Raw genomic sequence first — 56,394 nt, forward strand, 5'->3', positions numbered from 1 at the left:
TGGCGAAGTGGTGGCTGAGCGCGGCCTTGCCGACCGGCACGTCGAAGGAGCCGCAGGCGCGGTCCCAGTCGGCGGATACGGCCAGCTCGCGCACCAGCCGCAGACGTACGGGGTCGGCGAGAGCACTAAGCGCCGTCAGGAGGGGTACGTGGTCGGGGTGGGTGTGGTCCGGGGCGGCCCGGTGTGCCCGCGGTGCGGTCATGCGTCCTCCCGGAGGTCGGGTGCGGAAATCAAACCGAGTTGCCGAGTGTTCGATGAAAATCTTACACTCACCGATGTTCGCTCTTCATTGAACAGCAAGGGGGAAGCGCCATGCGCGCCATGATCTTCGAGGAGTTCGGCGGACCCGAGGTGCTGCACCCGGTGGACCTGCCGGAGCCCGTGCCGGGGCCGGGCGAGGTCAGTGTCGAAGTCGCCTACGCCGGCATCAACTTCGCCGACGTCCTGGCCAGAGCGGAGGGCTACCGGGTCGAGGCGCTCCCCTTCCGCCCGGGACTCGAGGTCGCCGGCACGGTGCTCGCCGTCGGCGAGGGCGTCACGGCCTTCACGCCCGGCCAGGAGGTCACCTCCTTCATGCCCGGCGGCGGTTACTCGGAGATAGCCGTCGCGCCCGCCGCGACGACCTTCCCGGTCCCGCACGGGCTCGACCTGCGCACCGCCGCGACCCTGCCGAGCGTGCTGCCCACCGCCTACGCCCTGCTGCACGACATCGCCCGCCTGCGCGAGGGCGACACCGTCCTCGTCCACAGCGCCGCCGGCGGAGTCGGCACGGTCGCGGGACAGCTCGCCAGGATCGGCGGGGCCAGCGCGGTCTACGGCGTCGTCTCCAGCTTCGACAAGGCGCCGCACGCCCTCAAGTCCGGCTACGACCAGGTCTTCCTGACACCGGGCTTCGACACCGACGTGCTGGCCGCGACCGGCGGGCGGGGCGTCGACATCGCCCTCGACCCGATAGGCGGCGACATCCTCCGCCGCACCCTCGCGGTCACGGCACGCTTCGGCCGCCTCGTCTCCTTCGGCAACTCCGGGTCCGCCGCCCCCTGGCAGGTCGGCCCCGCCGACCTCTACCCGGCCGCCCTCACCGTCTCCGGCTTCTCCCTGATGGGCCTGGCCGCCGCCGACCCGCAGCGCCTGCGGGAGCTGGCCGACGCCGCCTTCCGCGCGGTGACCGACGGGGGCGTCGAACTGCCGGTGACGGCGGAATTCCCGCTCACGGAAGCGGCCGAGGCCCACCGCCTCGTCGAGTCCCGCTCGACCACCGGGAAGCTGCTGCTGCGGATCTGAGCCCCCGCGCCTCCCGCGTCAGGGCAGGCGGGAGGCGAAGTCCGCGGCGGCCCCGCGGACGTCCTCCTCCGACCAGTCGAGGGCGTCCTTGGCGACGGTCATCTCCGTCATCGAGAGTCCCGGCAGGTCGGTCTCACGGAAGCGCCCGCGGCCGAAGACCGACTCGCGCGTCTGCTCGGCCTGCTGGAGCGCCGCCTCGTTCAGCACGTCCGCCGGGTAGGGCAGCCACAGCTGGAACTGGTGGGTGAACGGCTCGTCGGGATACGTGCGCGGCCAGGTCGCGCCGCCCTCCGCCAGCCCCTCCCGCAGGGCCCGGACCACCCGCTTGGCGTGCGCCACGTAGGACGGCAGCCGCGGCAGTTCGTTGCGCAGGCCCGCCAGCGCGGACAGCGCCGCCGGGAACTGCATGAAGAGCTGCCCGCCGTAGCGGTGCCGCCACGCCCTCAGCTCCGCCACGACGTCCGCGGACGCGGCCACCGCGGCGCCCGAGATGCCGCCGAGGGACTTGTAGAAGCTCACGTAGACGCTGTCCGCGAGCCCGGCGATGTCGGCCGGCGAACGCCCGAAGTGCGGGGTGCACTCCCACAGGCGGGCGCCGTCCAGGTGGACCACGGCGTCCCGCTCGCGGGCCGCCTCGACCGTCGCGGTCAGCTCCTCCCACGTCGGCAGCACGAAGCCCGCCTCGCGCAGCGGCAGCTCCAGCATCAGCGTCCCGAACGGCTCCTCGAAGTCCCGCACTTCCGCTGCGCTGGGCAGGCGCGGGTCGGTCGTCGGGTGGACCGTGCGCAGCCCGCTCACGGCGGTGAGCGCGGCGCGCTCGTGGCGCTCGGGGTGGGCGAGCGGATGCAACGCGACCGTGCGGTTGCCCGTGCGGCCGGACCAGGCGCGCAAGGTGGCCTGCTGGGCCATCGTTCCCGTGGGGAAGTACGCGGCCGCCTCCGTGCCCAGCAGCTCCGCGGTGCGGCGCTCCACCTCGCCCACGACGCTTGCCTCGTCGCCGTAGAAGTCCACCGGCGCGGTCGTGTCGTACGCCTCCGCGCCTTCTTGTGCCAGCCGCGCCAGTCGCTGCGCGATCGACTCTCTGGCGGGGTTCGCCAGCACCCTTGCGCAGCCCGCCATCGCGGCGAGCCGCCGCGCCTCATCCTCTGCCATCCCCCGATTTTGCCGCACGCCTCCCCCGCCCCCGGGCCGGGTGCCCCTCGCGGTGCGTTGCCTGCCTGCGGCCCGGTGGGGGCCGGTCTCGCAGTTCCCCGAGCCTCCTGAGGCCCTGCCCCTTGCGGTGCGTTGCTTGGCTGCGCGTGCGTCGTGGCTGTGCGCGCAGTTCCCGCGCCCCTGGGTGGGTGCCACTTGCGGTGGCCGTTCGTCTTTCCCGCCTTTTCGGCGGGGCGCGCAGTTCCCCGCGCCCCTGAAAAACGCGTGCCCCTGGCGCAGAGGGCCCCGGCAGGGGCAAACGCCTGGCGCAGGAGGAAGCAGGCCCGAAGGGACGCGTGGGGGTACCCCCAGGCGAAGCTCTGGGGGAGAACGGAGCGACCAGCCCCCACCGGGCCGCAGGGAAGCAACGCACCGCAAGGGGCAGCACCCCAGGGGCTCGGGGAACTGCGCGACCAGGCTCCCACCGGGGCGGCGGGTGGGAAGCTGAGGCCGGTTGAGGCCAGGGTTCAACCGGCGCGGCGGTGGTTGGGGCGGGGGGAAGAGGAGCGGCTGCGCTTCTCGACGTACATGCGCTGGTCGGCGGAGTGCAGCACCTGCTCCGCCGTCATGCCGCAGCCGGCCCAGCCGATGCCGAAGCTCGCGCCGACGCGGACGGCCCGGCCGTCCACACGGATCGGCGGGATGATCGCATTGCGCAGCCGCACCGCGAGATCGGCCGCGTCGGCCGGGGCGAGCCCGTCGGCGAGGACGACGAATTCGTCGCCGCCGAGGCGGGCGACGGTGTCGCCGTCGCGGACCGCCCCGGTGAGCCGGCGGGCGACCTCGATGAGGACGGCGTCACCGGTGTGGTGGCCGAAGCGGTCGTTGATGGACTTGAAGCCGTCCAGGTCGCAGAAGAGGACGGCGAGCCCCTTCCCCGGCGCCGGATCGTTCTCGTCGGGCGCGACCGTGTGGATGTGCGAGTCGTAGCCGATGGCGCCGAGCGGCGCGGCCAGTTCGTCGGGGCCGTAGCCGTAGCTGAAGGCGAACTCGTCCGGGCCGTCCGCCTCGGCGGCGAGCGCGACGGCGTCCTTGTCCTGCGGGCGGGAGCAGAGCCGGGCGGAGAGCCGGGCGCGCAGCTCGGCGCTGTTGGGCAGGCCGGTGAGCGAGTCGTGGCTGGCGCGGTGCGCGAGCTGGAGCTCGCGGCCCTTGCGCTCCTCGATGTCCTCGACGTGGGTGAGCAGGAAGCGCGGCCCGTCCGCGGTGTCGGCGACGACGGAATTGCGCAGCGAGACCCACACGTAGGAGCCGTCGCGGCGGGCCAGCCGCAGTTCGGCCCGGCCGCCTTCGGCGGAGGTGCGCAGCAGCAGGCCGACGTCCTCGGGGTGGACGAGGTCGGAGAAGGAGTAGCGGCGCATGACGGAGCTGCTGCGCCCGAGCAGCCGGCACAGCGCGTCGTTGGCGCGCAGCAGCTTGCCGTGCTGGTCGCCGCCCATCTCGGCGATGGCCATGCCGCTGGGGGCGTACTCGAAGGCCTGCCGGAAGCTCTCCTCGCTGGCCCGCAGTGCCTGCTGGTCGCGTTCGAGCCGGACCAGGGCGCGCTGCATGTTGGCGCGCATGCGGGCGTTGCTGATCGCGATGCCGGCCTGGAAGGCGTACATCTGGAGTGCCTCGCAGCCCCATGGCCCGGGGTGGCGGCCGGTGGAGGGGCGGTCGACGGAGATCACGCCGATCAGCTCGGCGCCGCCGCTCTGCGAGGACCGCATGGGGGCGTAGAGGCGGTCGCCGGGGTGCCATTCGTCGGCGAAGCGCGGCAGCGGGCCCTCGGTGTGCCACTGCGGCACGTCGTCGTCGATGAGGACCCAGCCCTCGGTGTGCGGGATGAAGCGCAGCGAGCCCCAGCGCTGCCCCATGGTGAGCCGCCGCTCCCAGGACGCGCGCGGGCCGACCTTGCCGGACAGCAGCGCCTCGCCCGCGGTGCTGCCCGCGAAGGCGGCGACGACGAGGTCGCCGTCGGGACGCACCAGGTTGACGGCCGCCAGGTCGTAGCCCAGCCCTTTGACCACCCCGTCGGCCACCGCCTGCAGGGTGTCGGCAAGGCTGCGTGCCGTGTTGAGGTCCGCCACGACCTGGTGCAGTTGACGCAAGGTCGCGAGGCGGACGTACGGCTCCGACTCGGTATCCATGCCCCTCTCCGCGCCCTCGACAACAACTCCCGTGTTCTGTCCGAGACATCCGATGACACCGGCGGCACCGGTCTACACCGGCAACTGAATCACAGCGAGCTGTGCGGTCGGTACACAGGGTCAACAATTACTGCGTCTTGTGACTCAAGTCACACCATCGGGTAAGCATACGGACACAGAGGGTGCGGGGAGGGTCCTAGGACCAGGTCGGCGTATGAATGCGACCACAGCCCGATCCGCATCCTCCTACCGACCCGTAACGTGAGGAACGTGCTTCACACTTCACCAGACCGGCATCCTGGGACCACCATGGCCCAGACCGTCGACACCGATGCCTTCCGCGCCGCGATGACCCGCCTGTCCGCGGGCGTCGTCCTCATCACCGCGCACGACCCGGACGACGGGCCGCGCGGCGAGGACGTCGGCATGACCGCGACCGCCTTCATGTCCGTCTCCCTCGAACCCCCGATGGTGCTGGTGAGCGTCCGGGTCGGGTCCCGGATGGACGAGCTGCTGGAGCGGCAGCCCCGCTGGGCCGCGTCCGTGCTCAGCGAGAGCCAGCGGCATATCGCCGGGCGCTTCGCGCTGCGCGGCCGGATCAGCGACCGGCTGCTCTTCGAGGACATCTCCTACTACCGCGGCGAGCACTCGGGCGCCCCGATCCTGGGCGGCGCCCTGTCGATACTGGAGTGCGAGACCGCACAGCGCGTACCGGCGGGCGACCACACGCTCGTCGTCGCCCATGTGCTGGCCGCCCGGACCCCCAGCGCCGACGGCGGACCGCTGACGTACTTCCGCGGCCGCTACCGCTTCCTGCGCTGACGACGGCTCCGGCGGTGGCGGCCCGCGTCAGTCCCAGCCACCGCCGCCGCTGCGGCCGCGCTTGGTCTCGCCGCGCTGCTTCTTCACCCGCAGCCGCCGCTCGTTGATGCCGCGCGGGATCTTCGTCGCCCGCCGCACCTTCGGCGGCGGCGCGGTCGCCTCCGCCAGCAGCGCGGCCAGCCGGGTCAGCGCGGCCTCGCGGTTGCGCCACTGCGAGCGGTGCTCCGACGCCCGCACCGCGACCACCCCGCCGGTCAGCCGCCCTTCGAGCCGCTCCAGCGCCCGGCGCTTCCACACCGGCGGCAGCGCCTCGGTCGCGGCCAGGTCGAAGCGCAGCTCCACCTGGCTGTCTGTGGTGTTGACATGCTGGCCGCCGGGGCCCGAGGAGCGCGAGAAACGCCATTGCAGCTCCGCCTCCGGCACGGAGACGGAACCTCGGATGGTCAGTGGCCCGGACATGCCTCCATGGTCCCGCGCCGACCACCGCTTCGTCACGGGATTTACCCGGCGTGCGGAACCAGCGCATCCCCCGTCCGCGTTCAGTCGGATGAGGGTAGTTTCGACGGCAACACCCAAGACCAACACAAAAGGGGACTTCCCATGGCGGTAAGCCTGTCCAAGGGCGGCAACGTCTCGCTGACCAAAGAGGCGCCCGGACTGACGGCAGTGACGGTCGGCCTCGGCTGGGACGTCCGTACCACCACCGGCACGGACTTCGACCTCGACGCGAGCGCCATCGCGGTCAACGCGGGCGGCAAGGTCTACTCGGACGGACACTTCGTCTTCTTCAACAACAAGCAGACGCCCGACCAGACCATCGTGCACACCGGTGACAACCGCACCGGCGAGGGCGAGGGCGACGACGAGGCCATCAACGTCAACCTGGCAGGCCTGCCCGCCGACATCGAGAAGATCGTCTTCCCGGTGTCCATCTACGACGCCGAGGCCCGCAGCCAGAACTTCGGCCAGGTGCGCAACGCGTACATCCGCATCATCAACCAGGCCGGCGGCGCCGAGATCGCGCGCTACGACCTGAGCGAGGACGCCGCCACCGAGACCGCGATGGTCTTCGGCGAGCTGTACCGCAACGGGGCGGAGTGGAAATTCCGCGCGGTGGGCCAGGGCTACGCGTCCGGCCTGGTCGGCATCGCCACCGACTTCGGCGTCTCGCTCTGACCCGCTGACCCAGGTGTGACGAGCCCCGCACAGCCCGGCCGCCGGGCTGTGCGGGGGCACCGCCGGCGATCTGGCACGATCGCCGGGTGATCGACCTCGGCTACGCCCTCTCCCGCCGCTTCCCCGACCCGCCGCAGACGGACTACCGCACGGCGGACGTACGGGCGCTGCGGCACGACCTCTTCTGCGGCGACGTCTACCTCGCCGAGGGCGAGCGGGAGCTGTCCACCGCGTGGGGCTGGGTGCCGGTGCTGGACTTCGCGTGGGCGCTGTGCGACATCGCCGAGCGGCTCGACCGTGACCCGGCGGGGAGCAGGGCGGCCCGGCCGCAACACGCCGAGTTCGACTTCACCGAATCCACCGACAGGCTGCGTTTCGTACGCCGCTTCGGCTTCGTGGACGTGACCGCCGACTGGCTCCCCGACGAGCCCCCGCTGCCGGTCCGGCACGCGGAACTGCGCAGGGAGGCACGGGACTTCCTGCACGACGTGGTCGCCGACCTCACCGACATGCACGAGGGCCTGGAGGGCAATCCGGCCCTGTGGGCGCTGCTCGCCCGATTCCCCCGGGTCTGACCCGGCCACCCGGCGGTCCGGGCGCCCCGTCCGGGGCGTTACGGTCGGCTCGGGAACTCCTTCACGCTCCCGACGAGTTCCCAGACCGTAACGACCGCCTGTGCGAGGAGACCCCCGATGGCCCTGTGGGACCGCTTCAAAGAGTCCGCGAGCAATATGCAGACGCAGCTCAACGCCAAGAAGAACGACCTGAAGAGCGGTGCCTTCCGGGACGCCAGCATGGCGATGTGCGCGCTGGTGTCCGCCGCGGACGGCACCATCGACCCCGCGGAGCGGCAGCGGGTCGCGGCGCTGATCGGCACCAACGAGGTGCTGCAGAACTTCCCGGCCCTGGACCTCCAGCGCCGCTTCGAGGACTACCTGGGCAAGCTGACCGCCGACTTCGCCTTCGGCAAGGTGGCGATCCTGCAGGAGATCGCCAAGGTGCAGAAGAAGCCGACCGAGGCGCGTGCGGTGATCCAGATCGGCATCGTCATCGGCGGCGCCGACGGCGACTTCGACAAGACCGAGCAGGCCGTGGTCCGCGAGGCGTGCTACGCGGTGGGGCTCAACCCGCAGGAGTTCGACCTCTGACACCCCGCCGGTCCGCCCGGCCGGCCGCCGCACCGGTGGAAGCGCTTGCCCGGGACGCACCCGCGTCCCGGGCATCGCCGTGTGCGGGGGCGGGCAGGCCGGCGCCCGCGCACGCTATGCCCCGAAATCGGCGCACGCTCCGTCACATGCCGGTCGCACGTTGCGGATACCCGGTACCGACGGCTCCGTTAGCGGGTAATACTTGCGTGACACTCTGTGGCAGGCACGGGAACACGGGGTTCGGGGAACCTGGGGCGTTCGGGGCGCCTCCGTATCCGAGTGGCCGCCGGATCACCTATGGAGGAAGGCACATGCTTCCGGGACCGAGTGAGGAGGCGTGCGCGGGGTCAGCGAGCACGTCGGGCGGAGTCAGCACCCAGCGGGACGAGGACGCGGCGCTCGCGCTGTACGAGATGCTGCGCACCAAGGGCGGTGTCCCGAGCGGCGACCTCTTCTCGGCCGTCAGCCCGGACGACGCGCACAGCGGCCGCGGCTTTCGCCGGCTGAGCGAGCTGGGCCTCGTCCAGGTGCGCGAGGGGGTCGCCGAGGCCGTCGACCCCGACGCCGCACTGGCCAGGGCCATGGACAACTACCAGGCCAACGCGGCGGAGCAGCTGCGCAGCGGGGTGCGGCTGCAGCGGGTGACCGAGGCACTGCTCTCGGTCTACCGGCCCGCGGTGCAGCGCGAGACCAGCGAGGTCGCGGTGGAGTTCATCACCGAGCAGCGCCGCAAGCAGCGCACCCGGCTGGACCTGTCGGACGCGGCCCGCGAGACGTGCAGCTCGATGCACCCGGGGCCGATGCCGGCGATCGAGGTGCTTGAGGCCTCCCTCGAACACGACCGGACGATCATGGCCCGCGGGGTGCGCAACCGGGCGATCTACCCGATGTCGTGCCTGCACTCCCCCAAATACGCCCGCTATCTGCACGATCTGGCGGACTCCGGGGTGGAGCTGCGGCTCGTCGACCACGCGCCCTTCGACATGCTCACCTTCGACCGGGACGCCGCCGTGCTGGCCGCCGACCCCGACCACCCCACCGAGGCGGTCATCGTGATCCGCGGGGCCGCGCTGATGCGCTCCTTCCTCGCGGTCTACGAGGACTGCTGGCTGCGCGGCCTGACCCTGGCGCGGGCGTCAAGGACCAGCGCGGAGGACAGCGAGATCACCGCCCAGGAGCGGGTCATCATCCGGCTGATGGCCTCCGGCCTGAGCGACGACCAGATCGCCCGCAAGCTGGGGGTGCACCGGCGTACGGTCCAGCGGGCCATCGCCAAGCTGATGGAGCGGCTCAACGCGGCCAGCCGTTTCGAGGCCGGCCTGAAGCTGGCCAACGACGCCGAGTTCGCCAGGACCTTCGTGGTGCAGTGAGCCCCGGCGGCGCGGCCTTCGCCGGCGCCGCTCAGCGGCCTCTGACGCGGTTGCGGCCGGTCGCCGGGAGGTGGTCGGCCAGCCGGCGCAGCAGCGCGGCGATCGGCCCGGGAAGGCCGGGGAAGGTCGAGACCAGCAGGTGCACCAGGGCGAAGCCGGGTGCGGCCGAGGCCTCGCCGCGGCCGGTGCGCAGCCACGCGGAGACCGCGAGCCGGGCGACCGGCTCGGCCTCCGGGGAGCCCAGCCCGTGCAGCCGGGCTGCGGCCACCATGTAGTAGTGCGTGGCGGCCTTCCAGTCGGCGTCGAGCGCGGCGTCCTGCGCGGCGCGTACGACCGCGGCCGCGGCGGCGGGTCCCGGTCCCGCCGCGCAGACCTCGTGGGGGAGTCCCGGCGGGTCGCCCCAGCAGGGGTCGGGCGGGCATCTGCCGGGCACCGGGAGCAGGGTGCCGTCGACCAGGTTCGAGGTGCCGTCCGCGGCCACCAGGTGGGTCTCCACGCGGCCGTCGGGGTGGCCCACGGCGACCCGGGTGGGCCGACCGCTCTCGCGGGCCTGCCAGGCGGCGGCGGACCACGCCGGGTGCGTGCCGTCCACGAGGTCGCGGGCCTGCGACATGACGGTGCCCCAGGTGTGCACGGTGCCGCCGGGCAGCACGGCGACGCTCACCGGGACACCGCCGCTCCGGCCCGCGGCGGACCCGGGCGCGAACCAGTCGCCGGCCCAGTAGGACGTGGCCGGCGGGATGACGGGTACGGACACCGGCAGCAGCCACTCGGGCCCGGTGCCGCCCCGGCCGGGTAACGCGTCGCTCGCGTGCCGCCCGGCCACGTCAGCCGTCCCGCTGGGAAGCGGCCACGGCGGCGGTGCGGGCCGCGCCGGGCTGCGGACGGTGTGCGGGGCCGGCCGGCAGCGAGGCTCCCGTGCCCAGGTCGCGGCACAGGGCGTCGACCGAGGCGCGGGTGAGCGGAGGCAGCACGGTGAGCCGGGCGTGCGGGCCGTCGGTGTCCAGCCGCCAGCGGGTGCACACCGCGGCGGCCGGGCGGGGGAAGCGCAGGGTCAGCCCGTGCCCGGCGCGGGTGGTGCGGTAGCCGGCCGCGTCGAGGTGGTCGGCGGCATAGCGGGCGGTGTCGTAGCACTCGTGGACCAGCGCGCGCAGCCCGTGGTAGCCGCGGTCCCGCAGCGCCGCCCACAGCAGCGCGACGGCCAGCGGGTTGGGGGTGGAGCCGCGGCCCCTGGCGGCGCGGGTGCGGCCGGAGCCGACCAGCACCACCCCGCAGGGCACCGGCAGGCCCAGCAGGTGGTGTGCGGTCAGCGAGAGGCTGTCGGCGCCGTCCCGCAGGTCCCACGCCACCGGTTGCGGGGAGAAGGGCGCGAGCAGGCCGGTGCGGGTGGCGTCGACGTGGACGTGGACGGGGCCCGCCGGGGTGGCGGCGGCCCGTATCGCGGCCAGGTCGTCGTCGCCGTCCTCCGCCGTGTTGCCGGCGACGGTGGCCACGACGACGGCGCCGCCGGGGCGCCGCGCGGTCAGCAGCCGCAGGGCGCCGGCGTCCATGGCGCCGTTCGCGTCGGGGGGGACCTCCACGACGTCCATGCCGAGCTGCCGGGCGTGGGAGCGTGCCGAGTGGTGCGCGCCCGCGGAGACGTAGAGCGGGGCGCCTGGCAGGGCGTCGCGCCCGGCGCGCAGCCCGACCAGCAGGCCTTCCGAGCCGCCGGCCGTGACGTAGCCGCAGGTGCGGCGGCGGTCGCCGAGCGCCAGGTCGGTGCAGAAGTCGACGACGGCCCGTTCGAAGCCCAGCACGGCGGCGCCCGCGGCGGCGGGGTCGGCAGCGGCGGGCGGCACGTCCCCGTCCTCGTCGGTGTCGAGGTCGGCGAGCGCGGCCAGCATCTCGGCGTAGTCGCCGTGGTAGGAGGCGGGGAAGTCGTCGACCACCTCCGTCGCGTGCCTTTCCGCCGCGCGCAGCGCGGCGACGAGGGCGGCGAGCTGCCGCCGGGTGTCGTCCGGGCCGGCCGCGGCATAGCCGATGAGCTGGCGGGGCTCGGGCACGCCGGCCGGGCGCACGGCGCCGGGGAAGGGCGGCGGTGCCTGTGCGGGCAGTGCGGCGAGCGGCAGGTACGCCATGACGACCTCCGGGACGGCGGTGCTCCAGGTGGCGGGGGGCCGGCTGGCAGGCCGGCCCCCCGCTCACCGCCGAGGACTCCCCCCGGAACCGGGCGGAGCGGGCCGGTGCCCTCGGCGGCCCGGTCGCGGCGACTCGGGGTGCCGCGACCGGAAGCAGGGTTGGTGTCGGGCACCCGCCCCGGCGAGGTTTTCGCCGCGGTGACTACCACCAAGAGAATTCGTACCGGAGGGCAGGTGTCCACCGCTACGAACCCAAAGGTGCGTAATTCGGGCCGCGGGCCCCTGTTTTGCGGTACTTCTACGCGCCTAGCTGGCACTTCGCGTACGGGCGGGGGCGTTGTCCAAAATGGGACACGTACCAATGTGGACAGACCGATTTGGCTGTGGTGGCGCAAGTACGCCATTTCGGCCCGCTGGCGCAAACTGCCTGGTCGGTGGGGTGATCTGCGGCCCTGCCGGGCGGTCGGGGCTTTCCGCATTGCTCAAAGGACGCTCAAATCCGCAGGTCAAAGCGCGGCGCTCGGGATTGGTTGACAGTGGTCAGGCCGAACCAAGACCATCTAATGGCCAGTAATCGAACGGTGACGCGCGCGCGCATCACCTCGGCCGGATCTCGGGGGAGATGCCCATGGCACCGCATCACGGGGATTCCCCGCCACTGATCCACGGCTTCCTCCGCCAGGCTCGCAAGCACCACGCGGGCCCGGCGGACCGCGTCACCCCTCTGGCAGCGGGCAAGCGTCGCAGCGGGGTGAGTCAGCAGGACGTGGCGCAGTACATGGGCGTGTCAACCCGGCTGTACCAGGACTGGGAAGGCGGTGTCCGGCCGATCCCGCTGCATCGGCTGGACTCGCTCGCCGAGGCCCTCGGCCTCGATTCCGCCCGCCGCGACGAGCTGTGGTTCATCGCCAGCGGCGGCTTCCCCCCGCGCGGCCCGAGCCGCCCCGACCCGGACGCGGTCACCGGCTGGACGAGCTATCTGCGGGCCCTGCCCGTCCCCTCGCTGGCCGTGGACGCCGGCTGGCGCGTCGAGGAGAGCAACACCGCCTGGCAGCGCCTCTTCCTGTCGGCCGGCGAACCCGAGCCGGCCAACCTGCTGCGGTTCGTGCTCTTCAGCCCCTACGCCCGCCGGCTGTGCGGGGAGTGGGAGGACGGCTGGGCCACCTCCTACCTGCGGCAGCTGCGGCTGGAGGCGGAGACCACCCGCAGCGCCGAGCTGCGCCGGATCATCGACGAACTCCAGGACCACCCCGAACTGGCCGAGCTGTGGCGGGCGGTGGACCGGTCGAGCCGCATCACGCTGCACAACGACGGCCAGGTCCGCATCATCGTCCCGCCGGTCGGCGGCCACCCCCAGCACGTCCGCACCCTGGTCTCCTCACCGGCCCACGACCCGCGCCGCCGCATGGTGACCTTCCTGCCCACCCAGCACACCGCGGACGCCGCCTAGCGGCCCGTCCAGCACGCGCACCACGCCATCGGCGGCCCGCTGAGCGGGCCGCCGCTGCCGTGTGCCCGCGGGCGGACCGCGGCGCCGGTCCGGGATCGCGCGGCGGCCGGGTCCCGAGGGGCGGAATATTCTGTCCGCCGTCCGAGACGTAGTGGAGATGCCGCCCCGGCCTTCGCCCGGAAATGTCTTCGCCGGGCCCTCGCCGAACGCGGCGGAATTTCGCGTGATCCCGGGTAATCAAGCCCGGAAAAGCCCCCTGCCCTGTTGTCACGCGCGTCCCTAATACCTCACGGGTAACGCCGCGCGGATCCCGGCGGGAAAGGCATCCGGTCCTGGCCCGTCCGGACGCCTGCCCTGCCGCCGCCCGGCCCGCTCCCCCCGCGAGCGGCCCGGACCGGGTCCGTTGGGAGGTTGCGCGGCCACGGAGCCGCGCCCCGGGCTTCCCCGCCGCGCCGGGCAGCGGCGGTCCAGATTCCCCAGTCCTCGGGAAGAGTTCCCCTATCGATCGGGAACAGCAGAAATCTAGCCTCAGGACGTCCATCGCCGGACTTACCGACCGGTGGCCGCACCATCGATGAATCGCGCACCGCAACGGGTTTTTCTCTGTGTGAGCGGGATCAATTTCTCCCGACGCTTTCCGCGGCACCCCACAAGACGTCCCCACCGCTGCCGAACAAAGGATCGATCGATGGAACGCACGATGGTGATCGCCCCCGGCCCGACCGCGAACGGCGATCTGCACCTCGGCCACCTGGCGGGGCCGTTCCTGAGCGCCGACGTCTGCGCCAGGTACGCCAGGGCCGCGGGACGCGACGTGCTCTTCGGCACCGGCGTGCACTTCACCCAGAACTACATCGTGACCACCGCCAGGCGCCTCGGTGTGCCGCCGGAGGAGCTGCGGGTCAGGTCGGGCGCTCAGGTCGAGCGGACGCTGGAGGCGGTGGGGATCGAGCCCGACGGCTTCGTACGCTTCGACGAGCGGTACGTCACCGGGGTCCAGCACCTCTTCCGGCGGCTGTACGACGCGGACCGCCTCGCGCTGCGCTCGGTGCCGCTGCCCCATGTGGCGCGCACCGGGGACTTCCTCACCGACGCCTACGTACGCGGCACCTGCCCGGTCTGCCTGTCGGAGGGCTGCGCCGGGCTGTGCGAGGGGTGCGGGCACTGGATCGGCTCGGGCGAGCTGATCGAGCCGCGTTCGACGCTGCACCCCGACGACGAGGTGGAGCTGCGCGAGGCCCGGGTGCTGGTCCTGCCCCTTGAGGACTACCGGCCGGCGCTGACCCGCTACTTCGCGGGGCTCGCGCCCACCATGCGGCCGCGGCTCGCCCGGCTGATCGAGGAGCTGCTGTCCCGCCCGCTGCCCGACTACCCGGTCACACTGCCGATCTCCTGGGGCATCCCCGCGCCCTTCCCCGAGGTCGAGGGCCAGGTGATCTACGCCGACGCCGAGGTCATCGCCTGGAGCATGCACAGCTCGGCGCTGGCCGCCGAGGCGCGCGGCGAGGCGCCGGCCGGCGACGACGCGCTGTGGTTCGCCGAGACCGGCGCGAAGGTCGTCTACTTCTTCGGCTCCGACGCGGGCTTCGCCTTCGGGGTGGTCGGGGTCGCGATGCTGATGGCGCTGGGCGGCTACGCGCTGCCCGAGCACTTCGTGACCAACGAGTTCTACGAGCTGGACAACGACAAGTTCTCCAGCAGCCGCGGCCATGTGGTCACCGGCCGCGAGCTGGCCGCCGAGGTGCCCAGGGACCTGATCCGCTTCTACCTGGCCGCCACGGGGCCGGACTTCCAGCGCACCAACTTCACCCGCGGCGCGATGGACCAGGTGACCGCCTCCCGGCTGGTGGAGCCGTGGAACCGGGTCGCGGACAAGGCCGAGAAGTTCGCCGGCGGCGGGCCGCTGCCGGTCTCCGCCCGCTCCCGGGAGGCCGCCGCGCGGATGGCGGACCGCTTCGGCGCCTCCTACGACGCCCGCCGCTTCAGCCTGACCGGCGCCGCCTTCACGCTCACCGAGCAGCTGGGCCGGCTCGACCGGTGGGAGGTGGCCGCGGCGGACGCCGGGGACTTCTGCCACGAGGTGGACGTCTTCCTGCGCTGCGCCGCCCCGCTGCTGATCGACCTGGCCGGGCAGGCGCTGCCGGACCTGGCCATCCCCGCGTCGTCACCGGCCACCGAGGTCACGCCCCGCGCGCTGCCCCGGCTGACCGGCGCCGGTCAGTGAGCGGCAGGCCGGGCACGACGGCCGGGAGCGGCGGCGCGCGGGTGGTCGTGGTCGGAGCGGGCGTCACCGGGCTGCTGACAGCCGTGGAGTGCGTGCTCGCCGGCCACCGCGTCACCGTGCTCGACCGGGGCGCGATCCCCGACCCCGCGGCCACCTCCCACGACCAGCACCGCACCCTGCGCACCCTCGCGGTGGGCGACATCGAGGCGACCCGGCGGATGGGCGCGGCCCACCGCCGCTGGCTGGAGCTCGAACCGGTGCTCGGCCCCGGCTGCTACCGGCAGGTGGGCGTCGTCACCGCGTGGCCGCGCGAGCGCCTCGCCGAGGTCACGCGCTTCGCCGCCGCCGCTGACGTGCCGGTCGAGACCGTCGGGCCCGGCACGCTGCCGCAGCTCGGTTTCCCCGCCGGCACCGTGGGCGTACGCGAGTCGCGGGCCGGTGTGCTGCTGGCCGGCCGGGTGCTGCGGGCCGCGGCCAGGTGGCTGGCGGCCAGGCCCGCGGCGGCGCTGCGCCCGTACAGCCCTGTGGCGGCGGTCGACGCCGGCGCGGGGAAGGTCACGCTGGCCGGCGGCGAGGTCGTCGGCGGTGACGTGGTGCTGGTCGCGGCGGGCCCGTGGACCGGGGAGCTGGTCGGCCTGCCCGCGGTGCTGCACCGCCAGACCATGGTCTACCTGCGGCCCGGCCGCGGGCAGGCCCGCCGCTGGCGCCATGCGCCCGCGGTGGGCGGCCTCGGCACGGACGGGCGGGCCTGGGTGGTGCCGCCGGTCGCCGGCACGCTGCTCAAGGTCAGCTCGGACGCGGTCTGCCGGGAGGCGGCCGACACCGACGCCGGCGCCGAGGACCAGGCGCCGTGGGCGGAGCGGCTGGCGGACGCCGGGATCCTCCGCGACCCGGCCGGCTACCAGGTGGTCGCGGTCCGCGCGTGCCACTACACGACCGATACGGCCGCCGGCGGTGCCCGGCTGGCCCAGATGAGCCCCGCCGTCTGGGCGCGTACGGCCTGCGGGGGTTCCGGGTTCGCGTCGGCCCCGCTGGTCGCCGCGACGGTGGCGGCGGCGGCGAAGGAGGCTGCGATATGACCGACGAGGGCACGGTCGGCGTGTTCGACACGCTGAAGGCGACCCCGATGGCGGTGCGTTACCTGCTCGGTGGCGTACTGGTCAACCAGCTGGGCGCGTTCGTCCAGACCTTCCTGGTGCTGTACCTGACGCACCGGCACCTGTCGGTCGACGCGGCGGGCCTGTGCCTGGTCGCGTACAGCGCCGGCACCATCCTCGGCACCATGCTGGGCGGCGAGGCCACCCAGCGCTTCGGGCCGCGCTTCACCATCGTGGCCGCGATGGCCGGCTCAGGCCCGCTGGTCGCGGTGATCCCGGCGCTCAGCCGCTCGGGGCTGCTGGCGCCGCTGCTGGTCGTGGTGGCGGCGGCCGGCCTGCTGGCGCAGGCGTACCGCCCCGCCGCCTCGGTGCTGCTCAGCGACCTGATGCCGGAGCGGCAGCAGGTGATGGCCTTCTCGATGATGCGGATCGCGCTGAACACGGGGGCGGCGCTCGCGCCGCTGATCGCCGCCGGGCTGATCCTCGTCGACTGGGACGCCCTCTTCTGGCTGGACGGCGCGACCACGCTGGTCTACGCGGCCCTGGCCTTCGCGCTGCTGCCGCGGCGCGCGGTGCTCGCCGCGGCGGAGGAGAAGGCGGCAGCGGACCGCGGCCCCGAGGAAGCGGAGGCCGACGCGCCAGCGCCGATCACGGGGCGGGCCGCCTACCGGGCGATGCTGCGGGACCGGAAGTACATGTTCTACCTGACCGCGGTGCTGCTCGGCACGATCACCTACGTCCAGTCGCTCATCGCGCTGCCGCTGCAGATCAAGGCGGACGACTACCCGACCGGGCTGTACAGCGCGGTGCTCACCGTGTCGTCGCTGGTGCTGATCACCTGCGAGCTGAAGATCACCACGTACATCCTGCGGATGCCGACGCACACCGCGGTGGTGCTCGGCCACCTGGTCAACTCGCTCGGCTTCGCGGTCTACGGGCTGGCGGCGCACTCCCCCGCCTTCATCATGATCGGCGCGGTCTTCGAGGTCAGCGGGCTGATGATCGCGGGCCCGAGCATGTTCGCGCACCCGGCGACCTTCCCGGCGGCGCTCAAGGCCCGCTACATCGGCACGATGCAGGCGACCGCGGGCCTGGCGGCCGCGCTCGGGCCGCTCTTCGCGGTCTTCGTGTGGACCCGGCTCGACCACGGCTTCTGGGTGCTGTGCGCCGTGGTCAACGGTGTGGCGGGGGTGCTCGCGATGGCCGGGCTGAACCGCGGGCGCGACCCGGGCACCGCCACGGAGCAGGACGAGATCAGCCAGGGCGCGGCGGAAGAAGTCATCGGAGGAACGGCATGAACCAGCCCCAAGGTCCCGTGGTGATCGTCGGATTCGTGGGGCTCACCATCCCCTTCATCGAGGCCTTCCAGCCCGAGGGCTCGGTGGTCTACATCGAGGAGCCGGACGTCGCCCGCAAGCGGGAGGCGCACGCCAAGCTCGCCGGCGTCGGATACGCCCGCGGGCTGATCGAGTGGGAATACCACCGGCCCGGCACCGCCGACGCCTTCCACACCGCCCACCGCGACCTGGACCCGGTCGCCGTCGTCCCCGCGGTCGAATACGCGGTGCCCTTCGCCGCCCGGCTCGCCGAGCGGTACGGGCTGCCGGGCGCGAGCCTGGGCGCGGCCCTGATCCTGCGGGACAAGGCGCTGCTGCGGCAGGTCAGCGCGGCGGCCGGGATCGCCAACCCGGCGAGCGTCCGGGTGGAGAGCGCCGACGACGTACGGGACTTCCTGCGCCGCCATCCCGGTCCCGCGGTGCTCAAGCCGGCCAACCGGCAGGCGTCGCTGGGCGTCCGGGTGGTCGAGAGCCCGGCGGAGGTGGCGGCGGCCTGGACGGAGTGCCTGGTGCAGGACGAGGGCATCTTCGTCCCCGACCGGCCGATGGAAGTCGCCATGCTCGCTGAGCAGTTCGTGCGGGGCGACGAATACAGCGTCGAGATGCTCTTACGCGGCGGGCAGCCGCTCTTCACCAACGTCACGGCCAAGAAGCTCTACCCGGGCCCCTATCCGGTGGAGTCGGCGCACATCGTGCCGGCCGACATCAGCGCGGAGCTGTCCGGCCTGCTGGGCGCGCGGACCGCGCGGCTGACGGCGGCGATCGGCTTCGGGGACGGGGTGGTGCACTGCGAGTGGATCGTCTCCGACGGCATCCCGTACCTGGTGGAGTGCGCGGGCCGGATGCCCGGCGACGCCATCCTCGACCTGATCGAGACGGCCTACCCGCTGGAATTCATGCGCGCCTACTTCGCCGTACTCAAGGGCGAGCAGCCGCCCGCCGAACTGCCCGTCAGGGCCAAGTCCGGTGCGGCCGTGCGCTTCCTGGCGCCCGGCGCCGGCACGGTCGCGGCCGTCCACGGTGTCGAGGACGCCGAGCGGGCCGAGGGCGTGCTCTTCGCCAACTGCGCCGTCGCGCCCGGCACGTCCTTCACCGGGCTGCGCAACTCCTGGGACCGGGTGGGCATCGTCATGACCCGCGCCGACACCCCGGCGGAGGCGCACCGGCTGGCCGGCGCCGCGGCCGACCTGGTCCGCATCGAGATGCGGCCGCCCGGCGGGAGCCCGGCGGCGGAAAAGCCGTAGCAGCGAAAACGGATTCCCGCTGCTTCGGGAATTGTTCCCCTATGGCACGGGAATACCGACTCCCTAACCTTGAAAAGGCATCACTGACATCGAGGGGGCAATATGACTCACCGCGAGGTTGATGTTCTGGCGATTGGCGCGGGCCCGGCCAATCTGGCGCTGGCCGCGGCGATCGAGGAGTGCGGATCCGCTGAACTCGCCGAGAGCACACTGCTGCTCGAACAGGCACCCGACATCAAATGGCAACGCGATCTGCTGATGCCGTGGGCGCGCAGCCAGGTGTCCTTCCTGAAGGACCTGGTGACCCTGCGCAATCCCCGCAGCAGATTCTCGTTCCTGAGTTTCCTGCACGACCAGGGCAAGCTCGACCACTTCGTGAACCTGGGCACCTTCCACCCCTACCGGTGGGAGTTCTCCGACTACCTGCAGTGGGTGGCGACGTCGCTGGAGCGGGTACAGATCCGCTACAGCGCGCGGGCCGCGGGCATCACCCCGGAGCGCGACAGCCACGACGCCATCACCGGCTGGACGGTGACCCTCACCGACGGCGACACGATCCACTGCCGTGACCTGGTCATCGGCGGCGGCCGCGACGCCCGTGTCCCCGAGCCCTTCGGCGACCTGCCGCCCGACCGCGTCATCCACAGCTCCACCTACCGCGGCCGTATCGCGGAGATCCCCAAGGACCAGCCGATACGCGCGGTCGTCGTCGGCGGCGCGCAGAGCGCGGCGGAGATGTTCTACGCGCTGCACGAGAACCTGCCGCAGAGCCAGATCACGATGGTGGTCCGCTCCATAGGCCTGCAGAACTACCAGACCAGCAAATTCGTCAACGAGCTGTTCTTCCCCTCCTTCGTGGACGACTTCTACGACACCCCGCAGGAAGTGCGCGCCCAGGTGCTCGACGAAATGCGGTTCACGAATTACGCGGGACTCGCACCGCCTTTCCTCGACGAGCTCTACACGATGCTCTACCGGAATCGGATGCTGGGCGCGCAGCGCTCGGAAGTCCGGGCCATGACGGAGGTGACAGGCGCGCGTATCGAGGACAACGACGTCGTCCTCGACCTGCTGGACCGCAAGACCGGAAAGGAGTCGCCGCTGCGCTGCGACCTGGTCCTGCTCGGCACCGGATACGACACCCGGATGCCGGCCCTGGTGCGGGATCTGGCCGAGCACGCCGGTCTCGACAACGTCACGGTCAGCCGCAGCTACCGGGTGGACCTCGGCTCGTCCAGCCCGGGTGCGGTCTACCTCCAGGGCGTCAACGAGGCCACCCACGGCATCGCCGACTCCCTGATCAGCGTCCTGGCGCACCGCAGCCACGACATCGTCACCGACCTGCTGACCCGCCGCAGCACCGCAGAGGCGGGGGCCGTCCGATGAGCCGCCGCACTCTGCTGGTCATCGGCAGCGGCCTGAAGGTCTACCGCGAGTACCTGGTCGCGCCGATCAGCAGGCGGGCCCGCGAGGCGGGCCTGGACATGGTGCTGCTGAACAACCTCAGGCCGACGTGGCAGCAGGCCTACTTCGACGAGGTGGTCGTCACCAACGTCTTCGACACCGAGGCGATGGGCCAGGCCGCCCGCGAGGTGGCCGCCCGCCGCGACGTGGTCAGCCTGATGTGCTGGGACGAGCCGCTGGTGCTGGACGCGGGGCTGCTGGCCGCCGAGTTCGGGGTGCCGGGACTGTCCGCGCGCGGGGTGCGCGGCTGCCGCGACAAGGAGCTGACCCGGGCCGAGCTGACCGCCGCGGGCCTGCACCAGCCGGGTTTCGGGCTGACCACCACGGTTGAGGAGGCCAGGGCGGTGGCCGCCCGGATCGGCTACCCGGTGGTGCTCAAGCCGCGGGCGATGGGCGCGAGCATCGGCGTGGTCTTCGCGGCCGACGAGGCGGAGCTGGACGCCGCCTTCGATGTCGCGCTGGCGGCGAGCCGGGTCGACCCGGGCCCCTACCGGGCCAGCGCGATCGTGGAGGAGTACGCACCGGGGCCGGAGATCAGCATCGACGGCGCCGTCCACAAGGGCGAGTACCTGCCGCTGTTCGTGGCCCGCAAATACAGCAGCGACCACCCGTACTTCGAGGAGGTCGGCCACAGCGTGGACGCGGCCGACCCGCTGCTGGACGACAAGGAGCTGATCGGCACCCTGGCGCGGGCGCACCAGGCGCTCGGCATCGAGGACGGCATCACCCACAGCGAGGTGCGGCTGACCGGCCGGGGGCCGCTGATCATCGAGGTCAACGGCCGGCTCGGCGGCGACCTGATCCCCTTCCTCGGCCGGATCGCCACCGGTATCGAGCCGGGCGAGGTGCTCTTCGACGTGGCCACCGGGCAGCGCCCCGACGTCGCCCACACCCGGCGGGCGGTGGCCGGCATCAGGTTCGGCATCCCCGGCGCGGACTGCCTGCTGAAGTCCGTACGGGTGCCCGAGCCCGGCCGGGCGCCGGGCCTGGTGGCCGCCGCCCCGATGGCGGAGCCGGGCACCACGCTGCGGCTGCCGCCGGGCGGCTACCTGGCGCGGCACTCCTTCGTGGTGTGCGAGGCCGACGACGTGGACAGCTGCCAGGACCGGCTGACGGCGGCGGCGGCGCTGGTGGAGCTGGACACCGAACCGGTCGGGCCGGCCGACCCGCGGGCGCCGTTCGCGATGCCGGCCGGACTGCTGGACGTGGACGAGTGAGCGGCGTGACCGAGCGGACGAGGGACGGGCAGATGACGACGACGGCACACAGCGGCGAGCCGGACACCGCGGCCGAGATCCTGGCCAGGGCGAAGGCGCTGGCCCCGGTGCTGCGGGAGCGGGCCGCCGAGATCGAGCAGCACCGCAAGCTGCCCGCCGACGTGGTGGAGCTGCTGCGCGGCACCGGCGTCTTCCGCATGTGCTCGGGCCGCGAGTGGGGCGGCCCCGAGCTGACGTCGATGGAGCAGACGCGGGTCGTGGAGACGCTGGCCTACGGTGACGCGTCGGCGGCCTGGTGCGCGGTGATCGGCGCCAACACCGGGCTGATCGCGAACTTCCTGGACGGCCAGGTCGTCAAGGAGGTCTACCCGCGCCAGGACATGATCACCGCGGGAGTGCTCGCCCCCGCCGGGCACGCCGAGCGGGTGCCCGGCGGCTTCCGGCTCACCGGCCGCTGGTCCTTCGGCAGCGGCGTCGACCACAGCGACTGGGTGAATTCCGGCGCCTTCGTCTTCGAGGACGGCGAGCCCTACGCCAGCCCCGACGGCAGCAACCCGCACGAGTCGCGGCAGTTCCTGGTCCCCCGCTCCGACGTCGAGACGGTCGACAACTGGGACACCACCGGCCTGTGCGGCAGCGGCAGTTGCGACTACACGATCACCGACGTCTTCGTGCCGGAGAACCGCACCTTCACCTTCTACGAGCCGCGCGGCCGGATCAGCCCGCTGTCGCACCCGGAGTCCTTCATGCGGGCGCTGTGCGGCGTACCGCTGGGAGTGGCGCGGGCGGCGCTGGACCACGCGCGGGAGGTCGCCACCACCCGGGTCGACCGGATGACGGGCACCGCCTGGTCCGACAGCTTCCGGGTGCAGGTCGCGCTCGCCGAGTGCGAGGCCGACTTCCACGCCGCCCGCAGCGGCGTCTACACCGCCATGACCCGGCAGTGGGAGGTGCTGTCGGCCGGCGGCGAGCCGACCCCCGACGAGCGCGCCGCCTCGCCGCTGGCCTGGCTGCACGCCTTCCGCACCTCCCGCACGATCGTCAACAGGCTCTACGACCTGCTCCAGACCTGGTCGATCAACCGGTCCTCGCCGATGGACCGCTGGCTGCGCGACACCGCGACCATGTGCCAGAACCTCACCGCGCAGGACGTGGTCCTGGAGTCGGTCGGCGCCTATCTGCTCGGCGGGACGCCCAAGTTCCGCATCAGCCTCGGCATCACCACCTGACGCGTACCGCGGAACCGGGGCCGAGTGAGGAATCCGCATGACCAACCAGCTGAGGGGCGATGACATGACGTTGACCGCTGAGGCGCAGGCGCCGGGGACCGCGGCCGAGACCCTGGCACGGGCCGAGGCGCTGGCCCCGGTGCTGCGGGAGCGGGCCGCCGAGATCGAGCAGCACCGCAAGCTGCCCGCCGACGTGGTGGAACTGCTGCGCGGCACCGGCGTCTTCCGCATGTGCTGGGGCCGCGAGTGGGGCGGCCTGGAGCTGACCTCCGCCGAGCAGACGCGCGTCGTCGAGGCGCTGGCGTACGGCGACGCGTCGGCGGCCTGGTGCGCGGTGATCGGCGCCAACACCGGGATCTACAGCAACTTCATCGACCAGGCGACCGCCAAGGAGATGTTCCCCCGGCCCGACATGATCACCGCGGGGCTCCTCCAGCCGTCCGGCCGGGCCGAGCGGGTGCCGGGCGGCTACCGGCTCACCGGGCGGTGGCCTTTCGGCAGCGGGATCGACCACGCCGACTGGGTGACCTCGGGCGGCTTCGTCTTCGAGGACGGCAAGCCCTACGCCAGCCCCGACGGCAGCAACCCGCACGAGTCCCGGCAGTTCATGGTGCCGCGCGAGCAGGTCGAGCTGATCGACAACTGGCACACCACCGGCCTGTGCGGCAGCGGCAGCTGCGACTACACGATCACCGACGTCTTCGTGCCGGAGGAGCACACGTACAGCTTCGGCGTCGTCCACGGCCGGCCCTCGCCGCTCGCGCAGCCCGACGCCTTCACCCGCGCCATGTGCGGGGTGCCGCTGGGGGTGGCGCGCGCGGCGCTGGACCACGCACGGGAGATCGCGGTCTCCAGGATCGACCGGATGACCGGCGTCGCCTGGGCCGACAGCTTCCGTGCGCAGGTCACGCTCGCCGAGTGCGAGGCCGACTTCAACGCCGCCCGCAGCGGCGTCTACACCGCGATGGCCCGGCAGTGGGAGGTGCTCGCGGCCGGCGGCACCCTGGACGACCTCACCCTGGACGAGCGCGCCGCCTCGCCGCTGTCCTGGCTGCACGCCTTCCGCACCTCCCGCGCGATCGTCAACCGGCTCTACGACCTGCTCCAGACCTGGTCGATCAACCGGTCCTCGCCGATGGACCGCTGGCTGCGCGACACCACGACGATGTGCCAGCACCTGATCGCCCAGGACCGCATCCTCCAGTCGGCCGGCGCCTATCTGGTGGGCGGGCAACCGGAGTTCGGCATCAGCCTCGGCATCGTCTAGTGCTGTGACCGCACAGGTCCGCCGGAAGGCTCGCGGCGTCCGGTGCGGTGCATCGCAAGGCGCCGGATCGGCCTCGTAGCGGGCCTACTCGGCCGATTCGGCAACGCAACGAGGTGCCGTGCAGGGCGTCGCGAGCCGGCGGACCTGTGCGGTCACAGCACTAGCGCCTCCGGCCCGTCCCGTCCCCACCGTCAGGCCTGTCCGAGCCGCTCCGTCATGCCTGTCCGGGCCGTCCGGCCACCCAGTCCGTCCGATACGCGGGAGGAGACCCGATGAGCAGAGGCCTGGTGCTTCTGGTCAACCCCAACAAGGTGCATCCGCCGATCGCGCCCTACGCGCTCGACGTGCTCACCACCTCGTTGGAGGCCGCCGACTTCGAGGTCGAGGTGCTGGACCTCACCTTCCACCGGGAGGACTGGAAGTCCTGCCTGTCCGAGTACTTCGCCGAGCGCGACCCCTTCCTGGTCGGCGTCACCGTCCGCAACACCGACACCGTCTACGCCTTCGAGCAGCGCCCCTTCGTCGGCGAGCACAAGGAGATCATCACCGAGGTCAAGCGGCTCACGGACGCACCGATCATCGCCGGCGGCATCGGCTTCTCGACCATGCCCTTCGCCCTGGTCGAATACTTCGGCATCGACTACGGGGTGAAGGGCCCCGGCGAGAAGATCATCTGCGACCTGGCGGACGCCCTGCTCACCGGCCGCGACCCCGGCACCGTCCCGGGCCTGCTGCGCACCACCGAAGCCGGCGTCGTACGGGTGCCGCCCGCGGTGCTGACCGCACGCCACGGCCAGGCCCTGCTCCCCTCGCCCACCGGCCAGTTCGAGCCCCGGGTCTGGCAGGTCGACGCCACCGCGACCTACGTCCGCAGGTCCGGGGCGGCACTGAAGGTGGACAACCTGCTCTACTACCAGCGCGGCGGCCTCGGCGGCATCCTCACCAAGAACGGCTGCACCTACCGCTGCTCGCACTGCGTGGAGCCGGACGCCAAGGGCACGTCCTTCGGGCAGCGTTCCGTGACCGCGGTGGTGGACGAGATGGAGGCGCTGGCCGCGCAGGGCGTCCTGGACCAGCACACCACCGACAGCGAGTTCAACCTGTCGGTCGCGCACGCCAAGAACGTGCTCCGCGAGATCGTCCGCCGCCGCCACCAGCGGACACCGAGCCCGCTGCGGGACCTGCGGCTGTGGGTCTACTGCCAGCCCAGCCCCTTCGACGAGGAATTCGCCGAGCTGCTCGCCGCGGCCGGCTGCCGCGGGGTCAACGTCGGCTCCGACCACGTCAGACCGGACATGCTCACCGGCTGGAAGGTCACCGGGAAGGGCACCACCTACTACGACTTCGCCGACACCGAGCGGCTGGTGCGGCTGTGCGCCCAGCACGGCATCCTCACCATGGTCGAGGCCCTCTTCGGCATGCCGGGCGAGACACCCGAGACCATGCGCGCCTGCGTCGAGGCCTTCATGAAGCTCGACGCGACCGTGACCGGCTTCTCGCTGGGCCTGCGGCTCTTCCCCTACACGCCGATGGGCATCGCGATGGCCGCCGCGTGCGACGGGGTGCGCACCCTGCCCGGCCTCCAGTCCAACACCGCGACCGGCCCGATCATCCTCAAACCGCTCGCGAAGTGCTCGGGACCGGCCGAATACGAACGGCAGTTCATGTTCGACGAGCACGGCGGCTTCCGCCTCGTCTGCTACTTCTCCCCCGACCTCCCCTCCGACCCCGCCGCGGCCCCCGGCGACCCGACCACGCTCTGGAGCCCCTCCGTCGACCTGCTCTGGGACCTGGTCGACCCCGCAGACCACCACCGCGTGATGCTGCCGACGCTGGGCGGCGCCAGCGAGAACGACAACAACTACGCCGACAACCCCTTCCTCACCAGCCTGGTCGGCCTCGGCTACACCGGCGCCTTCTGGTCCCACTGGCGGGAGCGCGAGGACATCATGCGGCAGGTGAAGGACGGCGCCATCGCCGAGCCCGCCGGGATGTAATGGACCCGAGCATATTCCGGCGAAACGTAGAACGTTGAATTGCCGAAGTTATACCCGGGCATCCCTGCGGCTCTTGCGGTCCGCTGTTTCCTGCTCCATCCTGGTACCGCTCGACCGAACCACCATGAACAGCACGTTGGGGGAAATCCAATTTAGAGGGGCAAATGAGCCAGCAGGAAAACACCACGAGATTACAACGGCAACTCCCGTCCCACACGGATGTGCGACAGGAGGATTCGGGGCACCGGCCCGAAGGGCAGGCCCCGCCGTCGCCGTACTCGCACCAAGGGGCTCCTGCTCCGCTCACCGTCCTGCTCGCCGACGCCCAGCCCGCGATCCGGCACGGCGTGCGATCCGTACTCGAACGCAGCAGCGGGATATCGGTCGTCGGCGAGGCCGCCACGGCGGACGAGGTGCTCGCCGAGACCTCGCGCTGCCGCCCGGACGTCCTGGTGGTCGACCCGCTGATGGACGAGCCGACCGGCACGCACGTCATCAGCCGGGTCCTGCGCATGACACCCGACATCGGCGTCCTGGTCTTCAGCTCGGACGACGACGACAAGGCGATCACCTCGGCGCTGCACGCCGGCGCCCGCGGCTACCTCATCAAGCGGGCCAACGCGGACCAGATCCTGCGCGGCATCCAGGCCGTCGCGGCCGGCGAGGCCATCGTGGACAAGTCGATAGCCGACCGGCTCAGCGTCCTCATCCGCCCGGCTACCGGGCAGTACTACTACCCCTTCCCACAGCTCACGAACAGGGAGCGGGACGTGCTCGACCGCATCGCGGCCGGCAAGTCCAACACCGCCATTGCCCGGGAACTGGCACTGGCCTCCAAGACCATCAGCAATCGGGTCTCCACGATCTTCGGCAAGCTCGGCGTGGCCGATCGCGCACAAGCGATTGTATTAGCCAGGGATGCGGGCCTCGGTCATGGCTGAACGCCTTTTATCCCGCCCTGTGCACCGGGAAACCTGCTCGGTGCATGTATTTCCGCTTCCCCGTCGCAGATTCCCGTCGGAAAGGGAAGACTTCCCCTGTCGACCGGGAGTCGCCGGATTCTAGCCTGAGGGCTGTCGCACGGCCACCCAGTCGAAGAAAGCCGATCGGAGCGGGACGTTGACCGACCACGAGCACGCCGACGTGACCATCCGCGCCATGGAGCCGGACCACCTCGAAAGGGCCCACGGGCTCGACCTGAAGCTCCTCCACCCGTGGGCGGGGCTCGACTCGCCCTTCCGCGGCGCCTGGTGCGTGCTGCGCCCCGGCGACATCTCGGAGCTGCACGCGCACCACGACCGGGAGATCTTCATCGTCATGTCCGGCCGCGGCACCGTCGTCGCGGGCGGGCGGCGCCAGGAGGTCGCGGCGGGCGACCTGGCCTACATCAGGCCCGACGTGGAGCACAGCGTCGTCAACGAGCACGACGAGGACTTCGCCTACTACGCGATCTGGTGGGACCGGGCGATGTCCGCGGAATTCCTCGGCCTGCCGGAGGACACCGCCGCGGCCGCGGCCGGCACGGAGGCGGTGGCCTCGTGATCGACTACGACGGGCGCCGCTTCCGCGCGCCGGACGGGGACACGGCGACCGAGGCCGTCTACCACCAGCAGGACGACTTCGTCTGGGGCGAGGTCGCGGGCGGCGCGATCCGGCGCGGCTGGACCGCGGGGACCCGCGGGCCCGACGGGACGCTGTCGATGGGCTACACGCTGGTCTTCGCCTCGGGCGAGGTGGTCTGCGGGCGCAGCGTGAACACCCCGGAACTGACCGACGACGGCCGGGTGCGGCTGCACGAGGCGTGGGAGCGGTACGGCCCGCACGCGGCGACCGGCGTCTCCTACATCGAGGAGGTGGCCTGACCGTGGCACCGGCGACGGCGACAGAGGCGGACTGGCGGGGGCTGGAGAAGAGCGTGACGGGCCGCGTCCTGCGGCCCGGCGACGCCGGATTCCTCTCCTCCAGCGCGCCGTTCAACAAGCGCCACACCCTGGCGACGCCCGCGGGCGTGCTCGCCGTCGCCGATGTGCCCGACGTGCGGCGGGCGGTGGAGTGGGCCAGGGAGACGGGCACGCCGATCGTGCCGCGCGGCGGCGGGCACTCCTACGCCGGCTTCTCGGTCAACTCCGGCCTGGTGCTCGACCTCAGGGCGCTGGACGCGGTCGCCGCCGACGGCTCCAGCGGCCTGGTCACCGCCGCCGGCGGCGCCTCGATGGCCGCCGTCTACGCGGCGCTCGAACCCGAGCGGATCGCCTTCGCCCTCGGCAACGGCGCCTCGGTGGGCATCGCCGGGCTCACCCTCGGCGGCGGCTCGGCGGCCACCTCGCGCGCCTTCGGGCTCACCGCGGACGCGCTGGTCTCCACCACCCTGGTGACCGCCGACGGCGACCTGCTGACCTGCGACGCCGAGCACCACGCCGACCTCTTCTGGGCCTGCCGCGGCGGTGGCGGCGGCAATTTCGGCGTCAACGTGTCCTTCACCTACCGGGCCTTCCCGGTCTCCGGCGCCGCCACCTGCCTGCTGCTGTGGGACGGCGCCGACGCCCCCGCCGTCTTCGCGGTGCTCCAGGAGGTGATGCGCCAGGCGCCCGAGGAGTGCTCGATACGCCTCGGCCTGAGCACCACCGGCTCGGGCACCACGGTCTCGGCCGTCGGCATGCACCTGGGCACCGCGGCCGAGCTGCGGGACCTGCTCGCCCCGGTGGTCGCGGCGGCCAGGCCGCTGCGCGCCGACATCGCCGACCGCACCTTCTGGGAGGCCAAGGACTACCTCGCGCACGAGACGTCGGAGGGCGCCTTCGCGGCCACCACGCGTTTCGCCGTGGACCCGCTGCCGCCCGAGGCCGTCGCCGACGTGCTGGCCCGGCTCGGCCGCTGGCCCGGCGGCAGCAATCCGGACGGCGGCGGCTTCGCCCTCTTCGGCTGGGGCGGCGCGGTCAACAAGGTCGCCCCCGCCGACACCGCCTTCCCGCACCGGCACGCCAACTACCTGGTCAGTATGGACACTTCGTGGGGCGAGCAGGACGGCCCCGGGGCGGTGCCCGCGCATCTGCGGTGGCTGGCCGAGCTGCGCGAGTCGGTGGCGCCCCACACGGCGGAGGGGGCGTACGTGAATTTCACCGATCCCGACCTCGCGGACTGGCGCACCGCCTACTACGGGGCCAACTACCCGCGGCTGGTGGAGATCAAGCGGCGGGTCGACCCCGACCGGCTCTTCCGCTTCCCGCAGGCCATCGGCTCCTGAGGCCGGCCGAGACCCCCGACCGGACCGGTGTCCGGCCGGGGGTCTCCGCCGTCAGGTGGCCAGCGGCAGCGGCGCGCGCACCGGGACCGGGACGAGCACCGAGGAGGGGACCACCTCCTCGGTCTCCTCGTCGATCAGCGAGACCCGCACCGCCGGGTTGGGCGCGGTGTCGACGCTGAGGGTGGCGTCGAGCGCGAAGAGCACGCTGACCGGGTGACTGCCGCGGGCGTCCCGGTAGCTGCCGGCATAGCGCAGCACCCGCCAGCCCTCGTCGTCCCAGTGGTCGAGCAGCGCCGAGCGCACCACCGGCATCGCGGTCTGCCAGGCCAGCGAGTTCTCCAGCAGCTGCACGGTCGCGGCGACCGGCACCCGCCCGCCGGACGCCGACGGCAGCGGATTGCCGAAGACCCGGATCCGGGCCTTGCGCAGCGGCACCAGCCACACCCGGTCCAGGTCGGCGGTCAGGCCGAGCAGCAGCGCGGCCGCGGCCGCCAGGACCAGCGCGGAGCCGCCGGGGCGCCGCGAGACCTCGGACCACCAGGCGGCGTCGGCGCCGGCCGCGGCCGCACCGCCGGCCACGACGAGCCCGGCCCTGGTGAAGGAGCGCACCCCGATCGGGCCCTCCGCGCGGGCAGTGCACCCGCAGGAAGACTCGGGGGCGGTCGCCTTCGCATAGGCCAGGTAGCCGGTGAAGCCGAGGCCGAGCAGGGCCGTGCCCGCGCCCGGCAACAGCGCCTCCGGTGACGCCAGCAGGGCGGCGGCCAGGGCCAGTTCGACCCCGCCGACCGCGCGCAGGGCCAGGGTGGCGCGGCGGCCGTCGTTCAGCACCCGCACCAGCACGGTGTTCGCGGCCAGCTGGGCGGTCTGCCGGCCGAAGAGCTTGACCGCGCCGGTCGTGGCGAGCAGCACCGCGCAGACCAGCGGCGCGAGGTTGGAGACCAGCGGAATCATCGCACCGCCCCCTCAGTGCCCGAGCGAGACGCGGGCGATGTCGATGGCGCCGTCCGCGGGCCGCCAGGCGCCGAGCACCTGCGCCTCCTGGCCGATCCTGGTCCGCGACAGGTCGGCGGTCAGGGCGCCGCCGAGGTAGGAGGCGGTGGTCGTGTCGGGCACGATGTGGCCGACCAGCTCGTCGTTGCCGTGGGTGAGGTGGAGCCGGTCCTTGGCGATGCCGCGGATGGTGACGTAGACGTTCACGATGTTGACCCACACCGCGTCGGCCGCGATCGTCCCGTCGGGCATGACGGCGCCGCGCGCGTAGAGGCCGTCGCCGACCTCGATGGCCTCGGCGGTGGTGGTGCGCAGCTTCCAGATGCTGGTGGCGTTGGTCAGCTGGATCAGGTTCCGCTCGCCGTGGGAGCCGGCGACGTCCAGGACGTTGCGGTTGATCGCGACGATCCGGCCCTCGGCGAAGGCCGTGGGGATCGCCGCGTCGAGCGAGGGCATCGGGTCGGCGAAGGCGGCCTCGGCGTCGAGCCCGCCGAGCGCGGACGCGCCCACGATGGTGGCGCCGCCGACGGCGGCCGTGGTCAGAAAGCGCCTCCGGTCCAGGCGGCGCCCGCCGGATTCCTGGTTGTGGCTCATGTCGTCCTTCCTGCCTGCTTCGAGGGGGTGCGCGGGACGGAGGTCACTCGTAGATGTAGACGGGCAGCTTGCCGGAGCTGAGGCTGCCGATCGCGGTGAAGGCCGAGGGGGTCAGGTCGATGACCCGGTTGGTGCGGCAGGCGCCGTTGCAGCAGGTGGCCTCGCCGCAGAAGCTCTTGGTCCGCGGTCCGCAGTCGGCGAGCGTCACGCAGACGGTGGCGCCGGAGCACTGGTGGCGGACGTTCATGACGGCGCCGCAGGTGCGGCGCGGCATGCCCTCGCCGCACAGGTCGGGCCGGGTGATGTCCCAGCAGGCGGCCGAGAGGTTGGGCCAGGCGGCCATGTTCTTGCCGGACTGGCAGGTGCCGCAGGCGCCGGTGCCGGCGCTGCCGCAGGAGCCCCAGGCGTTGCCGCAGCAGAACCAGGTGGCTTCGCCCGCCCACAGGGAGGTCGATCCGCAGGCCATGTCGAATCCCTTCGTGTTGGGACACCGGTCGGGGGTGTGACCGGTGCATGACAAACAACGCATACGGATACGGGTGCGCCGCGGAATGGGGGGCCGCGGCGGTGCTGACGGGAGGTGCCCAGTGGATGACGCGCCCATGGCAAGCGACGAGCCGGGGGTGGTCCGTGGTCCGCGCCTTTGCGGTGCCGGCCGTGCGGTGCCGTTCTGCCACGCGGCCGCGCTGCCGTGCTGAGCGGTGCGGTGCCGTGCGGTGCTCAGCGGCGTGATGCCCGGCGGTGCGGTGCGATGGCGGTGCGGTTCTGCGGGGGTGGCGCCGTGCCTTGCCTGGCTGTCGCGTGCTTGCGGGCTGCCTGGGGCGGGCCTCCTGCTGTGCCGTATGCGTCTGGTGAGTCGGCAGTGCAGGGTGGAACAGGCCCCATGATGCGCCTGTCTACGCGCGTTCGGAAGAGGGCACACGCCCTCGGTCCGCCCGGCGCCCGGGGCTCCCGGGGTCTCACATGTCCACGGGCCAGTCGACCAGGCCCTGGAAGAGCACGAAGCCGATGACCGCCACGCAGGGGGCGGCGACGGCCAGCACCCACCGGGTCGAGACGTTGCGCTGCCGCCAGGGCAGCGCCCAGCTCACGGACAGCACGGCGAGGGAGAGGCCGAGCGCGGCCCGCAGCACGTCGTAGCCGAGCGCGAAGGACGCCTCGAAGTGGTCGGCCTCCGCGCCGTCGCAGGAGTCGCAGGCCATCGCGGACAGCGAGCCGTAGAGGAAGGCCACGAGGGCCAGCGGCAGGGTGACCAGGGAGGACACGAGCGGCGACACCCACGCCCTGGGGACCCGGGCCGTCGGCGCGTAGTCCGGCAGTAAATAGCTCATGTCACCACTCAACACCCCGGCCGCCCGTGCCACATGAGTCGCCGTACTCATGTGGCCCCCGCGCGGGCGGCCCGGTGCCGGATCCGTGGCCCGGTCCTGGCCCGGTCCCGTTCTCCGGGCCCACTTCTCCAGGCCCTTTCACAGCCCCACGTCCCTGCGGCTCATGTCGTCCAGCGACTCCCGGCGGACGAGCAGCCGCGCGGTGCCGCCGCTGACCGCCACCACCGGCGGGCGGCCGACCATGTTGTAGCCGGAGGCCATGGACAGCTGGTAGGCGCCGGCGGCGGGTACGGCCAGCAGGTCGCCAGGACGTATGTCGTCCGGCAGCATCGCCCGGTCCGCCAGGATGTCGCCGGCCTCGCAGTGCCGGCCCACCACCGCGGCGGGCGCGAGCGCGGCCGGGCTGTGGCGGCCGATCAGCCGGGGCGCGTACCGCACCCCGTAGAGCGCGGGCCTGGGGTTGTCGCCCATGCCGCCGTCGACGGCGACGAAGGTGCCGCCCGGCGACCGCTTGACCGACAGCACCCGGTAGACCGCCACGCCGGCCGGGCCGACGACCGCCCGCCCCGGTTCCAGGGTGAGCCGGGGCACCGGCAGCCGCGCGTGGGCGCAGCCGTCCGCCAGCTCGGCCCTGACCCGCTCGGCCAGCACCCGGATGTCCAGCGGCCGGTCCCCCGGGCGGTAGGCGATGGCGTGCCCGCCGCCGATGTCGAGCTGGGGCAGCACCAGGCCGTGCTGGTCGCGTACGTGCGCCATCAGGCCGACCATCCGGCGTACGGCGGCGGCGTAGGGCCGGACCGAGGTGATCTGCGAGCCGATGTGGCAGTGCAGGCCCACCAGTTCCAGATGCGGCTGGCCGACGATCCTGGCGATCGCGTGCTGGGCCGAGCCGTCGGCGATCGACAGGCCGAACTTCTGGTCGTCGGTGCCGGTGCGTATCGCCGCGTGGCCGCCGGCCGATATGCCGGGCACCACCCGCACCATGACCTGCTGCCGGTCGGTGCGCGGCACGATCGCGGCCAGCCTGGCGATCTCCGCCATGCCGTCCACCACGATCCGCCCGACGCCGAGCCGCACCGCGGTCGCCAGGTCCTCCGGGCTCTTGGCATTGCCGTGCATCACGATCCGCTCGGCCGGGAAGCCGGTGGCGACGGCCAGGCCCAGCTCACCCGCCGAGCACACGTCGAGGCCCAGGCCCTCCTCCTGCGCCCAGTGCACGACGGCACGGCACAGGAAGGCCTTGGCGGCGTAGACGACGTCGGCGTCGGGGAAGGCCGCGCGGTAGGCGCGGCAGCGGTCCCGGATCTCGCCTTCGTCCAGGACGTAGACGGGGGTGCCGAAACGGTCGGCTGCCTCGGCCAGGGAGACACCGGCGACGGTGACGTCGCCCTCCCCGGCGGGGCGCGCGGAGGCCGGCCACACGGGCAGCGCGCCGGGGTCCTCGGAGCCGCCGGGCCGCCCGGAAGCACCGGGCTTCCCGGGCTGCGGCACCTGGGCGGTGGGGATCATCGATGAGACGGACATGCCGGTCCCCTTCCTCAGCCGATCAGCAGGTCGAAGGCGAAGTCCGCGGACGCGGACCCGCCGCCGCCGGCCGACAGGGGGCGGGCGCGCGGCGCGGAGAACTGCGGGTCGACGGTGAGGACACCGACCCCCAGCGGCCGGGCGAGCGCGCGCAGCGCGGGCTCGGAGAGCCTGATCCAGTCCTGGTCGGCGCCCAGGGTGGCGGTGAGCCGCTCGCGGGAGGTGAAGCCGACCGCGGTACGCGTCCCCAGCGGCGTACGGAAGAAGCGGGCCGCACAGCCCGCGGGTCCCGACCGGACGGGGACGAAGAGCGGTCCGGCCGGGACGCGTTGGGCGGGTTCGGGGTCCTCGGTGTGATCGAGAACAGCCATGGTGTTCCTCCAGGTGCAGAGCTTCGGCGGCACTCGCGGCGGGGCGGCCGCGAGTACCTCGATCACGCTATTCCCCCGCACCTGGTGCGCCTGGGGCCCCTGACGCGCGCTTGACGCCGGCGGCCCCGGCGCTGACGCGACGCTGACGCGGCGGACGCGCCCGCGCGGGGCGGGACCATCCGGACGGAATTCCCGCTGTCGCGTGCATGGGCGGCAAGTCCGGGTAACCGGAGGTGAAGGCCCGGGGCGGGCCGGTCGTCGGGACCACGTCGCGGAAAGGGTGGGTCTCATGCCCAGAGGTTCCAGCGCCAAGCGCGAGCGCCAGTACGAGCACATCAAGGACAGCGCTGAGCGCCGCGGCGAGTCCGAGTCGCGGGCGGAGGAGATCGCCGCCCGTACGGTCAACAAGGAGCGGGCCAGGTCCGGCGAGTCCAGGACGGCCGGCCGCTCCTCCCTGCAGGACATGTCGTCCTCGCGGCGCGGCGGCAAGCGCTCGCACACCGGCGCGGGCGGCCCGACGAAGGCGCAGCTCTACAACGAGGCCAGGCAGCGCGGCGTCAAGGGCCGCTCGACGATGACGAAGTCCGAGCTGAGCAGGGCGCTGGGGCGCTGAGGCGTGACGGGACGACGGACACCGGGCGGACGCTCACCGGACGGGCCCGCGTCAGACGGGTCGACGCCCGACGGTCCGGCGTCCGACGGTCCTGACGACCCCGGGAGGCACGAGACCGCCGAGGAGAGGGCCGACCGCCGCTGGGGCGACCTGCTCCAGGAGCTGCGGGTCGCCCAGACCGGTGTGCAGATCCTCTTCGGCTTCCTGCTGACCGTCGTCTTCCAGCAGCGCTTCACCGACCTGTCCGACACCGACCGCCACCTCTACGTGGCCACCGTCGTCGTCGGCGCGGCGACCACCGGCGCCCTCGTCGGCCCGGTGGCCATGCACCGGCTGCTCACCGGCCGCCGCCTCAAGCCCGAGACGGTGGTGTGGGCGTCCCGGATGACCGTGCTCGGCCTGGGCCTGCTGCTGTGCACGATGGCCTGCTCGCTGCTGCTGGTGCTGCGGCTGGCCGTCCACGACACGGTCGCGGCCTGGCTCGCGGGCGGCATGGTCTGCTGGTTCACGCTGTGCTGGCTGGTCTTTCCGCTGTGGGCCAGGCACCACAGCGGATCACGCGGCTGAGCCCGCCGGCTGGAGGCGGTCGATCAGCCCTGCGGCGGTGAAGGCGGCCACGATGTCGTCGCGGCTCTCGGTGAAGTGGGCCCAGCTGTCGCAGTGCGCGGCGACGACCCGGCGGGCGCCGAGGATCACGGCGGCCTCCGCCGCCTGGGCGCTGTCGAGTACGAGCGCCGCGCCGCCGTAGAGGACCGGGAAGCGCGGAGCGCCGGCGAAGATCACGGCGGTGTCGACCGGGCCGAACCGCCCGGCGATCTCCCGGACCGCGTCGAGCGAGGCGTTGTCGCCGCTGACGTAGACGGTCGGCAGGCCCTCCCCGGTCAGGACGAAGCCGACGACCTGCCCGCTGATCGGCTCGACGTCCGCGCGCGCCCCCGGCCCGTGGATCGCGGGCACGGCGGTCACGGTGACGGTGCCGCCGCCGGGCCGGTCAAGCTCGACGGCCTCCCAGTCGGCGAGCCCCCTGGCCGCCTCCCCCAGCCGCTGCCCGGCGTCGGGCGTGGTCAGCGTCAGCGGTACGCCGGCGAGCAGGGCGCGCCCCGCATTGTCGAGGTTGTCGGCGTGCTCGTCGTGCGAGAGCAGGACGACGTCGATCCGCCCGAGGTCGGCGGGGTCGGCGGTGGAAGGCGCGGTCTTGGTCAGCACGGGACGCCCGGGGCGCCGGTAGTCGCCGGGCCCGTCGAAGGTCGGGTCGGTCAGGAACCGCAGGCCGCCGTAGTCGAAGACGGTGGTCGGGCCGCCGAGGACGCGGACGGCGAGGGCCTGGGGGTCTGCGGTGTGGTTCCGGGCAGTCGACATCAGGAGCTTCCTCACGGATGAGAGCCAGTGCTTCCGTGAGGGAGAGTAAGCGCTTCTCACGGATGAAGGCAAGACGTACCATGAGGTCCATGACGGAGAACGTGATCGCGGCGGAGGCGGCCGAGACGGACGCGCCGCCCGCGGACCCGACCACCGGAGCGCCGCGCGTACGGCGGGGTGACGTACCGCCGGAGGCGGCCTCGCACGGGCAGCCGCACGTACCGCCCCCCGCGCCGGGTGCGGACCTGTACGTGGCCCTGGACTTCGCCAACAGCTCCATCGCCGTGCCCGGCGGCCAGGTCATCGACCTGCTCGCGACGCCGGCCGCCGCCGAGGAGTGGCTGGTGGGCCACGGCCTCGCGCCGGTCGGCGCCGGGCTCCAGGAGGTCTGCGCGGCCAGGCTGCGCGGCCTGCGGGACCAGGTGCGCGCGCTGATCGCCGCCCGCGTCGGCGAACGCCCCGCCCCCGCCGACGCGTTGGCCGCCGTCAACGACGCGCTCACCCGGGCGCCCGCCGCCCGCCTGCTGCGCTGGGACCCCGAACTCGGCCTGCACCGCGAGACGTCCCACCCGGTCACGCAGATCACCGAGCACGCCCTGGCCGCCCTCGCCGCCGACACCGCCGACCTGCTGACCGGCCCGGACGCCGACCGCCTCACCGCCTGCGGCTCCGCCCCCTGCACCCGCCACCTCCTCCGGCACGGCCGCCGCCACTGGTGCTCCACCCGCTGCGGCGACCGCGCCCGCGCCGCCCGCGCCTACGCCCGCCGCACGCGGCCCGTCACGCACTGACCCGCCCTACGATGGGGCCGGGGGCAACACCGGTGCCGTGCGGGGGGATCGAGGACTGTGCGATCACGGGCGAGGGCGGCCGTCACGGCCGCGCACGGCGGCGGCACGCGCGGGGCTGACGACGGAGCGACTGGTCGGAGCGGGGGCGGAGCCGGCCGACGAGGTCGGCTTCGACCAGGTGACCGCCTCCGCGGTGGCCAGGCACTTCGACGTCAAGGTCGCGAGCCTCTGCTCGCACCTGAGGAACACGCACGACCTCAGGACCAGGATCGCCCTGCTCGCCCTGGAGGAGATGGCCGACCGGTCCGCCGACGCCCTCGCAGGCCGGGCCGGGAAGGACGCGCCGGCCGCCCTCGCCGACGTCTACCGCGACTACGCCCGCGAGCACCCCGGCCGCTATGCCGCCGCCCAATACCGGCTCGACCCGGAAGCGGCCGCGGCCGGCGCCGGCGCCGGCACGCCCGGATGACCCGGGCCGTCGTGCGCGGCTACGACCTGGCGGAGCCGGAGCAGACGCACGCGGTCCGGATGCTGGGCAGCTTCTTCCACGGCTACGTCGGCCTGGAACCGGCCGGCGGCTTCAGCCACAGCGCCCCCGACTCGCAGGAGACCTGGTCACGGCTGCTGGACGCCCTCGACGCGCTGCCGCGGAACTGGCCCGCGGCCCCCTGACCCGCAACCCCGCCCGCATCCCGCCCGCATCCCCCCGCACCCGAGCAACAGGTTGAGACCCATGAGCACCCCAGAGCGCCACTGGACCACCACCCCCATCACCGCCGAACTCGTACGCGGCGCCCTTGAGTTGGAGCGGACCGAGCACGGCCTGCTGCCGCACCGGCTGCCCGCCCGCGCGCGGGCCCAGTGCGCCGACCCGCAGCTCGCGCTGGCCGAGTCGCAGCCCTCCGGCGTACGGCTGTCCTTCCGTACGGCCGCCACCGCCGTCGAGTTGGACACGCTGCCCACCAAGCGCGTCTACACCGGGGCCCCGCCCCGCCCGGACGGCGTCTACGACCTGGTCGTCGACGGGCGGTTGGCCGGGCAGGGCAGCGTGTCGGGCGGCACCACCCTGACCGTCGACATGGCCACCTGGGCAACCGAGTTGACGCCCGGACCGGTCGGCACCCTCAGCTTCACCGGGCTGGCCGGCGGCGACAAGGACGTCGAAATCTGGCTGCCGCACAACGAGATGACCGAACTCGTCGCCCTGCGCACCGACGCCCCCGTCGAGCCCGCGGCAGAGCGCGGCCGCAAGGTGTGGCTGCACCACGGCAGTTCGATCAGCCACGGCTCCGAGGCCACCAGCCCCACCGCGACCTGGCCCGCCCGCGCCGCCTCCCTCGCCGGCGTGGAGCTGATCAACCTGGGCCTGGGCGGCAACGCCCTGCTCGACCCCTTCACCGCCCGCGCCCTGCGCGACACCCCCGCCGACCTGATCAGCGTCAAGATCGGCATCAACCTCGTCAACTCCGACCTGATGCGCCTGCGCGCCTTCGCCCCGGCCGTCCACGGCTTCCTCGACACCATCCGCGAAGGCCACCCGGGCACCCCCCTGCTGGTCGTCTCCCCGCTGCTGTGCCCGATCCACGAGGACACCCCGGGCCCCACCGACTTCGACCTCGAAGCGCTCGGCACCGGCAAGGTGTCCATGCGCGCGGCCGGCGACCCCGCCGACCGGGCCAGCGGCAAGCTGACCCTCACCGTCATCCGCGACGAGCTGTCCCGCATCGTCACCGAGCGCCGCGCGGAGGACCCCCGCCTCCACTACCTCGACGGCCGCGCCCTCTACGGCCCCTCCGACGCCGCCGCCCTCCCCCTCCCGGACAACCTCCACCCCGACACCGCCACCCACGCCCACATCGCGACCCGCTTCGCGACCCTGGCCTTCGCCCCCGACGGCCCCTTCACCGCCGCCGCGCCGGCCTCTCCCGGGCGGTAGCGGGCCGCCCTTTCAGGCCGCGCGGTCGAACCCGGGCGCGGGCCTGGCCGCCGGGGAGGTGGACGCCGCCCCGCTGCGGCTGCCCTTGCCCGGCCCGGGACGGGCGCGTGGCGGGACCACTGGCTGGCCGCGGACGAGCGGCGACGGCCGGCCGGTGCGGATCGGCGCCGGCCGGCGACGCCGATCCCGTCGCAGGGGACTTCGTCGCCTGCTGCCTGGACGAGCGGGACTGAGCGCGGCCGGGCGGGGCCGGGCGGGGGCGCCGTATCAGCAGAACCAGCCGTTCTGCACCCACCCGTGCCGGTTGATGTCGCCGTAGGCGAAGCCGTACACCCAGGAGCCGTTGACCTGCTCGACCAGGAAGGTCTGGCCCTGGAAGAGGGTGCCCATCCAGGCGCCGACGGGTTCGGTCCTGACGTAGAGGTCCTGGGCGCAGACGGTCTCCCGGACGCCGACGGTGCCGTTGGCGGCGCCCGCCGGATCGGCGGCGGTCAGCAGGGCGGCGGCGGCCAGCGCGGCGGCGCCGGCGCCCATCGATACGGTTCGCAGCACGGTGAACTCCCGCTGGTCGTGGGGGTGTGAGGGCTGAGGGTCGAGCGGCGGGGCCGGGTCTCACCAGGAGCCGTAGCCGCCGATGCACTCGATCCGCAGGTAGCCCCAGTCGTTGGGCCCGAAGTCGAAGCTGGCGGCCCAGCCGTTGTAGACGGGGTGCGAACCCGGGGTGTGGCCGACCTTGTTGCCGTAGACCAGCGTGCGCAGCAGCCCCGACGGGCCGTTCGCGCTGTCGTAGTTGGCGTAGAAGCTGGCGCTCTGGCAGACCACGATGGCGTGCTCGGGCGGCACGACCGCCTCCGCGGAGGGCAGCAGGGCGCTCGCGGCGGGGACGGCCAGCAGGCAGGCGGCGATGAGCGTACGACGGCGTCGCGTCATGTCACGTCCAGGAGTGAGGGGTGTGCCGGACGATGCGGAAGTGCCGGGTGCTGCGAGCCCACTCTAGATTCTTGACCGATCCCTGACAACACATGCGGCCCCGGTCCGGACCCCCGCACGAGGGCGCGCGGCGCCAACGGGGAGCCCGGCACGGGGACTTCACCGAGCGTCCCTATCCTTCTCATGCCTACGAGAAGGGTTCCCCCGAACGATGAAGCGCACCGTACTGACGACCGCACTGCTGTGCACGACCGCGGCCGTCGTACTGACCGGCTGCGGCGGCGAGAAGGACTCCGCGAGCAGCAGCACCTCCGCCCCGGCCGCCGCGACCTCGGCACCCGCCACCACCGCCGCGGCGCCCGCGGGACCGCTGGACGGGCTCACCGCCCAGCAGATATCCGACAGGGCCACCGCCGCCATGAACGCCCTGACGTCCGTCCACGTGGCGGGCCAGGAGATGGACGGCAGCACGCCCGCCCACCTGGACGTCACCGTCGCGACCTCCGGCAAGTGCCTGGCCACCGTCGGTGAGGGCGGCGGCGACATGAAGATCATCAGCACCACCGAGTACACGTACATGAAGGGCGACCCGACCTTCTGGAAGGCCCAGGGCAAGGACGGCGTGGCCCTCGGCGACGCGCTGCACGGCCGCTGGCTGAAGAAGCCGGGGAAGGCGTCGTCCGACTCGGACCTCAAGGAATTCTGCGACCTCAAGACCTTCATGGCGGGCTTCACCGCGGACGACGGCTCCCCGCTCACCAAGTCCGCGCCGGTCGAGCTGGACGGGCAGACCGTCATCCCGCTCACCCAGCACGACAGCGACGGCGACCTCGTCGTCTACATCGCCGACTCCGCCAAGCCGTACGCCCTGAAGCTCGAAGAGCCGGGCAGCGGCGGCCCCGGCACCGACGGCAGCGGCACCGTCACCTTCAGCGGCTTCGACAAGGCCCTCCACGTCTACGCCCCGCCGGCCGCCCAGACCGTCACGGAATCCGCCCTCTCCCTCTGACCGGGCGCCCCCTCCCGGCGCTCCGGCCCCCCGCGCCGGAGCCCCGGGAGGGCGGGTGTCACTTCCGCCAGAAGAGGTGGTGCGCGGTGCCGCTCGCGCTGGTCGCGACCTCCAGGTGGAAGCGGTCGAGCAGCTCGTCCGGCGACTCCCAGAGCCGGAGCCCGGAGCCGAGGTCCAGCGGCGCGACCGCGATGTGCATGCTGTCGACGAGGTCCGCGTCGAGGAACTCCCTGACGGTGGTGACCCCGCCGCCGAGCCGCACGTCCTTGCCCTGCGCCGCCTCCCGCGCCTGCTTGAGCACGGTGGCCGGGTCGCCGTCCACGAAGTGGAAGGTGGTGTCGGACAGCGTGAACGACGGACGGGTGTGGTGGGTCATGACGAAAACCGGCGTACGGAACGGCGGCTCCTCCCCCCACCACCCGCGCCAGTCGTGGTCCTCCCACGGCCCGCGCTGGGGCCCGAACTTGTTGCGCCCCATGATCTCGGCGCCGATATTGCGGGCGAAGTCCCGCGTGAAGTAGTCGTCGAGCCCGCGGCTGCCTCCCGCGTCACCCCGCATGGGCCAGCTCGCCGTGGCCCCGGCCCACCCGAACAGCCGCTCCGGGTGGGGAAGCCCGAACGGCTCCTCAAGGGTCTGGGCCTCGGCGGCGGCGATCCCGTCCCGCGAGACGCAGAAATTCATGACTCTCAGTAGCTGATCCATCGCTTGCCTCGCCCGATCCTGTCGCTTGCGTACGTGCGGCGAAATGCCCCACGCAAGAGCGTCGAACGGACCGCGCCAGGATCGACAGCCGAAGGAAGACGAATTCGGGTGCGAATACGGGCCCGGTCCGGCGGGCGCGCGGGCCCGGCGGTCCAGCCGGCGGGGCCGGGTCTCCCACCGGTCCTGGGAGAGCTCGTACAGCACACGTTGGGGCGGATGGGCGGACGGGGCGGCCCGTACGGGGGTGGGTGCTGGCGTGTCGGGTGGCGCTGCCGGGGCGGGCGCAGAGGATCGGTGGCCAGGGCGGCCGTTCCGGCGGAGGGGGCGGCCGGGCGAAAGCGTTCACCGACCGAGGAGTGCCATGTCCCAGCAGGACAACATCGCCGCTCAGACCGCCTTCGGCGAGGCCGTCAACAGCGGGAATCTCGCGGCCATCGCGGACGTCGTCGCCCCCGGTTCGATCGACCACGACGCAGCTCCCGGGCAGGGGCCGGGTCCGGAGGGATACCAGGCCATGTTCCGCGACCTCAGGGGCGCCTTCCCCGACCTGCACGTCGAGGTCGAGCACCTGCTGGCCACCGACGACGAGCTGGCCTTCGCCTACACCATCACGGGCACGCACCGCGGCGAACTCGGGGGCCACGCGCCGACCGGCAAGTCGGTGAGCTTCCGCGGGATGCAGATCAGCCGCTTCGTGGACGGCATGCTCGTGGAGCGCTGGGGCAGCAGCGACGAGCTCGGCATGATGCGGCAGCTCGGCCTCGTCTGAGCCGGGCGGGCCCGGCCGGGCCGACGTGCCCGGTCACCCGGGAGAGGCCTCCTCCAGCACGGTCACCAGCCCGCCCCCTTCGAGCGGCTCCCCGCACTCACCGCACACCACCCGCGTCACGACGTCGGCGCCGCAGGTGTGGATGAACCGGGGGGCCGGGGGCGGGTCCGGCAGATACCGCATGCCCCACTCCCGCAGACCGATCAGCACCGGTTCCAGCGCCTGCCCGGCGGGGGTCAGGTGGTATTCGGAGCGGGGCGGGCGCTCCAGGTAGGGGCGGCGCTCCAGGACGCCGCCGGCCTCCAGGGACCTGAGCCGCTTGGTGAGGACGTCGCGCGGCGCGCCGGTGTTGGCCTGGATGTCGGCGAAGCGCCGCACTCCCATGAAGACCTCGCGCAGCACGAGGAGCGCCCAGCGCTCTCCGACGAGGTCGAGGCTCTCCGCGATGGGGCACGCGCGCGGCTTGGTTTCGGGCATGGCGTCCAGAGTAGTCGGTTTGGTTTGCAAACTCGCCTGGGTTAGCATCGGCTGCGGCAGTGCCACCAGTCTTGGAGGAGCCGATGAAGACCAGGCAGGACGGAAACGGCCCGCTCCTCGTGACCGTCCTCGTCTTCCCCGGCGTCCGGCTGCTCGACGTGACGGGCCCGATCGAGGTCTTCACCTCGGCGAACGACTTCGGCGGCCACTACGTGCTGAAGCTGGTCTCCCCCGACGGCGGCGAGGTGACGACCGCCTCCGGCACCCGGCTCGGTGTCGACACGGCCGTCGCCGAGACCCGCGGGAAGACCGATGTCCTGGTCGTGCCCGGCGGCCCCGCGTGGGACCGGCTGATCAAGGACGACGAGCTGCTCGACCACGTCCGTACGCTCCACGCGCGCTCCCGCCGTACGGCCTCCGTCTGCACCGGCGCCTTCCTGCTGGCCGCCGCCGGCCTGCTGGACGGCCGCCGCGCCACCACCCACTGGCGCAACGCCCGGGAGCTGGCCCTGCGCTTCCCCGCCGTCGAGGTCGACCCCGACGCGATCTTCGTCCAGGACGGCAAGGTGGTGACCTCGGCCGGGGTGAGCGCGGGTATCGACCTGTCGCTGGCCCTGGTGGAGGAGGACTACGGGGGCGAGGTGGCCAGGTCCGTGGCCAAGGACATGGTCGTCTTCATGCAGCGACCTGGCGGCCAGTCCCAGTTCAGCGCCCGCGCCCGCACACCGCACACCCGCCGGGACGCCCTGCGCCGGGTTCTCGACGCCGTCGCCGAGGACCCCGGCGCCGACCACACGCTGTCGGCCATGGCCCGCAGGGCCAGCGTCAGCCCGCGGCACGTGACCCGGCTCTTCTGCGACGAGGTCGGCGTGACCCCGGCCCGCTACGTGGAGCAGGTCCGGCTGGAGGCGGCGGTCGCCCTGCTGGAGGGCGGCGACGACGCGCTCGCGTCGATCGCCCGCCGCACCGGCTTCGGGTCGCCGGAGTCGCTGCGCCGCGCCTTCGTACGCCACCGGGGTGTCACCCCCGGCGCGTACCGGGCCGGCTTCCGCACCACCGGAGCGGTGAACGCGCTGAAGTGAGCGCGGCACCACCCGGGCCCCCGGAGGAGCGGACCCTCAGGAGAACGCCCGCCGCACGAGGTCTTCCTGCTCGGCGGCGTGCCGGCGGGCCGACCCCACCGCAGGCGCCGACGCGGCCGGCCGGCTCACGCACGACACACCGCCGGCGACCTGCCCGTCCAGCCGGGGGCCGGCGAAAGTCCACGCGCCCTGGTTGGCCGGCTCCTCCTGCACCCACCGCACCTCGGCCCCGGCGGGATACCTGGACAGCTCCGCCCGCACCTCGTCCGCCGGGAAGGGGTAGAGCCGCTCCAGCCGGACGACGGCCGTCCCGGCCCCCGCCTCGGCCCGCCCCGCCTCGCGCCGGTAGGCCTCCAGGTCGTAGCCGATCTTGCCCGAGCACAGCAGGACGCGTCCGACCCGGGAGGGGTCGGCGGTGGCGTCGGGGATCACCGGGCGGAAGGTGCCGCCGGTGAATTCCTCCAGGCGGGAGGTCGCGGCCTTCAGCCGCAGCATGGACTTGGGCGCCATGACGACCAGCGGCCTGGGGGCGGTCTCCCGCGCCTGCCGCCTGAGCAGGTGGAAGTAGTTCGACGGCAGCGAGGGGACGGCGACGGTCATGTTCCGGTTCGCGCACAGCTGCAGGAACCGCTCAAGGCGCCCCGAGGAGTGGTCGGGACCCTGCCCCTCAAGGCCGTGCGGCAGCAGCATCACCAGGCCGGAGCGCTGCCCCCACTTCTGCTCCGACGAGGCGACGTATTCGTCGATGACGGTCTGGGCGCCGTTCGCGAAGTCCCCGAACTGCGCCTCCCACATCACCAGGGCCTCGGGCCGGGCCAGCGAGTAGCCGTACTCGAAGGCCAGCACGGCGAATTCGGACAGCGGCGAGTCGTACGGCGCGAAAGGGGCCGCCCGCGGGCCGAGCGAGTTCAGCGGGATGTGCAGCCCGCCCGTGCGGCGGTCGGTGAGGACGGCGTGCCGCTGGCCGAAGGTCCCCCGCCCGGAGTCCTGCCCGGCCAGCCGTACCGGTACGTCCTCCAGGAGGAGGCTGCCGATCGCGAGCGCCTCGGCGGTGGCCCAGTCGACGTTTCCCCCGCCGTCTCCCCCGTCCAGCATGTCCGCGCGGCGCCGCAGTTGGGGCAGGACGCGCGGATGCGGGGTGAAGTCCGGCGGCAGGTCGGTCTGGGTGCGCAGGACGCGCCGCAGCACGCTCTCCCCGGCGGCCGTGGCCGGCTCCTCGGCCGGCGGGCGTGCGGAAAGCGGCCCGGGGCCCGGGGCGTCCGGGGCGGACGCCGCTTCCGCGGTCTCGGCGAAGGCGCGGTCCAGTCGCTCCCGGTAGCGCTGCCGGGCCTGCGAGGCCTCCTGCTCGTCGATGTCACCCGCGCCGAGCAGCGAGCGCGCGTAGAGCGTCCGTACGGACGGCCGCTCCGCAATGCGGTCGTACATGAGCGGCTGCGTGATGGAGGGGTCGTCCACCTCGCTGTGCCCGTGGCGCCGGTAGCAGACCAGGTCGACGACCACGTCCTTGTGGAAGGCCTCCCGGTAGTCCAGCGCCCACCGGGCCGCCCGGACGACCGCCTCGGGGTCGTCCCCGTTGACGTGGAAGACCGGCGCCTCGACGGTCCGCGCGACATTGGTGGCGTAGGTGCCCGACCGGCCGCCGGCCGGTGCGGTGGTGAATCCCAACTGGTTGTCGACGACCACGTGGACCGTGCCGCCGGTCCGGTAGCCCGCGAGCTGAGACAGGTTCAGCGTCTCGGCCACCACGCCCTGCCCCGCGAAGGCGGCGTCGCCATGCACCGCGACGGGCAGCACGGCGAAGTCCCGCGTGCCGCCTCGCACGCGCTCCTGCCGCCCGCGCACGACCCCCTGCGCCACCGGCCCCGAGACCTCCAGGTGGGACGGGTTGGCCACCACGGAGACCGCGATGGCGTGCCCGTCAGTCGTACGGAAGGTGCCCGCCGCCCCGAGGTGGTATTTCACGTCGCCCGACCCCTGCGCGGACCGGATGTCGGCCGCGTCCTCGAACTCGCCGAAGATCTGCGCGTACGGCTTGCCGACGATGTTGGCGAGGACGTTCAGCCGCCCCCGGTGCGCCATCCCGATGACCGCCTCGGGTGCGCCCAGCCGCGCGGCACCGCTCAGCAGCGCGTCCAGCAGCACGATCGCCGATTCCCCGCCTTCCAGCGAGTACCGCTTGTGCCCGACGTATTTGGTGTGCAGGAAGGTCTCGAACGACTCGGCGGCGCCCAGCCGCCCCAGGACGTGCAGGCGCTCCGCATGGCCGAGCCGCTGCTGCGGACCCTCGGCACGCTGCTGGATCCACCGCCGCTCGCGCGGGTCCTGGATGTGCATGTACTCGATCCCGGTGGTGCCGCAGTACGCGGCGCGGAGCGTGTCCACCACCTCGCGCAGCGCCATGGCCTCGCGCCCGGCGAAGCCGTCGACGGGGAATTCACGCTCCGCGTCCCCGGCGCCGTCCAGACCGTGCCCAGCCGGCTCCAGCTCCGGATGCCCGGTCGGCGGCTCGGCGCCGACCGGGTCGGTGGCGGCGGCCAGGTGCCCGCGCACCCGGTAGGAGTGGATCAGCGCCGCGACCCGCACCGCCTTGACGGCCAGGTCGGCTGCGCCGGGCTCCGCCGGGATGCCGTGCCCGTCCCCGGCGTCCTTCGCCGGGGACACCCGGAAGAACTCCTGCCAGGCCGGTCCGACGGAGTCCGGGTCGCGCAGGTATTCCTGCCGCCGCTCGTCGACGATCCACTCGTTGATGCCGAAGTCGCCCTCGCGGGCGACCGAAGGAGCACTGGTTGATGATGACGCCACGGCGGAATCCGCCTTCTTCCTCTTCCGGGAACCTTCGCCGACGGTGCGATCCCTCGCGGACCCGCCACGGTGCGGGCCGGGCGTTCCCGCTGACCGGGAGCCCGGGGTCTCGTCGGCACTTTCGAGGCTATGAGCCCAGGCCGGCCCGGCGGCGGGCCGAATCCGCCAGGAATGCCGCAGATGAGGACATCACTGTTCCGTGCCCCGGCCCGGCGGGAACGCCCGCGGGCGCCCTGGCGGGCGGCGGCCGCGACGGGATGCCGCTCGGACGTCCGGAGGTCCGCACCCCGGCCCGGCGGGGAAGCCCACCGGGGGGTGGGGCCCGAGGGCCCGGAAGCCGGCGGGCCATACGGCCCCGCGCCCGGGTCTGAGCCCGTGCGCCAGCGCCCACGAGCCCGAGCGGCCGCGTCGGACGTACGCGGGTAAGCGCCCGCCCGCCCCCGGACGATCGCGCGTCCGCGTCCAGGCGTCCGCCCGCGCCGGGACGACCCCGTACCCGCGTCCAGACGTCCACCCGCCCGCCCCGGACGGCGCTCCGCGTCCGGATGTGAGGGTCCCCTGTCCTGGCCCGGGGGCGTGCCCGCCGCACCAGGTGGCGTTGTCCGTACGGAAGCGGGTGAGGCCGCCGCACGGGTCGTGCAGGGGCTTGCCCCGACGCACCTCGGGCCGGACCCCGGCCCCGACGCCGGAAAGGGACGCGCATGCCCCCGAACGAACACCTGGACCACTTCGCGGCCGAACTGATCGTGATCCCCTGCGGCGCCCGCAAGCTGGACGTCCGCGCGCGGGCCGCGGACATGTACACCGGCTCGTACCACCGGGCGTGCCGCAGGGCCGCCGAGGCGCTGCGGCCGGATCGGGTGCTGATCCTCTCCGCCCGCTACGGGCTGCTCGGCCTCGACGACGAGATCGACCCGTACGACACCCCGCACGGTGCGGCCGACGCCGTATCGGCCGCAGTGCTCCGCGAGCAGGCGGCACGGCGCGGGATCGAACGCCTCGACCCTGTCGTCGTCCTCGGCGGCGCCCGCCATGTCGCCCTCGCCAAGGCGGTGTGGCCGCACGCCCTCACCCCGCTGAGCGGCACCCGCGGCATGGGCGAGCAGGTCGCCCGGCTCGCGGCGATGGCACGGCGCTGACCCGCACGTCCTGATGTGAGGGCGTCGTGGCGCGCGCACCGGTATGACCGGTGCGGAGCACCGCCCTACGGTCAGGATGCCGCCCGGACGCCCCCACCCGCCCCCTGCCAGGAAAGAAGCGTTCCCTCTCGTGACATCCCAGCTCAGCAGCAACCCTTCCCTCCCGGCCGCGAGCGGCCCGGCAGCCGTCCGCCCGGGGCCGCCCGCCGCGAAGCCGACAGGGCGGGCCGGGCTGGGCCCCGGCTGGTTCGCGGCCGTCATGGGGACCGGCATCGTCGCCAACGCGGCGGTGACCCTGCCGCGGAGCCTCGACGGGCTGCGCACCGCGGCCACGGTGGTCTGGCTGGCCGCCGTGGTGCTGCTCGCGGTGCTGACCGCCGGCTACGTCCGGCAGCGGAAGCTGCGGCTGCACGCCGCCGACCCGGTGGCTGCCCCCTTCCTCGGCGCACCGCCGATGGCGCTGCTCACCGTGGGCGCGGGGGCGCTGCTGCTGGGCGGCAAGGTCATCGGGGCGCGGGCCGCGCTGGGCGTGGACTGGTCGCTGTGGTCGCTCGGCACCGCCTTCGGGCTGGTCACGGCGTGCACCGTGCCCTACCTGATGGTCACCCGGCACCGCTTCGCGCCCGACGCGGCGTCCGGCGGCTGGCTGATGCCGGTGGTGCCCCCGCTGGTCTCGGCCGCGACGGGCGCGCTGCTGGTACCGCACGCACCGGCCGGCCAGCCGCGGCTGGCCATGCTGCTGGGCTGCTACGCCCTGCTCGGGCTGGGCCTGGTGACCGTCTTCCTCGTACTCGCCATGGTCTACAGCCGCCTGATCCACCACGACGCGCCCGCCGGAGCGGTCGTGCCGACGGTGTGGATCGGCCTGGGGGCGCTGGGCCAGGCGGTGACGGCGCTGGGCGCGCTGGCGACAGCTTCCAAGGGTGTGCTGCCGCCCCCCTACGCGGTGGGCGCGGCGGTGCTCGCGCTGCTGCCGGGAGTGGGGCTGTGGGGCTTCGCCCTGCTGTGGCTGGCGCTGGCCACGGCCCTGACCGTGCGGGAATTCCGCGCGGGCCTGCCCTTCGCGCCCACCTGGTGGTCGTTCATCTTCCCGCTCGGCGCCTGCGTCACCGGCACCAGCGCGCTGGCCGCCAGGACGGGCTCGCTCCTCTTCGTCTGGGCGGCCGTGGCCTTCTACGGGCTGCTGGTGATCGCCTGGGCGACGGTGGCCCTGTATTCGCTGACCCACGTCTCGGCGCGCCGCCCGCGCTCCTGAGAGCGCCCCCGCCTTCCCGGACGACCAGAGTCGGCGGCACCCGTGCGCCATCGCAGGCACAGAGGGTCGTGAACCCTACGATTCCGGCAGGGCGGACTTCGGCCGGCACGACGTGCATCCCGGGAAAGAGGGCACCGACAGCATGCAGACGGCCAAGGGATCCCCCTACCGGTTGACGCCCAACCTGTTCGGCGTCGCCTTCGGCACCGCGGGGCTCGCCCAGTGCTGGGCCGTCGCCGCCGACACCGTCAGTGCCCCGCAGTGGCCCGCGAACGCCCTGTGGATCGCCTCGGCGGCGGTCTGGGCGCTGGTCGCGGTGACCTACCTGCGCAACATCACCGTCCAGGGGCGGCTGTTCACCGAGCTGCCCGACCCCGTCATGGGACCTTTCACGGCGCTCGGCGTGATCACACCGATGCCGCTGGGAATCGCGCTGGCCGGATACGCCCGGAGCGCCGGCGAGACCGTCTTCGCCGTCGCGCTGGTGCTCACCGTGCTCCTCGGCAGCTGGCTCACGGGGGTGTGGATCAGAGGCGACACCCCCCTCGCCCAGTGGCACCCGGCCTACTTCCTGCCGACGGCGGCCGGCGGCCTCATCGCGGCCGCCGGCTGCGCCGCGCTCGGCTGGGACACCGCGGCCCGCCTGATGTTCGGCTACGGGCTGGTGTCCTGGCTCGTCCTCGGCTCCATCGTCCTGGTCCGCCTGTTCACCCAGCCCTCGCTCCCGCCACCGCTCATTCCCACGATCGCCATCGAGCTGGCGCCCCCGGTCGTCGCGGGGAACGCCTGGTTCGCCATCAACGGCGCCGACCTCAGCCTGGGGGCGGAGATCCTCGCGGGCTACGCCGTCCTCATGGCCCTGGTCCAGCTCTCGATGGCGTCCGCGTACGTACGCGCGCCCTTCGGCCCCGGCCACTGGGCCTTCGCCTTCTCCTACGCCGCCGCTGTCGCCAACGGCCTGCTCTGGCTGGGGGTCGAGCACGTCCGGGGCCAGAAGCCGGTCGCGTACGTACTGCTCGCCGTCGCGACCTGCGCGTGGGCGGCGCTGATGGCCCGGACCCTGCTCGGCCTGTCCCGGCGGACCTTCCTGCTGCGCCTGGCCCCGCCTCCGGCCGCCGCGTCCTGAGGGCGCGCGGGCCTCGGACGCTCCGTCACGGGGACGCCGGACGATTCGCTACGCGAATTCCTTGAGCAGCCGGTCCGCCAGCGCCGCGGCGGAATGCGGATTCTGCCCGGTGAGAAGATTGCGGTCCTCGACCGTGTAGGGCTTCCATATCTCGCCCCGGCTGAATTCGACGCCGACCTTCTCCTTCAGCTCGTCCTCAAGGAGCCACTGCGTCTTGTCGGCCAGTCCGACGCCCTCTTCCTCGTCATTGGTGAAGCACGTGACGCGGTAGCCCTTGAAGGGCGACTCACCGTGGATCCTGGTGGCCAGCATCGCGGCCGGAGCATGGCACACGATCGCGAGCGGCCTGCCCGAGGCGAGCTGCGCGGTCAGGATCCGGCCCGCGTCGGCGTCCACGGACAGGTCCTGCATCGGGCCGTGCCCGCCGGGCAGGTACACCGCGTCGTAGTCCTCGACCCGCACGTCGGAGAGCTTCAGCGGCCGGCGCATCACCTCCGCGGAGCGGATGATCGCCTCCAGGTCGAGTGCCCCCTGCTCACCGCCCGCCATCGAGGGCCGCAGGCTCATCATGTCGACGTTCGGGGTGACCCCGCCGGGTGTGGCGACCACGACCTCGTGGCCGGCGTCGGTGAGCGCCTTGTAGGGGGCCGCGAACTCCTCGGCCCAATAGCCGGTGGCGTGCCTCGTACCGTCCTTCAACGTCAGATAAGTGGCTCCACTGACCACGAAAAGTAGTTTCGCCATTACGGAATCGCCTCCGCGTATTCGCCAGGTGGTTCGGGCGTACACCACTCCCCAGCGTAAGGACGCGTTCTGCCGGGCGCATGTGCGCGGCTTCCGGCCCCGTGTCCATGGTTCCTCAGGGCAGCAGGGAGACCTGGTAATGGGCGATCTTCCAGCCGTCAGGCAGGCGCTTCAGCAGCAGGCTGAGGCTGACGGTCAGCGCGGGCCGGTCGGTGAAACCGAACTCGACGCTCTGGTAGCCGAGGACGAGGTCGTCGGCGAGCCGCCGGGTCTCCAGGATCCGGTACCGCGCGGTCATCCCCATCGGCTGGGAGTCGTAGTACGCGGCGATGCCCGGCCGTCCGACGCTGTAGGGGTGCAGCCCCTGGAAGATCGCGTCCTCGGTGAAACAGGCGGCGACCTGCTCCGGCTCGTGCGCGTCGACCGCCGCCTTCCACTCGTCCAGGACGCCGCGCAGGACCGCTTCGTTGTCCGTCGTACTGCTCACAGGGCTCTCCTGCCGGTCGGTCGGATACGGGCGCGGGCCGGTTGCCGCGCCCCGGGTGCCCGGGGGCGGGGCGGGTCAGTGCCCGGCGCTCTGGCCGCCGTCGACGTGCGCGATCTCGCCGGTGACGAAGGGTGCCTGCTCCAGGTAGCGGATCGCCCCGACGACGTCCTCGATCTCGCCCATCCGTTTGACCGGGTGGTGCGCGGCCAGGGCGCCGCCGGGATCCTCGGGGTGCATCGGGGTCCTGATGATGCCGAGGGAGACGGTGTTCACCCGGATGCCGCGGGTGGCGTACTCGATCGCCAGCGCCTTGGTGACCGCGTTCAGGCCGCCCTTGGTCAGCGACGCGAGCCCGCTGGTGGACTCGGCCTCGGCCTGGTCGACCAGGCTGGTCGAGATGTTCACGACATGCCCGCCCCCGCCCCCTTCGCGGGAGAGCATCGCGGCGATCGCACCGCGCGTGACCTCGAAGAAGCCGCGCAGGTTGACCCCGACGACCGTGTCGAAGTCCTCGTCGGTGTAGTCGGTGAAGGGCTTGGCGACGAAGACGCCGGCATTGTTGACCAGCGTGTCGATCCGGCCGAACCGCTCCATGGCAGCCTCGACGACCCGCGCGCCGCCACCCGGCTCCGCCAGGTCCCCGGCCACGGCGAGCACCTCGGGGTCCCCGGACCCCTCGATGGAACGCGCGGCCGCGGTGACCGCATAGCCCAGCCCGCGGTAGGCCTCGACCAGCGCCGCACCGATCCCCCGCGAGGCCCCGGTGACGACAGCGACTTTCCGAACGGTATCCACCCCCGATTCCTCCCCCGCCCACCCCCACCCCATCGCCCACCACCCGCCATGTCACCCCACCGCCACACACCTGCCCGGCGTACGGGTCTGCGACCCGGTGAGCGGGAGCCGTGTCGGGGGCCGGGCCGGGCGCCCTTGTCGGGGTCGCTGACCAGGTGTAAGGCTGCACCCCCGGCGCCCCGGCGCGAGGGGCGGCGCCGCCGTACGCGTACCGGTCCGATCCGACGGCTCGACGGAAGGAACGATCCCGATGGGCGAGACAGAGCCGCAAAGCCACGCCGACTGCTGCGCTCCCGGACGCGCGGCCGCACCGCTCGGCCCGGCCCGCACCGCGCCGCCGGAAATGGCCCTGCTGCCGCTCACCGCGGCCGCCCCCGCCGCGACCGCCGCACCCCCGGTCTCCCTCCCCGGCGGCACCTTCCTGATGGGCACCGACGATCCCGAGGGCTTCCCCGCCGACGGCGAGGGACCGGTGCGGTCCGTCACGCTGCGGCCCTTCCGGATCGACGCCCACGCCGTCAGCAACGACCGGTTCGCCGCCTTCATCGCCGACACCGGCCACGTCACCGAGGCCGAGCGCTACGGCTGGTCGTACGCCTTCGCCCGGTTCCTGCCCGCCGCCGTCCGCCGGGGTGCGCCGCGGCCGGACGGGGCGCCGTGGTGGTGCGGGGTGCGGGGGGCGAGCTGGCGAGAGCCCTTCGGGCCCGGCAGCGGCCTGGCGGGGATCGGAAGCCACCCCGTGGTGCACGTGTCGTGGACGGACGCGGCCGCCTTCGCGCGGTGGGCCGGCGGGCGGCTGCCGACGGAGGCGGAGTGGGAGTTCGCCGCGCGCGGCGGCCTGGAGCAGGCCAGATACGCGTGGGGCGACGAGCTGACGCCGGACGGGAAGCACCGGTGCAACATCTGGCAGGGCACCTTCCCGACCCGCAACACCGCCGAGGACGGCTACGAGGGCACCGCGCCTGTGAACGCCTTCGCACCGAACGGCTTCGGCCTGTACAACACGGCAGGGAACGTCTGGGAATGGTGCGCGGACTGGTGGACCACGGACCACCCGGCGGGGCGGCGCAGCAATCCGGCGGGACCGCGTACGGGCAGCTCGCGGGTCATGCGCGGCGGCTCGTACCTGTGCCACCGGTCGTACTGCAACCGCTACCGGGTCGCCGCCCGCACGTCGAACACACCCGACTCCACGACCGGCAACCTCGGCTTCCGCTGCGCCTACGACGCCGCCCCTTCGTGAAGCCCTGTCACGGCAGTACGAACCCGGCGACAAATCCGCCGGTACGCGTCCGGCCTGTCCAGCGGCTCCACCGGCCGCCGCGCGAGCGGGGTGGCAACCTCTACCACCAGATGACGCCCGGGTACGAGATCGGGGAGCTCGACCACGACCCGACGCAGAGCGCGTCCGAGCGCTGACCCGCGGACGTCCGCGGGGGTCCACCGCTCAGGAGGCGTCACCCGCGCCCGCCGGTGCCTGGGACTCCTGCTCCCGCAGCGTCCGCTCGACCGCGTCCCGTACGCGCGCGTCCTCCCGCTGCCTGGCGCGGGCGCGGCCGCGGCGGACGAGGAGCAGCGTGGCCACGGCGGCGGCGGCCAGGAGCACGACCAGCAGCGTCAGCGTCCAGGGGACGGCCCAGCCGTGGGCGGTGGCCGCGACCGGCTTCAGCGCGGACGTGGAGCCGGACGCGTCGGTCAGCAGCGGCGTCAGCGTCACGGTCGCGGCCAGCCGGAATCCGGGGGCCACACCGTGGACGGGCACCTTCACCTTCCAGCTCTCGCCGGGCAGCAGGGCCGGCGGCGCGGCGACGCCCTTGGCGTCGGCCTTCAGCCGGCCGAACGGGCCGGACAGGGAGACCGCCTGGCGGGCGGACAAGGTGGCATTGCCGGTGTTGTGGATCGTGTACGTGACCGTCGCGTCGCCGGCGGCGAAGGGGTTGGCGGTGCCGCTGTAGCCGACGTGCAGGTTCTCGACCTTCAGGGCCGGCTTGAGGTCGCCGCTGACCCGCAGCGCGATCTTGATGCCCAGGCGGCGGTCGACGGTGATGCCCTGCGCGGCGTCGGGCTGCTTGAGCGAGGTGAGGATGCCGCCCACGTAGTCGCCGGGCGTGGCGTTGGCGGGGACGGTGACGGTGAAGGGGACGTCGGCGGACTTCCCGGGCTGGACGACGACGCTCTCGCGCTCGGGGCGGGACCAGGCGCCGACCCCGACGGACTTCTTGTCCCGGGTGACCAGGTCGAGCTGGCCGGTGGCCGTGGTGAAGCCGTCGGCGGCGTAGACGGTGAGGGCCAGCGGCTCCGTGCCGTGGTTGGCCACCGTCATGGTGTCCTTGATCGCGCCGCCGGGGTTGATGCTGTAGCCGAAACTGGACCGGTCGGCGCCGTACGTGTTGGCCGCCGTCCTGACCGTCCAGCTGACATCGCCGCCGGCGGCCCGCGCGGCGCCGGCGGTGAGGCCGGCGAGCGTGGTAGCGAGGGCGACGAGCAGCGCCAGGACGGCGGTACGGACGAGGGCGCGGGCGGTGGTCGCGCGGCGCGTGGGGGACGGGTGCATTTCGGGTTCTCCTGGCGTGGGGAGGGCGGGGCGGGCACCCGCGGGTGCCCGCCCCGCCCGGTGGCCGCGGACGCGCCGGCCGCCCGGGGCGGATCGTCGGCCGCCGGGCGGGCCGGCGGCCCGCAGTGTGCCGAGCGGCTCAGTTGCCGGGCCCCTCAGCGCGGTTGCTCAGTTGTTCAGCTGCTCGGTGCTCAGCTGCTCAGCGCGGTGATCGTGAGAGTGGCCTGGTAGCTGCCCTTCTCGACGCTGTCCGGGATCTTCAGGCTGAGGTCGGCGCCGACCTTCGCCGTACCGCGGGCGTGGCCCTGGCCGGCGGAGCCGAGGCCCCGCGAGACCGAGAGGCCCTTGCCCTGGTCGGTGTAGCCCGACAGGACCGTGTCGCCGGCCTGCGCGCCCGCGCCGGCCTGCAGCACACGCGGGGACCAGCCGAGGTAGGAGCCGGAGAAGGTCTTGCCGGCGTCCCGGAAGTCGCTCACGCCGGCCGAGATCGACCAGGGCGCCAGCGAACGGCGGGTGTCGGAGACGGAGATCGGGTTGATCTTGCCGCTCGCCTCGAAGTGGTCGCCGCCCTGCTCGACAGCGGTACCGAGGTCGACCAGGCCGTTGTTGCCGTCGATCGTCCAACCGAACTCGCCCGGGGCGGCGTTCGGCACGTTGACCTGGATGTCCTGGCCGTCACCGTGGTAGTTGTGCACGGTGAAGTCGTCGACGATGGAGCCGACGGGCTGGGCCTCGGTGGTGTTGTTGCACCAGTTGCCCTTCTCCACCGCCGAGTTCGGCGCGGCGCAGGTGCCACTGCGGACGTTCTGGACCACGAGCTGGTCGTTGCGCACCTGGACCTTGACGTAGGTGCGGACGTGCTCCTGGTTCTGGACCGAGTTGTACCAGTAGCTGCCCGGGTTCAGCGGGTCGGCGCCGTTGCCGGCACCGCTCGTGCCGCTGCTGTCGGGCTTGGTGATGTCGTAGTACTTCGAGCCCGAGGAGGAGTTCGCCGTCACGTAGATGACGCCGCCGGGGCCCGGGTACAGCTGGGCCTCGCCGGGCTGCTCGTCCGGGTTGGCCTTCTGGCCGTTCTTGATCTCGTAGCTGCGCGAGTAGCTGTGGTCGTGGCCCTGGAGGACCAGGTCGACGCCGAGCTTCGAGAACGTCGTCGGGAAGTCGACCCGCCGGACCTTGTTGTCCGAGTCCTGGGCGTGGTCGGCCGGCGAGTAGATCGAGTGGTGGTAGGTCAGGACCTTCCACTTCGCCTCGGAGCCGTGCTTGTTGATGACGTCGGTGACGTAGGCGAGGTGCGCCGCGTCACCGCCGCCGCCCTGCGCGGTGGCGTAGCTGTTGCTGTTGAGGTCGATGAACAGCACATCCTTGTAGATGTACCAGTAGTCACCGCCCGAGGAGTTCGACGCCGGGTCGCCGTTGGAGTAGTACGCCCCCGACTTGTCGGTGTTCGGGGTGGCGAAGTGCTGCTCGTAGGCCTTGCCGCCGACGTCGTGGTTGCCGATGGTGGCCGCCCACGGGTACTGGCGCAGCTTGTCGGGCCCCAGGAAGGAGTTCCACTGCGACTCGTTGTTGGCGCTCTCGACCTGGTCGCCGCCGGACACCAGCAGTTCGGCGTTCGGGTTGGCCGCCAGGGCGACGTCGAGGGTGTCCTTCCAGCCGGCGCCGTCCTCGGCGGTGTCGCCGGACGAGCCGATCTGCGGGTCGCCGAAGAACAGGAAGTCGTAGTTGCCCTCGAAGTCCTGCGTCTTGAACGAGTACGCGGCCGACCAGCTGCCCTCGCTGCCGACGCGGTACGAGTACGCCGTCTGCTCCTTGAGGTTGGTGATCGTCGCGTGGCGGTTGAAGCCGCCGCTGGCGGCGATGTTGGCCGTGCCGCTCGCGGCGAAGGTCGCGGCGTCGGCCGGGAACTCGCCGTTCACGACCGAGGCGGTCGGGGCGACCTGGAGCTGCTGCGCCGTGTCGGCCGAGGAGTACCAGCTGACGGTGCGCTGCGTCTCGTTGGCGCCCACGCC

Annotated in this window: 54 protein-coding genes and 1 pseudogene (2 of these 55 cut by a window edge); 32 read left to right on the plus strand and 23 right to left on the minus strand. The window is 73.1% G+C overall.

Features of this window, described 5'->3' with window-relative positions; translation table 11 throughout:
* Positions 1-202 carry the 5' portion of a helix-turn-helix domain-containing protein gene (locus OG900_17295; protein WUH91688.1) on the minus strand. Its footprint begins 128 nt before the window's first position, so the window shows 202 of its 330 coding nt (coding positions 1-202); it begins with the start codon at positions 200-202; its stop codon lies beyond the left edge, outside the window.
* A gap of 110 nt (positions 203-312) precedes the next feature.
* Here OG900_17295 and OG900_17300 point away from each other — a divergent pair, with 110 nt between their 5' ends.
* Entirely contained in the window at positions 313-1,284 is a 972-nt protein-coding gene (locus OG900_17300; GenBank protein WUH91689.1) for a zinc-binding dehydrogenase, read from the plus strand.
* 18 nt (positions 1,285-1,302) lie between these two features.
* On the opposite strand, the gene OG900_17305 is transcribed toward OG900_17300, so the two are convergent.
* Both OG900_17305 and cdgB read right to left on the minus strand, forming a co-directional pair.
* Positions 1,303-2,436: a beta-eliminating lyase-related protein gene (locus OG900_17305; GenBank protein ID WUH91690.1), complete on the minus strand. Its 1,134-nt coding sequence runs from the start codon at positions 2,434-2,436 to the stop codon at positions 1,303-1,305.
* 506 nt (positions 2,437-2,942) lie between these two features.
* Positions 2,943-4,601: a diguanylate cyclase CdgB gene (cdgB, locus tag OG900_17310; protein WUH91691.1), complete on the minus strand. Its 1,659-nt coding sequence runs from the start codon at positions 4,599-4,601 to the stop codon at positions 2,943-2,945.
* Between the two features lie 309 nt (positions 4,602-4,910).
* Between cdgB and OG900_17315 the strand changes: the two genes are divergently transcribed.
* Positions 4,911-5,423 carry a flavin reductase family protein gene (locus OG900_17315; GenBank protein WUH91692.1) on the plus strand — a complete coding sequence of 171 codons (513 nt, stop codon included), beginning with the start codon at positions 4,911-4,913 and terminating at the stop codon, positions 5,421-5,423.
* A gap of 27 nt (positions 5,424-5,450) precedes the next feature.
* Here the strand turns inward: OG900_17315 and arfB are convergent, their stop codons facing one another.
* Positions 5,451-5,882 carry an alternative ribosome rescue aminoacyl-tRNA hydrolase ArfB gene (gene arfB / locus OG900_17320; protein WUH91693.1) on the minus strand — a complete coding sequence of 144 codons (432 nt, stop codon included), beginning with the start codon at positions 5,880-5,882 and terminating at the stop codon, positions 5,451-5,453.
* 141 nt (positions 5,883-6,023) lie between these two features.
* Here arfB and OG900_17325 point away from each other — a divergent pair, with 141 nt between their 5' ends.
* The 4 genes from OG900_17325 to OG900_17340 all read left to right on the plus strand — a co-directional run bounded on the left by OG900_17325 (position 6,024) and on the right by OG900_17340 (position 9,117).
* Positions 6,024-6,599: a TerD family protein gene (locus OG900_17325; GenBank protein ID WUH91694.1), complete on the plus strand. Its 576-nt coding sequence runs from the start codon at positions 6,024-6,026 to the stop codon at positions 6,597-6,599.
* Between the two features lie 86 nt (positions 6,600-6,685).
* Complete coding sequence (locus tag OG900_17330) at positions 6,686-7,174, plus strand: hypothetical protein (protein WUH91695.1); 489 nt, start codon at positions 6,686-6,688, stop codon at positions 7,172-7,174.
* Between the two features lie 117 nt (positions 7,175-7,291).
* A complete protein-coding gene (locus OG900_17335) occupies positions 7,292-7,747 on the plus strand; it encodes a tellurite resistance TerB family protein (GenBank protein ID WUH91696.1) in 456 nt (151 codons plus the stop codon).
* A 311-nt stretch (positions 7,748-8,058) separates the two neighbouring features.
* Complete coding sequence (locus OG900_17340) at positions 8,059-9,117, plus strand: helix-turn-helix transcriptional regulator (protein ID WUH91697.1); 1,059 nt, start codon at positions 8,059-8,061, stop codon at positions 9,115-9,117.
* Between the two features lie 31 nt (positions 9,118-9,148).
* Here OG900_17340 and OG900_17345 read toward each other — a convergent pair whose 3' ends face one another.
* The gene (locus OG900_17345; protein WUH91698.1) at positions 9,149-9,943 is read right to left on the minus strand and encodes a hypothetical protein; all 795 of its coding nucleotides are present in this window, start codon (positions 9,941-9,943) and stop codon (positions 9,149-9,151) included.
* Between the two features lies 1 nt (position 9,944).
* The gene (locus tag OG900_17350; GenBank protein ID WUH91699.1) at positions 9,945-11,234 is read right to left on the minus strand and encodes a pyridoxal-dependent decarboxylase; all 1,290 of its coding nucleotides are present in this window, start codon (positions 11,232-11,234) and stop codon (positions 9,945-9,947) included.
* Positions 11,235-11,862: 628 nt separating this feature from the next.
* On the opposite strand from OG900_17350, the gene OG900_17355 reads away from it, so the two are divergent.
* From OG900_17355 to OG900_17420, 14 genes are all read left to right on the plus strand, one after another.
* A complete protein-coding gene (locus tag OG900_17355; protein ID WUH91700.1) occupies positions 11,863-12,684 on the plus strand; it encodes a helix-turn-helix domain-containing protein in 822 nt (273 codons plus the stop codon).
* Positions 12,685-13,372: 688 nt separating this feature from the next.
* Positions 13,373-14,908 (plus strand): class I tRNA ligase family protein, encoded by a 1,536-nt coding sequence (locus tag OG900_17360; protein ID WUH91701.1) that lies wholly within the window; start codon positions 13,373-13,375, stop codon positions 14,906-14,908.
* A complete protein-coding gene (locus OG900_17365) occupies positions 14,905-15,987 on the plus strand; it encodes an FAD-dependent oxidoreductase (protein ID WUH91702.1) in 1,083 nt (360 codons plus the stop codon). The genes OG900_17360 and OG900_17365 overlap by 4 nt, the downstream gene beginning before the upstream one ends.
* Positions 15,984-17,303, plus strand: a complete 1,320-nt coding sequence (locus tag OG900_17370) for an MFS transporter (protein WUH91703.1) — start codon at positions 15,984-15,986, stop codon at positions 17,301-17,303. Before OG900_17365 ends, OG900_17370 begins: the two co-directional genes overlap by 4 nt.
* Positions 17,300-18,586, plus strand: coding sequence for an ATP-grasp domain-containing protein (locus tag OG900_17375; protein WUH91704.1), 1,287 nt, complete (start codon positions 17,300-17,302; stop codon positions 18,584-18,586). The genes OG900_17370 and OG900_17375 overlap by 4 nt, the downstream gene beginning before the upstream one ends.
* Before the next feature lie 102 nt (positions 18,587-18,688).
* Positions 18,689-19,972, plus strand: coding sequence for a SidA/IucD/PvdA family monooxygenase (locus tag OG900_17380; protein WUH91705.1), 1,284 nt, complete (start codon positions 18,689-18,691; stop codon positions 19,970-19,972).
* The gene (locus OG900_17385) at positions 19,969-21,267 is read left to right on the plus strand and encodes an ATP-grasp domain-containing protein (protein WUH91706.1); all 1,299 of its coding nucleotides are present in this window, start codon (positions 19,969-19,971) and stop codon (positions 21,265-21,267) included. The genes OG900_17380 and OG900_17385 overlap by 4 nt, the downstream gene beginning before the upstream one ends.
* Positions 21,268-21,299: 32 nt before the next feature.
* Positions 21,300-22,496 (plus strand): acyl-CoA dehydrogenase family protein, encoded by a 1,197-nt coding sequence (locus tag OG900_17390; GenBank protein WUH91707.1) that lies wholly within the window; start codon positions 21,300-21,302, stop codon positions 22,494-22,496.
* Between the two features lie 37 nt (positions 22,497-22,533).
* Positions 22,534-23,763, plus strand: a complete 1,230-nt coding sequence (locus OG900_17395; GenBank protein ID WUH91708.1) for an acyl-CoA dehydrogenase family protein — start codon at positions 22,534-22,536, stop codon at positions 23,761-23,763.
* A gap of 272 nt (positions 23,764-24,035) precedes the next feature.
* Positions 24,036-25,760 (plus strand): tryptophan 2-C-methyltransferase, encoded by a 1,725-nt coding sequence (gene tsrT, locus OG900_17400; GenBank protein ID WUH91709.1) that lies wholly within the window; start codon positions 24,036-24,038, stop codon positions 25,758-25,760.
* A 221-nt stretch (positions 25,761-25,981) separates the two neighbouring features.
* Positions 25,982-26,701: a response regulator transcription factor gene (locus tag OG900_17405; GenBank protein ID WUH91710.1), complete on the plus strand. Its 720-nt coding sequence runs from the start codon at positions 25,982-25,984 to the stop codon at positions 26,699-26,701.
* A gap of 178 nt (positions 26,702-26,879) precedes the next feature.
* A complete protein-coding gene (locus OG900_17410) occupies positions 26,880-27,302 on the plus strand; it encodes a cupin domain-containing protein (protein WUH91711.1) in 423 nt (140 codons plus the stop codon).
* Positions 27,299-27,622 carry a hypothetical protein gene (locus tag OG900_17415; protein ID WUH91712.1) on the plus strand — a complete coding sequence of 108 codons (324 nt, stop codon included), beginning with the start codon at positions 27,299-27,301 and terminating at the stop codon, positions 27,620-27,622. Before OG900_17410 ends, OG900_17415 begins: the two co-directional genes overlap by 4 nt.
* A gap of 2 nt (positions 27,623-27,624) precedes the next feature.
* Positions 27,625-29,004, plus strand: a complete 1,380-nt coding sequence (locus OG900_17420) for an FAD-dependent oxidoreductase (GenBank protein ID WUH91713.1) — start codon at positions 27,625-27,627, stop codon at positions 29,002-29,004.
* Between the two features lie 51 nt (positions 29,005-29,055).
* Here the strand turns inward: OG900_17420 and OG900_17425 are convergent, their stop codons facing one another.
* The 6 genes from OG900_17425 to OG900_17450 all read right to left on the minus strand — a co-directional run bounded on the left by OG900_17425 (position 29,056) and on the right by OG900_17450 (position 33,814).
* Positions 29,056-29,955, minus strand: coding sequence for a hypothetical protein (locus tag OG900_17425; GenBank protein WUH91714.1), 900 nt, complete (start codon positions 29,953-29,955; stop codon positions 29,056-29,058).
* A 12-nt stretch (positions 29,956-29,967) separates the two neighbouring features.
* Positions 29,968-30,588, minus strand: coding sequence for a twin-arginine translocation signal domain-containing protein (locus tag OG900_17430; GenBank protein ID WUH91715.1), 621 nt, complete (start codon positions 30,586-30,588; stop codon positions 29,968-29,970).
* A gap of 43 nt (positions 30,589-30,631) precedes the next feature.
* Positions 30,632-31,054 (minus strand): septal ring lytic transglycosylase RlpA family protein, encoded by a 423-nt coding sequence (locus tag OG900_17435; protein ID WUH91716.1) that lies wholly within the window; start codon positions 31,052-31,054, stop codon positions 30,632-30,634.
* Between the two features lie 493 nt (positions 31,055-31,547).
* Positions 31,548-31,919: a hypothetical protein gene (locus OG900_17440; GenBank protein ID WUH91717.1), complete on the minus strand. Its 372-nt coding sequence runs from the start codon at positions 31,917-31,919 to the stop codon at positions 31,548-31,550.
* Positions 31,920-32,057: 138 nt separating this feature from the next.
* Positions 32,058-33,443: a diaminopimelate decarboxylase gene (gene lysA / locus OG900_17445; protein ID WUH91718.1), complete on the minus strand. Its 1,386-nt coding sequence runs from the start codon at positions 33,441-33,443 to the stop codon at positions 32,058-32,060.
* A 14-nt stretch (positions 33,444-33,457) separates the two neighbouring features.
* The gene (locus tag OG900_17450; protein WUH91719.1) at positions 33,458-33,814 is read right to left on the minus strand and encodes a hypothetical protein; all 357 of its coding nucleotides are present in this window, start codon (positions 33,812-33,814) and stop codon (positions 33,458-33,460) included.
* A gap of 289 nt (positions 33,815-34,103) precedes the next feature.
* Here OG900_17450 and OG900_17455 point away from each other — a divergent pair, with 289 nt between their 5' ends.
* Both OG900_17455 and OG900_17460 read left to right on the plus strand, forming a co-directional pair.
* Positions 34,104-34,427, plus strand: coding sequence for a plasmid stabilization protein (locus OG900_17455; protein ID WUH91720.1), 324 nt, complete (start codon positions 34,104-34,106; stop codon positions 34,425-34,427).
* 3 nt (positions 34,428-34,430) lie between these two features.
* Positions 34,431-34,994, plus strand: a complete 564-nt coding sequence (locus OG900_17460; GenBank protein WUH91721.1) for a DUF6328 family protein — start codon at positions 34,431-34,433, stop codon at positions 34,992-34,994.
* On the opposite strand, the gene OG900_17465 is transcribed toward OG900_17460, so the two are convergent.
* A complete protein-coding gene (locus OG900_17465) occupies positions 34,983-35,786 on the minus strand; it encodes an MBL fold metallo-hydrolase (GenBank protein ID WUH91722.1) in 804 nt (267 codons plus the stop codon). The genes OG900_17460 and OG900_17465 overlap by 12 nt on opposite strands.
* A gap of 89 nt (positions 35,787-35,875) precedes the next feature.
* Here OG900_17465 and OG900_17470 point away from each other — a divergent pair, with 89 nt between their 5' ends.
* The 3 genes and pseudogenes from OG900_17470 to OG900_17480 all read left to right on the plus strand — a co-directional run bounded on the left by OG900_17470 (position 35,876) and on the right by OG900_17480 (position 38,513).
* Positions 35,876-36,577, plus strand: a complete 702-nt coding sequence (locus tag OG900_17470) for an ABATE domain-containing protein (protein ID WUH91723.1) — start codon at positions 35,876-35,878, stop codon at positions 36,575-36,577.
* 55 nt (positions 36,578-36,632) lie between these two features.
* Positions 36,633-37,249 (plus strand): annotated as a pseudogene (locus OG900_17475) (WHG domain-containing protein).
* A gap of 61 nt (positions 37,250-37,310) precedes the next feature.
* A complete protein-coding gene (locus tag OG900_17480; GenBank protein WUH91724.1) occupies positions 37,311-38,513 on the plus strand; it encodes a GDSL-type esterase/lipase family protein in 1,203 nt (400 codons plus the stop codon).
* A 267-nt stretch (positions 38,514-38,780) separates the two neighbouring features.
* On the opposite strand, the gene OG900_17485 is transcribed toward OG900_17480, so the two are convergent.
* Positions 38,781-39,065: a hypothetical protein gene (locus tag OG900_17485; protein WUH91725.1), complete on the minus strand. Its 285-nt coding sequence runs from the start codon at positions 39,063-39,065 to the stop codon at positions 38,781-38,783.
* 60 nt (positions 39,066-39,125) lie between these two features.
* The gene (locus OG900_17490) at positions 39,126-39,443 is read right to left on the minus strand and encodes a hypothetical protein (GenBank protein ID WUH91726.1); all 318 of its coding nucleotides are present in this window, start codon (positions 39,441-39,443) and stop codon (positions 39,126-39,128) included.
* A gap of 211 nt (positions 39,444-39,654) precedes the next feature.
* Here OG900_17490 and OG900_17495 point away from each other — a divergent pair, with 211 nt between their 5' ends.
* Complete coding sequence (locus OG900_17495) at positions 39,655-40,452, plus strand: hypothetical protein (GenBank protein ID WUH91727.1); 798 nt, start codon at positions 39,655-39,657, stop codon at positions 40,450-40,452.
* A 58-nt stretch (positions 40,453-40,510) separates the two neighbouring features.
* Here OG900_17495 and OG900_17500 read toward each other — a convergent pair whose 3' ends face one another.
* Positions 40,511-41,155, minus strand: coding sequence for a dihydrofolate reductase family protein (locus OG900_17500; protein WUH91728.1), 645 nt, complete (start codon positions 41,153-41,155; stop codon positions 40,511-40,513).
* A 361-nt stretch (positions 41,156-41,516) separates the two neighbouring features.
* Here OG900_17500 and OG900_17505 point away from each other — a divergent pair, with 361 nt between their 5' ends.
* The gene (locus tag OG900_17505) at positions 41,517-41,924 is read left to right on the plus strand and encodes an ester cyclase (protein WUH91729.1); all 408 of its coding nucleotides are present in this window, start codon (positions 41,517-41,519) and stop codon (positions 41,922-41,924) included.
* Positions 41,925-41,957: 33 nt separating this feature from the next.
* On the opposite strand, the gene OG900_17510 is transcribed toward OG900_17505, so the two are convergent.
* Positions 41,958-42,401 (minus strand): helix-turn-helix transcriptional regulator, encoded by a 444-nt coding sequence (locus tag OG900_17510; protein ID WUH91730.1) that lies wholly within the window; start codon positions 42,399-42,401, stop codon positions 41,958-41,960.
* A gap of 83 nt (positions 42,402-42,484) precedes the next feature.
* On the opposite strand from OG900_17510, the gene OG900_17515 reads away from it, so the two are divergent.
* Positions 42,485-43,483: a GlxA family transcriptional regulator gene (locus tag OG900_17515; GenBank protein WUH91731.1), complete on the plus strand. Its 999-nt coding sequence runs from the start codon at positions 42,485-42,487 to the stop codon at positions 43,481-43,483.
* Positions 43,484-43,519: 36 nt separating this feature from the next.
* Here the strand turns inward: OG900_17515 and OG900_17520 are convergent, their stop codons facing one another.
* Positions 43,520-46,285, minus strand: a complete 2,766-nt coding sequence (locus tag OG900_17520) for a multifunctional oxoglutarate decarboxylase/oxoglutarate dehydrogenase thiamine pyrophosphate-binding subunit/dihydrolipoyllysine-residue succinyltransferase subunit (GenBank protein WUH91732.1) — start codon at positions 46,283-46,285, stop codon at positions 43,520-43,522.
* A gap of 701 nt (positions 46,286-46,986) precedes the next feature.
* Here OG900_17520 and OG900_17525 point away from each other — a divergent pair.
* The 3 genes from OG900_17525 to OG900_17535 all read left to right on the plus strand — a co-directional run bounded on the left by OG900_17525 (position 46,987) and on the right by OG900_17535 (position 49,805).
* Complete coding sequence (locus OG900_17525; protein WUH91733.1) at positions 46,987-47,424, plus strand: hypothetical protein; 438 nt, start codon at positions 46,987-46,989, stop codon at positions 47,422-47,424.
* Between the two features lie 130 nt (positions 47,425-47,554).
* The gene (locus OG900_17530; GenBank protein ID WUH91734.1) at positions 47,555-48,679 is read left to right on the plus strand and encodes a TDT family transporter; all 1,125 of its coding nucleotides are present in this window, start codon (positions 47,555-47,557) and stop codon (positions 48,677-48,679) included.
* Between the two features lie 142 nt (positions 48,680-48,821).
* On the plus strand, positions 48,822-49,805 hold the full coding sequence (locus tag OG900_17535; protein ID WUH91735.1) for a TDT family transporter: 984 nt from the start codon (positions 48,822-48,824) through the stop codon (positions 49,803-49,805).
* 48 nt (positions 49,806-49,853) lie between these two features.
* Here OG900_17535 and OG900_17540 read toward each other — a convergent pair whose 3' ends face one another.
* The 3 genes from OG900_17540 to OG900_17550 form a co-directional block, all read right to left on the minus strand.
* Entirely contained in the window at positions 49,854-50,549 is a 696-nt protein-coding gene (locus OG900_17540) for a type 1 glutamine amidotransferase domain-containing protein (protein WUH91736.1), read from the minus strand.
* Between the two features lie 115 nt (positions 50,550-50,664).
* Positions 50,665-51,036 (minus strand): DUF4440 domain-containing protein, encoded by a 372-nt coding sequence (locus OG900_17545; protein ID WUH91737.1) that lies wholly within the window; start codon positions 51,034-51,036, stop codon positions 50,665-50,667.
* A gap of 75 nt (positions 51,037-51,111) precedes the next feature.
* Complete coding sequence (locus tag OG900_17550) at positions 51,112-51,864, minus strand: SDR family oxidoreductase (GenBank protein ID WUH91738.1); 753 nt, start codon at positions 51,862-51,864, stop codon at positions 51,112-51,114.
* 310 nt (positions 51,865-52,174) lie between these two features.
* On the opposite strand from OG900_17550, the gene OG900_17555 reads away from it, so the two are divergent.
* On the plus strand, positions 52,175-53,074 hold the full coding sequence (locus OG900_17555; GenBank protein WUH95808.1) for a formylglycine-generating enzyme family protein: 900 nt from the start codon (positions 52,175-52,177) through the stop codon (positions 53,072-53,074).
* Between the two features lie 204 nt (positions 53,075-53,278).
* Here the strand turns inward: OG900_17555 and OG900_17560 are convergent, their stop codons facing one another.
* Both OG900_17560 and OG900_17565 read right to left on the minus strand, forming a co-directional pair.
* Positions 53,279-54,385, minus strand: a complete 1,107-nt coding sequence (locus OG900_17560) for a DUF916 domain-containing protein (GenBank protein WUH91739.1) — start codon at positions 54,383-54,385, stop codon at positions 53,279-53,281.
* Between the two features lie 191 nt (positions 54,386-54,576).
* Positions 54,577-56,394, minus strand: the 3' portion of a protein-coding gene (locus tag OG900_17565) for a metallophosphoesterase family protein (protein WUH91740.1). It continues 159 nt past the right edge of the window; 1,818 of the gene's 1,977 nt are visible here — the last part of the coding sequence; the start codon falls outside the window, past its right edge — the gene reads right to left on this strand; its stop codon occupies positions 54,577-54,579.

It is taken from the genome of Streptomyces sp. NBC_00433 (genome assembly GCA_036015235.1).
Classification (GTDB): domain Bacteria; phylum Actinomycetota; class Actinomycetes; order Streptomycetales; family Streptomycetaceae; genus Actinacidiphila.

Bases quoted from the DNA above. Each gene is read 5' to 3' on its own strand.
- OG900_17300 (WUH91689.1), top strand. From the start codon at position 313: ATGCGCGCCATGATCTTCGAGGAGTTCGGCGGACCCGAGGTGCTGCAC.
- OG900_17305 (WUH91690.1), bottom strand. From the start codon at position 2,436: ATGGCAGAGGATGAGGCGCGGCGGCTCGCCGCGATGGCGGGCTGCGCA.
- cdgB (WUH91691.1), bottom strand. From the start codon at position 4,601: ATGGATACCGAGTCGGAGCCGTACGTCCGCCTCGCGACCTTGCGTCAA.
- OG900_17315 (WUH91692.1), top strand. From the start codon at position 4,911: ATGGCCCAGACCGTCGACACCGATGCCTTCCGCGCCGCGATGACCCGC.
- arfB (WUH91693.1), bottom strand. From the start codon at position 5,882: ATGTCCGGGCCACTGACCATCCGAGGTTCCGTCTCCGTGCCGGAGGCG.
- OG900_17325 (WUH91694.1), top strand. From the start codon at position 6,024: ATGGCGGTAAGCCTGTCCAAGGGCGGCAACGTCTCGCTGACCAAAGAG.
- OG900_17335 (WUH91696.1), top strand. From the start codon at position 7,292: ATGGCCCTGTGGGACCGCTTCAAAGAGTCCGCGAGCAATATGCAGACG.
- OG900_17340 (WUH91697.1), top strand. From the start codon at position 8,059: ATGCTTCCGGGACCGAGTGAGGAGGCGTGCGCGGGGTCAGCGAGCACG.
- OG900_17350 (WUH91699.1), bottom strand. From the start codon at position 11,234: ATGGCGTACCTGCCGCTCGCCGCACTGCCCGCACAGGCACCGCCGCCC.
- OG900_17355 (WUH91700.1), top strand. From the start codon at position 11,863: ATGGCACCGCATCACGGGGATTCCCCGCCACTGATCCACGGCTTCCTC.
- OG900_17360 (WUH91701.1), top strand. From the start codon at position 13,373: ATGGAACGCACGATGGTGATCGCCCCCGGCCCGACCGCGAACGGCGAT.
- OG900_17370 (WUH91703.1), top strand. From the start codon at position 15,984: ATGACCGACGAGGGCACGGTCGGCGTGTTCGACACGCTGAAGGCGACC.
- OG900_17375 (WUH91704.1), top strand. From the start codon at position 17,300: ATGAACCAGCCCCAAGGTCCCGTGGTGATCGTCGGATTCGTGGGGCTC.
- OG900_17380 (WUH91705.1), top strand. From the start codon at position 18,689: ATGACTCACCGCGAGGTTGATGTTCTGGCGATTGGCGCGGGCCCGGCC.
- OG900_17385 (WUH91706.1), top strand. From the start codon at position 19,969: ATGAGCCGCCGCACTCTGCTGGTCATCGGCAGCGGCCTGAAGGTCTAC.
- OG900_17390 (WUH91707.1), top strand. From the start codon at position 21,300: ATGACGACGACGGCACACAGCGGCGAGCCGGACACCGCGGCCGAGATC.
- OG900_17395 (WUH91708.1), top strand. From the start codon at position 22,534: ATGACCAACCAGCTGAGGGGCGATGACATGACGTTGACCGCTGAGGCG.
- tsrT (WUH91709.1), top strand. From the start codon at position 24,036: ATGAGCAGAGGCCTGGTGCTTCTGGTCAACCCCAACAAGGTGCATCCG.
- OG900_17425 (WUH91714.1), bottom strand. From the start codon at position 29,955: ATGATTCCGCTGGTCTCCAACCTCGCGCCGCTGGTCTGCGCGGTGCTG.
- OG900_17430 (WUH91715.1), bottom strand. From the start codon at position 30,588: ATGAGCCACAACCAGGAATCCGGCGGGCGCCGCCTGGACCGGAGGCGC.
- OG900_17435 (WUH91716.1), bottom strand. From the start codon at position 31,054: ATGGCCTGCGGATCGACCTCCCTGTGGGCGGGCGAAGCCACCTGGTTC.
- OG900_17440 (WUH91717.1), bottom strand. From the start codon at position 31,919: ATGAGCTATTTACTGCCGGACTACGCGCCGACGGCCCGGGTCCCCAGG.
- lysA (WUH91718.1), bottom strand. From the start codon at position 33,443: ATGTCCGTCTCATCGATGATCCCCACCGCCCAGGTGCCGCAGCCCGGG.
- OG900_17450 (WUH91719.1), bottom strand. From the start codon at position 33,814: ATGGCTGTTCTCGATCACACCGAGGACCCCGAACCCGCCCAACGCGTC.
- OG900_17455 (WUH91720.1), top strand. From the start codon at position 34,104: ATGCCCAGAGGTTCCAGCGCCAAGCGCGAGCGCCAGTACGAGCACATC.
- OG900_17465 (WUH91722.1), bottom strand. From the start codon at position 35,786: ATGTCGACTGCCCGGAACCACACCGCAGACCCCCAGGCCCTCGCCGTC.
- OG900_17470 (WUH91723.1), top strand. From the start codon at position 35,876: ATGACGGAGAACGTGATCGCGGCGGAGGCGGCCGAGACGGACGCGCCG.
- OG900_17480 (WUH91724.1), top strand. From the start codon at position 37,311: ATGAGCACCCCAGAGCGCCACTGGACCACCACCCCCATCACCGCCGAA.
- OG900_17490 (WUH91726.1), bottom strand. From the start codon at position 39,443: ATGACGCGACGCCGTCGTACGCTCATCGCCGCCTGCCTGCTGGCCGTC.
- OG900_17495 (WUH91727.1), top strand. From the start codon at position 39,655: ATGAAGCGCACCGTACTGACGACCGCACTGCTGTGCACGACCGCGGCC.
- OG900_17500 (WUH91728.1), bottom strand. From the start codon at position 41,155: ATGGATCAGCTACTGAGAGTCATGAATTTCTGCGTCTCGCGGGACGGG.
- OG900_17505 (WUH91729.1), top strand. From the start codon at position 41,517: ATGTCCCAGCAGGACAACATCGCCGCTCAGACCGCCTTCGGCGAGGCC.
- OG900_17510 (WUH91730.1), bottom strand. From the start codon at position 42,401: ATGCCCGAAACCAAGCCGCGCGCGTGCCCCATCGCGGAGAGCCTCGAC.
- OG900_17515 (WUH91731.1), top strand. From the start codon at position 42,485: ATGAAGACCAGGCAGGACGGAAACGGCCCGCTCCTCGTGACCGTCCTC.
- OG900_17525 (WUH91733.1), top strand. From the start codon at position 46,987: ATGCCCCCGAACGAACACCTGGACCACTTCGCGGCCGAACTGATCGTG.
- OG900_17535 (WUH91735.1), top strand. From the start codon at position 48,822: ATGCAGACGGCCAAGGGATCCCCCTACCGGTTGACGCCCAACCTGTTC.
- OG900_17540 (WUH91736.1), bottom strand. From the start codon at position 50,549: ATGGCGAAACTACTTTTCGTGGTCAGTGGAGCCACTTATCTGACGTTG.
- OG900_17550 (WUH91738.1), bottom strand. From the start codon at position 51,864: ATGGGGTGGGGGTGGGCGGGGGAGGAATCGGGGGTGGATACCGTTCGG.
- OG900_17555 (WUH95808.1), top strand. From the start codon at position 52,175: ATGGCCCTGCTGCCGCTCACCGCGGCCGCCCCCGCCGCGACCGCCGCA.
- OG900_17560 (WUH91739.1), bottom strand. From the start codon at position 54,385: ATGCACCCGTCCCCCACGCGCCGCGCGACCACCGCCCGCGCCCTCGTC.